The organism is Limibacillus sp., from assembly GCA_037379885.1.
Classification (GTDB): Bacteria; Pseudomonadota; Alphaproteobacteria; order Kiloniellales; family CECT-8803; genus JARRJC01.
The window spans coordinates 1-57453 of record JARRJC010000003.1 but is presented as its reverse complement, the minus strand read 5'-3'; the positions used below and the strand labels follow the sequence as shown (position 1 = coordinate 57453).

Here is a 57453-nt window from a genome sequence, read left to right as displayed (position 1 = left end):
GAGCACGCGCATGAATCGCCCAAGGTCATGCTGATCCCGCTGATGGTGCTGGCCACGGGGGCGGTGCTCTCGGGCTACGTCGCCTACGAGTGGTTCGTGGGCGATGGCCGCGAGGAGTTCTGGGCCCTGTCGATCCTGACGCTCGGCGATGTGATCGAGGAGGCGCATCATGTCCCGGCCTGGGTCAAGTACCTGCCGCTGGTGGCGGGCCTGTCGGGCATCGGCTTGGCCTACGTCGCCTACATGGTCGCGCCGGGCATCCCGGCGGTCTTCACGGCGAAGGCGCGCCCGCTTTACCTCTTCTTCCTCAACAAGTGGTATTTCGACGAACTCTACGACCGGATCTTCGTGCGCCCGGCCATGTATCTGGGGCGCGGCCTCTGGCAGACGGGCGATGTGCTGCTGATCGACGGTCTTGGGCCGAACGGCCTTGCCAGCGCCGCCAAGAACCTCGCGGCGCGCGTCAGCCGCCTGCAGAGCGGTTTTGTGTACCACTACGCCTTTGCCATGCTGATCGGGGTGGTGTTCCTGATCAGCTGGTATCTGCTGGCGACGATCGGGTGAGGGGATAGTGATGCAAGGTTGGCCGCTTCTCTCGCTCATCACCTTCCTGCCCCTGGTCGGGGCGGGGTGTATCTTCTTCATTCGCGGTGACGAGGCCGTGGTGGCGCGCAACGCGCGCTACGTGGCGCTCTGGACCGCGCTCATCACCTTCCTGCTCTCGCTGTTCCTCTGGTTCGGCTTCGAGCGGGGCACGGCGGAGTTCCAGTTCGTCGAGCGCGCCGAGTGGATACCCAGTTTCGGGATCGCCTATCAGGTCGGCGTCGATGGCATCTCCATGCTGTTCGTGCTGCTTTCCACCCTGCTGACGCCGCTCTGCATCCTGGCGAGCTGGGAGTCGGTCACGCGCCGGGTGAAGGAGTACATGATCGCTTTCCTGGTGCTTGAGACCTTCATGGTCGGCATGTTCTGCGCCCTGGATTTCGTGACCTTCTACATCTTCTTCGAGGCGGTCCTGATCCCGATGTTCCTGATCATCGGCGTCTGGGGCGGGCAGCGCCGGGTCTATGCGGCCTTCAAGTTCTTCCTCTACACCCTGGCGGGCTCGGTCCTGATGCTGCTGGCGGTGCTGGCGATCTACTTCGAGACCGGGACGACCGATATCCCGACGCTGCTGACCGCGCGCATCCCCTTCGAGATGCAGATCTGGCTCTGGCTGGCCTTCTTCGCCTCCTTCGCGGTCAAGGTGCCCATGTGGCCGGTCCACACCTGGCTGCCCGATGCGCACGTGGAGGCGCCTACGGCCGGATCGGTCATCCTGGCGGGCGTGCTCTTGAAGATGGGCGCCTACGGGTTCTTGCGTTTCTCTCTGCCGATCCTGCCCGAGGCCTCTGAGTTCTTCATGCCGCTGATCTTCACCCTCTCGGTGACGGCGGTGATCTACACCTCGCTGGTGGCGCTGGCGCAGAAGGACATGAAGAAGCTGATCGCCTATTCCTCCGTCGCCCACATGGGCTTCGTGACGATCGGCATCTTCGCGGTCAATCAGCAGGGGCTGGAGGGCGCGATCTTCCAGATGCTCTCCCACGGCATTATTTCCGCCGCGCTCTTCCTGGTGGTCGGCGTGGTCTACGACCGCCTGCACACCCGCGAGATCGATCGCTATGGCGGCCTGGCGGAGAACATGCCGGGTTACGCACTGATCTTCATGGCCTTCATGCTGGGCTCCGTCGGCCTGCCGGGCACCGCCGGATTCGTCGGCGAGTTCCTTGTGATCATGGGGGCGTTCCAGGTCAGCACCTGGGTCGCTCTCCTGACCGCCAGCGGCATGGTCCTGGGCGCGGCCTACATGCTCTATCTCTATCGCCGGGTGATCTTCGGCCAGTTGAGCAAGGAGGACCTGAAGGGTCTCCTGGACCTGAACTGGCGCGAGAAACTGGTCTTCGCGCCGCTGCTGATCGTGATGCTCTGGATGGGCATCTATCCGGTCAGCTTCCTGGATGTGATGTCGGCTTCCGTGGAGAACCTGATCACCAACTACGAAACGGCCCTGGCCACGTCGGAGGCGCCGCATCTGGCTGCCTTGATCGGCCTCGAGTAAGGAAAGCGGATCCATGATCTTCACCTCTCAGGATTACCTGCTCGTCCTTCCGGAAATCTTCCTGGCCATCGCGGCCATGGGGCTGCTCATGCTGGGCGTCTTCCAGAAGCGCGACCACGTGGGCGCGACCCTCTGGCCGGCGGTGGCCAGCCTCGCCGTCGCCCTGGCGCTGCTCTTGGGCGGGTCCGGGTTCACGGGCGAAGCCTTCGGCGGCCTCTTCGTGCAGGACGCCTTCTCGGTCTTCATGAAGGTGCTGGTCCTGACCGGCGCCGGCGCGGCCATCATCCTGTCGCAACGCTATGCGCGCGAGCAGGGCATGGACCGCTTCGAGTTCCCGGTGCTGCTGGTGCTGGCGACGCTCGGCATGATGATGATGATTTCCGCGGGGAACCTCATCTCCCTTTACGTCGGCCTGGAGTTGCAGTCGCTGGCGCTCTACGTGGTCGCGGCCTTCAGGCGCGACAGCCAGCGTTCCACGGAGGCGGGCCTCAAGTACTTCATTCTGGGCGCGATTTCCTCAGGGATGCTGCTCTACGGCTGCTCGCTGATCTACGGCTTCGCGGGCACGGTGGAGTTCGCGCGCCTGGCGGAAGTCTTTGCCGGTCATGCGGGCAGCGATCCCTCGCTTGGCGTCATCTTCGGTCTGGTCTTCGTGATCGCCGGTCTGGCTTTCAAGGTTTCCGCCGTTCCCTTCCACATGTGGACGCCGGACGTCTACGAAGGCTCGCCGACGGCGGTCACCGCCTTCTTCGCGACCGCGCCCAAGGTCGCGGCCATGGCGCTCTTCGTCCGGGTCATGGTCGGTCCCTTCGCGGACCTGTTGAGCGAGTGGCAGCAGATCCTGTTCTTCATCTCCGTCACCTCCATGGCGCTCGGCGCGCTGGCCGCGATCCAGCAGACCAACATCAAGCGCCTGATGGCCTATTCCTCCATCGGCCACGTGGGCTATGCGCTGGTCGGCCTCTCGGCGGGCACGGAGCAGGGCGTTCAGGGCGTCATCATCTACATGTCGATCTACCTGGTGATGAACCTCGGCACCTTCGCCTGCATCCTCTCCATGAGGAACCAGGGCCGGATGCTGGAGGGCATCGACGACCTGCGCGGTCTCTCCAAGACCAACCCCCTGATGGCCGCCGCCCTGGCGATCTTCATGTTCTCCATGGCGGGCATCCCGCCGCTGGCCGGGTTCTTCGGCAAGCTCTACGTCTTCCTGGCGGCGGTCGAGGCGGGCCTCTACACCCTGGCGGTCATCGGCGTGCTGGCCTCGGTGGTGGGCGCCTTCTACTACCTGCGCATCATCAAGCTGATGTACTTCGACGAGCCGGTGGAGACCCTTGATAGCCCGCTCGGCCTGTCGGCGGCGGGGATCATGGGCGTGACGGCCGTCGCCATTCTGCTGTTTTTCCTGGTGCCGGGGCCGCTGGTCGAGACCGCCGGCGCCGCCGCCGCCTCGCTCTTCCCGGGCTGAGGTGGAAACGGAGAAACCATCATGAGCGACGAGAGGACGCTTCGCCTGCCGCCGGCCTATCGGCTGGTCGAGCTGGACAGTGTTGTCTCCAGCAATGAAGAGGCCAAGCGCCTTGCCGCCGAGGGCGCCGAGGACGGAACCCTTGTCTGGGCCAAGGAACAGACGGGCGGAAAGGGCCGCCAGGGACGCTCCTGGACCAGCCCGCGAGGCAATCTCTTCCTGTCCATGGTCTTGCGTCCGGACTGCGAACTGAAGCAGGCGGCCCAGCTCGGCTTCGCCGCCGCGCTGGCGCTTGGCGACGCTGTTGGCTCGGTAGCGCCGCCCCTGATCGAGGTCACTTACAAGTGGCCCAACGACGTGCTCGCCAATGGCCGCAAGCTGGCGGGCATTCTTCTGGAGGCCCAGGCGAACGCCGAGGGCGGCGTCGAGTGGCTGGTCCTGGGCGTCGGCGCCAACGTGAAGTCCTTCCCGCGCGATTCCGACATCAACGCGACCAGCCTGCATTTCGAGGGCTGCGCGCCCAGCGTGACGGAAGCAGACCTGTTGGAGGCGTTCGCCAGGCACTTCCTGTCCTGGGTGAACATTTGGCTGGAAGACGGCTTCGAGCCGCTGCGCCGCGCCTGGATGCGCCATGCCGAAGGCAAGGGCGAGATGATCCGCGTGCGTCTGCCGCGCGAGACGCTGGAAGGGCGCTTCCAGGACCTGGACGGGGAGGGGCACCTGCTGCTGGACCAGGGAAGCGGCAGCCCGCGTGCCATCGCCGTGGGGGATGTTTTCTTCGACCGGGCAGGGGGCTGACAGGCACATGCTCCTAGCCATCGACTGCGGAAACACGAACATCTCCTTCGCTGTCTTCGACGGCGATACGGCTGTCGCCAAGTGGCGCGCCTCCAGTCAGGCGAACAAGACGGCGGACGAGCATGCGGTCTGGTTGACCCAACTGATGCAGTTGGCGGGGATTTCGGCCAGCGACATCGACCGCGCCATCATCGCCAATGTCGTGCCGCCTGCGGCCTACGCCCTGCGCTCCCTCTGCGAGCGCTACTTCGGCGTGAAGCCTCTGTTCGTTGGCCAGCCGGGCGTGGAGACGGGCGTACCGGTGCGTATCGAGCGGCCCGAGCAGGTCGGCGTCGACAGGCTGGTCAACTGCGTCGCGGCCCAGGAGCGCTACGGCGGCCCGCTGATCGTGATCGACTTCGGCACGGCCACCACCTTCGACATCGTCGGGCCGGACGGGGGCTATGAGGGTGGCGTGATCGCACCCGGCATCAATCTCTCCATCGAGGCGCTCTACCGCGCCGCCGCGCAGTTGCCGCGGATCACGCCGGAGAAGCCCGCCCAGGTGATCGGCAAGGCGACGGCCCCCGCCATGAAGTCCGGCGTCTTCTGGGGCTACATTGGATTGATCGAGGGGCTGGTCGCCCGCATCCGGGCGGAGTACGGGGCGGAGATGCGGGTGATCTCGACCGGCGGCTTGGCGCCGCTCTTCGCTGAAGCGACCGACGCGATTGGCGAAGTGGACGGCGATCTCACCTTGCGCGGCCTGCAACTCATCGACGCGATCAACCTGCGCCAGGGCGGGGCGGAGCCCCGGTGAGCGACTTTCCAGCCAAGGACGAACTCTACTTCCTGCCGCTCGGCGGGACCGGGGAGATTGGGATGAACCTCAATCTCTACGGCCACGACGGCCAATGGCTGATGGTCGATCTGGGCGTCACCTTCGGCGATCCGCGCGTACCCTCAGTCGATGTGGTGATGCCGGACCCCGCCTTCATCGAAGCGCGCCGGGACGAACTTGCCGGCCTGATCCTGACCCACGCCCACGAAGACCATCTGGGGGCCGTGCCCTACCTCTGGCCGCGACTGCGCTGTCCCGTCTATGCGACGCGCTTCACCGCCGCCGTGCTGCGGCGGAAGCTGGAGGAGGCGGGGCTTCTGGACCAGGTGCCCTTGAAGGAGGTGCCGCTGTCGGGCCAGTTCACGGTCGGTCCCTTCGAGATCGAGCTGGTGACCCTGACCCATTCCATCCCCGAACCCAATGCGCTGATCATCCATACGCCTGTCGGAAAGGTCCTGCACACCGGCGACTGGAAGCTCGACCCCGAACCCCAGGTCGGCGGCGACTACGACGAGACGCGGCTGCGCGAGCTGGCCGACGAGAACATCCTGGCCATGGTCTGCGATTCCACCAATGCCCTGGTGGAGGGCGATTCGGGCAGCGAAGGCGATGTCCAGGAAGGCCTGCTGGAGCTGGTATCGAAGCTGCCGAACCGGGTGGCCGTGGGCTGTTTTGCTTCGAACATCGCCCGGCTCCAGAGTCTGGGCCGGGTCGCGAAGAAGACGGGTCGGCGGGTCTGCCTTGCCGGGCGGTCGCTCAAACGCATGATGGAAGCAGCGCAGGAAAGCGGCTACCTGCAGGACTTCCCGACCGTGGTGGCCGAGGAAGAACTGGGCTATCTGCCACGAAACGAGGTGCTTCTGATCTGCACCGGCAGCCAGGGCGAACCGCGCGCCGCTCTCTCGCGCATCGCCAGGGGGGAGCACCAGCAGATCGTGCTGGAGGAGGGGGACGCGGTGGTCTTCTCCTCGCGCATCATCCCCGGCAACGAGGTGGGCATCTTCGCGCTCCAGAACCAGCTCGCCGAGCAGGGCATCGAGATCTACACAGACGACGAGCACGAGATTCACGTCTCCGGCCATCCGGCGCGCGACGAGCTCTCGCAGATGTACCAGTGGGTCCGGCCCCAGATCGCGATCCCCGTGCATGGCGAGTCCCGTCATCTGTTGGAGCACGCCGCGCTCGCCGAGGAATGCCAGGTGCCGCAGTCGATCGTCTGCCGCAACGGCGACCTGATCCGCCTTGCGCCGGGGCCGGCCGAGGTGGTCGAACAGGTGACGTCGGGCCGCCTGGCGCTGGACGGACAGGCCCTACGGCCCATCGAGAGCGAGGTGCTGCGCGAGCGGGTGCGGATGCTCTACAACGGGGCCGCCAGCCTGACCCTGGTGATGGACGCGGCGGGTGCTCTCCTGGCGCCGCCGCAGCTTTCCTGTCACGGGCTGCTGGACGAGGACTTGGAAGCCGATGAATTGGACGCCGCCGAGGCCTATATCGAAAGGAGCATCCAATCGCTCCGCAAGCGCGAACTCGCCGATGACGAGGCCGTGCGGGAGGCCGGACGGATCGCCGTCAGGCGCTTCTTCCGGCGCTTGGCGGACAAGAAACCCGTGACCGACGTGCACCTGGTGCGCTTGAGTTAGAGAAGACGAGAACGAGGAAAGAGATGATCGGACGTTTGAACCACATCGCCATCGCCGTGCCGGACCTGGAAGCCGCGGCCAAGCAGTATGCCCAGGTCCTGGGCGCGAAGGTCTCCGAGCCGCAGGATGAGCCGGACCACGGCGTCACGGTGGTCTTCGTGGAGCTGCCCAACACCAAGGTCGAGCTGCTGCATCCCCTGGGCGAGAACTCGCCGATCCAGGCCTTCCTGGACAAGAACGCCAGCGGCGGCATGCACCATGTCTGCTACGAGGTGGATGACATCATCGCCGCCCGCGACAAGCTGAAGAGCGAGGGTGCGCGGGTCCTGGGCGACGGGAACCCGAAGATCGGCGCGCACGGCAAGCCGGTGCTCTTCCTGCACCCCAAGGACTTCTGCGGCACCTTGGTCGAGCTGGAGCAGGCTTGAGGTAGTAGGCGTCGTCATGAATCCCTACACCGCCGTCATGCTGTTTGCGATTATCTGGTGGGTCGTTCTCTTGGCAGTTCTTCCCTGGGGTGCGCGCCCGCCGGAAAACCCGGAACCGGGTCATGCCCCCAGCGCGCCCGAACGTCCGATGATGGGCCGCAAGGTGCTGGCGACCACGGTCATTACGGCGGTGATCTGGGGCATCCTGTTCTATTTGATTTCGAACGACATTCTTGTCTTCCGCGACCTCTGATCGGGTGAGGGGAGAGGCATGAGCGGCTATTGCGATTTCGCTCCAGACCACCCGGTGCATGCGCACTATCACGACCGGGAATACGGCTTTCCCCTGACCGACGAGACCGGGCTGTTCGAGCGTTTGGTGCTGGAGATCGCCCAGGCCGGCTTGAGCTGGGAGTTGATCCTCAAGAAGCGGGAGGGCTTCCGGCGGCGCCTGGCGGGCTTCGACGTGGACCGCGTGGCCGGCTTCGGGGAAGAGGAGATCGCCGCCTACCTCGGCGATCCAGAGGTGATCCGCAACCGCCTCAAAATCGGGGCCTTCATCCACAACGCCAAGGTGATCCAGGATCTGCGCGGCAGCCATGGCGGCTTCTATTCCTGGATCGAGGCGCACCACCCGCTGACCAAGGCTGAGTGGGTGAAACTCTTCCGCAAGACCTTCAAGTTCATGGGGCCGGAGATCGTCGGCGAGTTCCTGATGTCGAGCGGGGTACTGCCCGGCGCGCATCGCGATGACTGCCCGGTGCAGGCGCGGGTGAGGGCGGCGGAGCCGCTCTGGCTGAAGAGCTGAAGGCTGAGACCTGAGGACTAAAGGCGGGGGCTGAAGGCGGGGTGCAGGGCCCCGAATTGGAAACGGCAGGCTCATTGGCCTGCCGTTTTTATTTTTCCTCCCCAAACTCGGGCCGCGTTTATGTCCCGCGACTCAAGCCATGGTTCTTTTATTCTATAGGCTCCCGCGTGTCACGCAATTTATGCGAATTATTGAGGCTTGCGGCTTTCTGGAGATGATCGTTCCTGGCGAAAGCGAGCGCGGCCCTTGAAGGAGTATCCCCGACCCGCAGATAAGCCGCTGACGGGTTTTCACCGTGGACACCCCGCCGGGCAAGTCCTACATTCCCGGCGTCTTCTCCAGTAGAGTCCCAGACAGGATCAAGAGCAGGATCGCCATGCGTCTCTCCCGCTATTTCCTCCCCACCATGAAGGACACGCCCTCCGAGGCGCAGATCGTCTCGCATCGCTTGATGCTGCGCGCGGGCATGGTCCGCCAGGCGAGCGCCGGGATCTATTCCTGGCTGCCCATGGGCTACAAGGTCCTGAAGAAGATCGAGCAGATCGTGCGCGAGGAAGAGAATCGCATGGGCTGTCAGGAGGTCCTGATGCCGACCATCCAGTCGGCCGACCTCTGGAAGAAATCGGGGCGCTACGACGCCTACGGGCCGGAGATGCTGCGCATCCGCGACCGGCACGAGCGTGACATGCTCTACGGCCCCACCAACGAAGAACTGATCACCGATATCTTTGCCTCGGAGGTGCGCAGCTACAAGGCGCTGCCCAAGCTGCTCTATCACATCCAGTGGAAGTTCCGGGACGAGGTCAGGCCGCGCTTCGGCGTCATGCGCGGGCGCGAGTTCCTGATGAAGGACGCCTACAGCTTCGATCTGAATTATGAAAAAGCTGTAGAGTCTTATAATAACTACTTCGTCTGTTACCTGAGGACTTTCGCCCGTCTCGGACTGAAAGCCATTCCCATGGAGGCCGACACCGGCCCCATCGGCGGCAATCTCAGCCACGAGTTCATCATCCTGGCCGATACCGGCGAGTCGGAGGTCTTCTGTCATCAGGACTTCGTGGACGTGGACGTGGCCAACCTGGAGGTGGACTACGAGGATGCGGCGGCGGTGAAGAAGCTGGTCGACTACTACACCAGCCTCTATGCGCGCACCGACGAGAAGCACGACCCCGCGGCCTTCGAGGCCGAGGTGCCCGAGGGCAAGCGCGTTCAGCGGCGCGGCATCGAGGTCGGTCACATCTTCTATTTCGGCACCAAGTATTCCGAGCCCCTGGGCGCGACCGTCACCGGCCCCGACGGGACGGAGTCCGCGGTCCACATGGGATCCTATGGGATTGGCGTCTCGCGGTTGGTCGGCGGCATCATCGAGGCCAGCCACGACGAGAACGGCATCATCTGGCCGGAGTCCGTCGCCCCCTACAAGGTCGGTTTGATCAACCTGCGCCCCACGGACGACGCCTGCGCCAAGGCCTGTGACGAGGTCTACGCAAAGCTGGAATCGGCCGGCGTGGAGACGCTCTACGACGACCGGGACGAGCGTCCGGGCGCGAAGTTCGCGGACATGGACCTTATCGGGCTGCCCTGGCAACTGGTGATCGGTCCGCGCGGCCTTGAAAAAGGCGTAGTTGAGTTGAAGTCTCGGGCGACGGGCGAAAAGGAGGAACTCTCCTTGGAGTCCGCCCTCGCGCGCCTGACCGCCTGAGTCACGCCCGCGTGAACCAGCGGCCTTAAACCAAGAGGGAGCGGCCTTTGTTCGGCGTCTTCGAGCGCATGGTGGCCTGGCGCTACCTGCGTCCCAGAAAGCAGGAAGGCTTCATCTCCGTGATCGCGGGCTTCTCGCTGCTCGGCATCTGCCTGGGCGTGGCGACGCTGATCATCGTCATGTCGGTGATGAACGGCTTCCGGCAGGAACTGCTGGGCCGGATCCTCGGCGTCAACGGCCACCTGACGGTCTATTCCGCGGCCGGCGCCATCGAGAACTATGACTCCCTGAACGTCACGCTCGAGAACATGACCGGCATCGTCCAGGCGACGCCCCAGGTCCGCGGGCAGGTCATGGTGACCGGCGCGCGGGGCGGCGCCACGGGCGCGCTGGTGCGCGGCGTCTCCAAGGAAGAGTTGCTGGCCCGCAGGATCATCGCCGACAACATCGCCTCCGGCTCGATCGAGGACATGGAGGCGCGGGACGGTCTTGTGGTGGGCGAGCGCCTCGCGACCTCTCTGGGCTTGCGCGTGGGCGATCCGATCAAGTTGGTCTCGCCGCAAGGCAACACCACCGTCATCGGCTCGGTCCCGCGCATCAAGACCTACCGGATCGCCGCCCTCTTCAACGTGGGCATGTACGAATACGACAGCGGTTTCATCTACATGCCGCTGGAGGCCGCCCAGGTCTTCTTCCGGACACCGGGGGCCGTGACCGCGATAGAGGTCTTCGTGGAGGACCCGGACAGCGTCTTCATCAACACAGCGGACATCCGGGACACTCTGGGATCCTCCTACCGGATTCAGGACTGGAAGCAGACCAACGCCAGCTTCTTCAACGCGCTTCAGGTCGAACGCAACGTCATGTTCCTGATCCTGACGCTCATCATCCTGGTGGCCGCCTTTAACATCATCTCCGGCCAGATCATGCTGGTGAAGGACAAGGGCCGCGACATCGCCATCCTGCGCACCATGGGGGCGACCCGCGCCATGATCCTGCGGGTGTTCCTCTTGAGCGGAGCCTCCATCGGCATCTTCGGCACGGTGACGGGCCTGCTTCTGGGCGTCGGCTTCGCCGCGAACATCAAGACCATCCAGGGCTGGGTGGAGGATCTGGTGGGCGCGAAGGTCTTCGATCCGGAGATCTATTTCCTGACCAACCTGCCTGCCGTGATCGACTGGACCGAGGTGACCTCGGTCGTCGCCATGGCGTTGTGCCTCTCCTTCCTGGCGACGATCTATCCGGCCTGGCGCGCCGCGCGCCTCGATCCGGTGGAGGCGCTTCGCTATGAGTGACGTGACGCTATCCATTCAGGGCCTGGTCAAGGTCTTCGAGCAGGGCGAGCGCCGCCTGGAGGTGCTGCGGGGCGCCGATCTCTCGGTGCGCGCAGGTGAGATGGTCGCGCTGGTCGGCCCTTCCGGCGCCGGCAAGTCCACCCTGCTGCAGATCTGCGGCCTCCTGGAGAAGCCGGACAGCGGCGCGCTCTCCATCGCGGGGGAGGACGCCTCCAAGCTCTCCGAGGTCAAGCGCACGGCGCTGCGCGGGCGCACGATCGGGTTCGTCTATCAATACCATCACCTGCTGCCCGAGTTCTCCGCGCTGGAGAACCTCGTGATCCCGCAACTCATCACCGGCACGCCGAAGGCCGAGGCGCGCGAGCGCGCCCAGTCCCTTCTGGCCGACGTGGGGCTGTCGGAGCGGGCGGGTCACCGCCCCGCGCGGCTTTCCGGCGGCGAGCAGCAGCGCGTGGCGATTGCGCGCGCTCTGGCGAACCGGCCGGCCTTGCTGCTGGCGGACGAGCCGACGGGCAATCTTGATCCGGCCACGGGCGACCGGGTCTTTGAGCTTCTGATCGGACTGGTGCGCGACAAGGGTCTGGCGGCCTTGATCGCGACGCACAACCCCAGTCTCGCCGATCGCATGGACCGCCGCCTTCGACTGGAAGATGGCCGAATCGTGGAGGGCTAGTAAGCTCTACCCATCATGACCAGCGCCGACTTCATCCATCTCCGGGTCCACTCCGCCTATTCGCTTTCCGAAGGCGCGATCAAGCTCAAGGACCTGATCAGGCTTTGCCAGGAAAACGCCATGCCCGCCGTTGGCGTGGCCGACAGCGGCAACCTCTTCGGGGCGCTGGAGTTCTCGCTCGCCGCCGCGCCCGCCGGCGTGCAGCCGATCATCGGCTGTCAGCTTCAGATCACCCGCGTGGACGCCGAACAGATGCCCGGGATGAAGCGGCCTGAGCCCGAGCCGCTGGTCCTGCTGGCCATGAACGAATCCGGCTACCGCAACCTCATGACCCTTTCCAGCCGCGCCTATCTGGAGACGGACTCCGGGGAGACTCCCCAGGTGACGCTGGAGACCCTGGAAGAGTTGAGCGCCGGGATCATCGCGCTTACCGGCGGGCCGAAGGGGGCGCTGGCGCGCCTGCTGCGCGACGGGCAGGGAAAGGCGGCGGAGGTTTACCTCAAGCGGCTGGCCAAGGCCTTCGAGGGGCGGCTCTACATCGAGCTTCAGCGCCATGAAGAGCCGGAAGAGGAGGCCTGCGAGGAGAAGCTCATCGAGCTGGCCTACGCCCAGGACATTCCTCTGGTCGCCACCAACGAGTGCTACTTTCCCACCGAAGGCGTCTACGAGGCCCATGACGCCTTGCTCTGCATCGCCAGCGGCTCCTATGTGAACCAGGAGGAGCGACGGCGCTTGAACCCGCACTACCGGTTCAAGTCGGCCGCCGAGATGCGTGCGCTCTTCGCCGACCTGCCCGAAGCGGTGGACAACACCCTGGTGATCGCCAAGCGCTGTTCCTACTACCCGCAGCGCATCGATCCCATCCTGCCGGCCTTCCCGACGGAGGAAGGGCGAACCGAGGCGCAGGAGCTGCGCGCCCAGGCCGAAGAAGGCCTCAAGGAGAGGCTGGAGACCCTGGTCTTCACCGAGGACACGCCGCCCGAAGAGCGCGCCAAGGTCGCGAAAACCTATGGCGAGCGCCTCGACTACGAGCTCAAGGTCATCGAACAGATGGGCTTTCCCGGCTACTTCCTGATCGTGGCGGACTTCATTCAGTGGGCGAAGCAGAACGATATTCCGGTGGGGCCCGGGCGCGGGTCGGGCGCGGGTTCTCTGGTCGCCTATGCGCTCACCATCACGGACCTGGATCCGCTGCGCTGGAACCTGCTGTTCGAGCGCTTCCTCAACCCCGAGCGCGTGTCCATGCCCGACTTCGACGTGGACTTCTGCCAGGATCGCCGCGACGAGGTGATCCGCTATGTGCAGAAGAAGTACGGCGCGGACACCGTGGCGCAGATCATCACCTTCGGGAAGTTGCAGGCCCGGGCGGTGCTCCGCGACGTGGGCCGCGTGCTGCAAATGCCCTACGGTCAGGTCGACCGGATCTGCAAGCTGGTCCCGAACAATCCCGCGCAGCCGGTCACGCTGAAGCAGGCGGTCGACGGCGAACCGCAGTTGCAGGTCTGGCGCGATGGCGATGAACAGGTCGCCAAGCTGATCGACATCGGCATGAAGCTGGAGGGGCTCTACCGCCATGCCTCGACCCACGCCGCCGGCGTGGTGATCGGCGACCGGCCCCTGACCGAGTTGACGCCGCTCTACCGCGATCCGCGTTCGGACATGCCGGTGACGCAGTTCAACATGAAGTACGTCGAACAGGCGGGTCTGGTGAAGTTCGACTTCCTGGGCTTGAAGACCCTGACGGTGCTGGCGCGCGCTTGCCAGCACCTGGAGGAGCGGGGGGTGGAGATCGACCTCTCGAAGATTCCGCTCGACGATCTGAGGACTTACGAAATGCTGGGCCGGGGCGACACGGTCGGCGTGTTCCAGCTTGAATCCTCGGGCATGCGCGATGTGCTGAAGCGCCTGAAGGCCGACCGCTTCGAGGACATCATCGCCGTGGTGGCCCTCTACCGTCCGGGCCCCATGGACAACATCCCGAGCTACATCCGCCGCAAGCACGGGGATGAAAAGCCCGACTACCTGCACGATTCCCTGGAGTGGATCCTGAAGGAGACCTTCGGGATCATGATCTATCAGGAGCAGGTCATGCAGATCGCGCAGGAGCTTGCCGGCTACTCGCTGGGCGATGCCGATCTGCTGCGCCGGGCCATGGGCAAGAAGATCCAGTCGGAGATGGATGCCCAGCGCGAACGCTTCGTCAAAGGCGCCTCGGAGAAGGGCGTCAATCCGGCGAAGGCGAGCGACATCTTCGATCTCGTGGCGAAGTTCGCGGGCTACGGCTTCAACAAGAGCCACGCGGCGGCCTATGCCCTGGTCGCCTATCAGACCGCCTATCTGAAGGCCAACCACCCAGTGGAGTTCATGGCGGCCTCCATGAGCTACGACATGAACAACACCGATAAGCTCGGGGTCTTCCGCCAGGAATTGCAGCGCCTCGGCGTGCCGCTGCTGCCGCCCGACGTCAACGCGTCGCGCCGCGACTTCGCGGTGGAGGACTACGAGAGCGGCGCGGGCGAGACTGGTAAAGCGATCCGCTACGCGCTGGCCGCGCTCAAGAACGTCGGCGGCAGTGCGATGGAAGGCCTCGCCGAGGAGCGCGACAAGGCCGGGCCCTTTGCTTCGCTGGGCGACTTCGCCTTGCGCCTGGACAGCCGTCTCATCAACAAGCGCACGGTCGAGAATTTGGCCTCCGCCGGGGCCTTCGACAGCCTGGAGCCGAACCGGCACAAGGTCTTCCGGGGGGCGGAGATGATCCTGCGCCACGCCGCCGCGGCCACCGAGGAGCGGAACTCCGATCAGGTGAACCTGTTCGGTGGGGAGCCCGCCGAAAGCCTGCTGAAGCTCCCGGAGGTCGAGGACTGGCCTGCCATGGAGCGTCTGGCCCAGGAGTTCTCCGCCATCGGCTCCTACCTCTCGGCGCACCCTCTCGATTCCTACAACCTTCAGCGCTTGAGGGTGATCTCCTCGGCCGACCTGGCGCGCGCGGCGCGGCTGGAGCCTGGCATGAAGCGTCTGGCCGGGATCGTCACGGCCAAGCGCGAGCTGAACAACAAGAAGGGCCAGCGCATGGCCTTCGTGCAGTTCTCCGACACCGCCGGGGTCTTCGAGGTGACGCTCTTTTCGGAACTGCTGAGCCAGGTGCGCGAACTTCTGGACTCCAAGCAGCCCCTGCTGATCACTGCCGCCGTCGAGTTCCGTGGCGAGGATGAGCTGCCCAGGATCACCGGCCAGTCCATTGAGCCCTTGGACAAGGCGATGGCAAACACGGCTGCCGGCTTGCGGGTCTATCTGCGCGATGAGAAGCCGCTGCCGACGCTGCGCGGCGTGCTTGCGCGCGAGGGCAGGGGGCGCAGCCCGGTCTCCCTGATCCTGAACTTCGACGACGGGCGGGAAGCGGAGTTCGAACTGCCCGACCGCTTCCAGTTGAGCGCCGAGGTGCGTCAGGCCATCAAGGCCATTCCCGGGGTCGAGGTCCAGGACCTTTAGCGGTCCCGGTCCGCAGCAAGCGCCGTCACCGAGATTTCCCTTGCAATAGTGCCGCCGATGGCTATTTTCCGGGCCATCACGCACGCGGAGTTGCGGCAGGCCGGGGAGACATCCCGTCCGTCGCTCCGGTGTCCGGGACGGTCCCGGATCATCCTCTCCGCGGAGGCATAACCGGAAAAGGAACTAAAAGATGGCTGTTCCCAGCTTCACCATGCGTCAGCTGCTCGAGGCCGGCGTTCACTTCGGACACACCACCCGCCGCTGGAACCCCAAGATGGAGCCCTTCATCTTCGGCGAGCGCAACGGCGTCCACATTCTCGATCTTTCCCAGACCGTTCCCATGCTGCAGCGCGCGCTGGAGTTCCTGCACGGCGTCGTCGCCGGCGGTGGCCGCGTGCTGTTCGTGGGCACCAAGCGTCAGGCCAGCGAGAAGGTCGCCGAGTCCGCCAGCCAGTGCGGCCAGTACTACGTGAACCACCGCTGGCTGGGCGGCATGCTGACCAACTGGAAGACCATTTCCAACTCCATCAAGCGCCTAAAGGACCTTGAGGCCAAGCTGTCCGAGGACAACGTCGGCCTGACCAAGAAGGAACTGCTGGTGATGAACCGCGAGCGCGACAAGCTGGAGCGCGCGCTGGGCGGCATCAAGGAGATGGGCGGTCTGCCCGACGCCATCGTCATCATCGACACCAACAAGGAGCACCTGGCGATCGAGGAGGCCAACCGCCTGGGCATCCCGGTGGTCGCCGTGCTCGACTCCAACTCCGATCCCGACGGCATCACCTATCCGATCCCCGGTAACGACGACGCCCTGCGGGCGATCGCCACTTACTGCGATCTGATGAGCCAGACGGTTCTGGACGGCATTCAGACCGAGCTTTCCGCCAGCGGCGTCGACGTCGGCGCGTCGGAGAAGGCTCCGGTGGAGCCGGCTGCTGCTGAGGTCGCTCCTGCGGAGGCTACCCCTGCTGAGGCGCCCAAGGCTGAGGAAGCCCCTGCCGAGGAGGCCAAGGCCGAGGAAGCTCCCGCCGCGGACGCTCCCGCCGAGGAGCCCAAGGCTGAAGAGGCTCCGGCAGAAGAGCCCGAGGTCGAGGAAGCCGCCGCTGAGGGCGATTCCAAGAAGGCTTAATTATCGTAGCTCTTTCATAGGGCTATCGAGCAATTCTGATAGATAGGATGAGAAATGGCTGAGATTACGGCTGCTCTTGTTAAGGAGCTCCGCGAGAAATCCGGCGCGGGCATGATGGACTGCAAGAAGGCGCTCACCGAATCCGGTGGCGACATCGAGGCGGCCATCGACTGGCTGCGCACCAAGGGCCTGGCGGCTGCCGCCAAGAAGGCGGGCCGCACGGCCGCTGAAGGTCTGGTCGGCGTTGCGTCCGAGGGCAATGCGGGCGCGGTGGTGGAGGTCAACTCCGAGACTGACTTCGTCGCCCGCAACGACCAGTTCCGTGGCTTCGTCTCCAACGTCGCCAAGCTGGCGCTTGAAGCCGATGGCGACATCGAAGCTCTGAAGGCCATGGCCTATCCGGGCGGAGAGGGCACGGTCGCAGACGAGTTGACCAAGATGATCGCCACGATTGGCGAGAACATGAGCCTGCGCCGCACGGCGGCCTTCTCGGTCTCCGACGGGGTGGTCGCGACCTACGTCCACAACCAGGAGATTCCGGGCCTCGGCAAGATCGGCGTGCTGGTCGCGCTGGAGTCGAGCGGTGATAAAGACGTCCTGCAGGCCTTCGGGCGTCAGGTCGCCATGCACATCGCGGCTACCAATCCGCAGTCGCTCGACGTCGACAGTCTCGACCAGTCCCTGCTGGACCGCGAGCGCGAAGTTCTGATGGAGCAGGCGCGCGCCTCCGGCAAGCCCGAGGAGATCATCGGCAAGATGGTCGAGGGCCGTCTGCGCAAGTACTACGAAGAGGTGGTGCTGCTGGAGCAGGTCTTCGTCATCGACGGCGAGACCAAGGTCGGCAAGGCGGTCGAGGCCGCGGGCCGCGAGGCCGGCGCGCCGGTGAAGCTCGTCGGCTTCTCCCGCATGCAGCTCGGCGAAGGCATCGAGCGCGAAGAGTCGGATTTTGCCGCGGAGGTCGCCGCACAGGCCGGACGCTGATCCGGGGCTGAAGCAAGCCGACATAAAACCATCGCACATCTTGTGTGAAGCAGCGCCGCCCCCTAAAAAGGGCGGCGCTTTCTTTTTCGCCGCGAGCGGCGTAAGCGATTCGAAGAGAGGGACGGGCAAGCGATGGACTCCGAGGCCAAGTACAAGCGCGTTTTGCTGAAGATCTCCGGCGAGGCCCTGATGGGCGGGCGCGACTATGGCCTGGACCCCGACACGGTGGAGCGCATCGCCCGTGAGGTGAAGGCGGTCTATGACCTTGGCGTGGAGGTTTGCCTTGTCATCGGCGGCGGCAATATCTTCCGCGGCCTCTCAGGCGCCGCTCAGGGGATGGAGCGGGCGACGGCGGACTACATGGGAATGATGGCGACGGTCATTAACTCGCTCGCCATGCAGAACGCGCTGGAGAAGGTGGGGCTTCCGACCCGCGTGCAGTCGGCCATACCCATGGCGGCGGTCGCCGAGCCTTACATCCGGCGCCGCGCGATGCGCCATCTTGAGAAGAAGCGCATCGTCATCTTCGCGGCGGGCACCGGCAACCCCTTCTTCACGACCGACACCGCCGCCGCTCTGCGGGCGTCTGAAATGAACTGCGAGCTTCTGTTGAAGGGCACAAAGGTCGACGGCGTCTACGACTCCGACCCTGCCAAGAACCCCGATGCGAAGCGCTATCAGAAGCTGAACTATCACCGCGTCCTGACCGAAGATCTGGGAGTCATGGACCACTCGGCGATTTCCTTGTCGCGCGAGAACGGCATCCCGATCCTCGTGTTCTCGATCAACACCCCCGGTGGTTTTGCGGAGGTGATTGCAGGGCGCGGGCAGTATACCATTGTAACGGACGAAGATTGAGGGAGGAGCGGCCCATGGCTGATCCCAATTTAAAAGACATCGAACAGCGCATGGACGGCGCGCTGGAAGCGGTGAAGCGCGAGTTCGCCGGCCTGCGTACCGGGCGGGCCTCGGCCGGTCTCTTGGAACCGGTCATGGTCGAGGCTTATGGAAGCTCCATGCCACTCAACGCGGTCGGCACGGTCAGCGTGCCCGAGCCGCGCATGATCACGGTTCAGGTCTGGGACCGGGGCCTCGTGGGGGCGACGGAAAAGGCGATTCGCGATTCCGGCCTGGGCCTCAACCCGGCCAGCGACGGTCAGTTGATCCGGGTGCCGATCCCCGCCTTGAACGAGGAACGGCGTCAGGAGTTGTCCCGCATCGCCAGCAAGTACGCCGAGCAGGGCCGGGTGGCGGTCCGCAATGTGCGCCGCGACGGCATGGACCGCCTGAAAAAGCTCGAAAAAGACGGCGAGATTTCACAAGACGAACACAAACGCCTGGCAGATCAGATACAGGAGTTGACCGACCAGCACATCAAGGCGGTCGATGAGACACTGGCCCACAAAGAAGCGGAGATCATGCAGGTCTGACCATGGCGGTCGTCGAGCCCAGCAGACAGAACCTGGAGCAGAGCGCGGACCAGCAGGGCGTCCCGCTGCATCTTGCCGTCATCATGGATGGCAACGGGCGTTGGGCGAAGGCGCGCGGTCTGCCGCGCACGGCGGGGCACAAGCGGGGCGCCGACGCCGCCCGCCGCCCCGTGACGGCGGCGACGAAGATGGGGCTCCGCTATCTCACCCTCTACAGCTTTTCTTCCGAGAACTGGAAGCGGCCGGTGGACGAGGTCAACGATCTCATGGGCCTGCTGCGCTGGTACCTCAAGAACGAGGTGCGCGAACTCCATAAGAACGGCATCCGCCTGCGGGTCGTTGGGGAGCGCAGCCGTCTCGACCAGGAAATCCTGGATCTGATCGAAGAGGGAGAGGGGCTGACCCGCTCCAACGCCCAGATGGACCTGATCATGGCGCTGTCCTACGGTTCGCGTCAGGAGATGGTCGCCGCCATGCAGGATATGGCCCGCGCCGTGGCCGAAGGCCGCCTCAGCCCCGAGGCGATCGACGAGCGCGCCTTCGAGCAGCGGCTCTGGACCAGTGACATTCCCGACCCCGACCTGATCTTGCGGACCAGCGGCGAGCAGCGGCTCAGCAACTTTCTGCTCTGGCAGTCCGCCTATAGCGAGCTGATGTTCGTGGATTGCCTCTGGCCCGATTTTGGAGAAGCTGAGTTGACGGCGGCGATCGAGGAGTTCCGCCGCCGCGACAGGCGCTACGGTGCAAGCGTCTCAGCCTGATAAATCCAGCAGCGGCCTCCTGCCGCGTGCCCTGGCGGCGCTGGTCATGGCGCCGCCCGTTCTGCTGGCGCTCTATTTCGGGTCGCCTTATCTCGATCTGCTCGTTTACGCGGGGCTGGCCATTCTTGCCGCCGAATGGGCGCTGCTCTGCGATCATCAGAAGAAGGGCGTGGTCCTGGCGGTGATCCTGGTGGGGACGCTGGCATCGCTCTTCGCGCTGCGCCAGCTCGGGACTGAGCCCGGGCTCGGCGTCCTGGCAGTCTCCGCGGCCTTGGTGACGCTGATCGGGCAGCGGGTCGGCGGCTCGCCCAGGCTGCTTTTCCTCGGGTCCGTATACTTGCCGATGGCCTGTTTTTCCTTTCTCTGGCTGCGCGGTCAGCCGGAAGGCCTGGCGCTCGCCTTCTGGGTCATGACGGCGGTGTGGGCGACCGATGTCGGCGCCTACGCGGCAGGGCGTGGCATAGGCGGGCCCAAGCTGCTGCCGAGCATCAGCCCGAAGAAGACCTGGGCCGGTCTGCTGGGCGGCATGGCGGCGTCTGGCACCGTGAGCCTGATCGCGGGGTTGCTGGTGGAGCCGTGGGACCCTTTGGCGCTGCTCGTCCTGGGCGCTCTGCTGGCGGTGGTTGCGCAAGCGGGCGATTTCCTTGAATCTGGCATCAAGCGCTATTTCGGGGTCAAGGACGCGAGCCATTTGATCCCGGGCCATGGAGGACTCTTGGATAGAGTGGACGGATTGCTGATGGCTTCACTGGGCGTGGCCGCTTTGGTCTACCTGCTTCGGGACGCGGGCCATGGCTGGCTCTGAGCCCCGGCGGATCACGGTGCTGGGCGCGACCGGGTCGGTCGGCGCCTCGACGCTGGATGTGGTGTCCCATCATCCCGACCTCTTCGACGTCGAAGCCCTGACGGCGAATGGCAACGCCACCCAACTCGCCGAGTTGGCCAAGCGCTTCGGCGCCAAGCTCGCCGTGGTGGCCGACCCTGCTCAGTACGCCACGCTGAAAGAGGCGCTTTCGGGCAGCGGCATCGAAGCGGCGGCCGGACCGGAAGCGCTCTGCGAGGCCGCCGGCCGGCCGGCCGAACTGGTCATGTCCGCCATTGTCGGGGCCGCCGGGCTGGCGCCGACCTTGAGCGCGGTGCGGCGCGGCGCCGCGGTGGCCTTGGCGAACAAGGAGTCCCTGGTCTGCGCGGGTCACCTGGTGACGCGGGAGGTCGCGCGCTGCGGCGCCACGCTGCTGCCCGTCGATTCCGAACACAACGCCATCTTCCAGGTCCTGGACGGCGAGCAGCGCGACAGCGTGGAGCGGATCATCCTGACGGCCTCGGGCGGTCCCTTCCTCTCGCTGGACCGCGCGGCCATGGCGGGAGTGACGCCCCGGCAGGCCTGCGCGCACCCCAACTGGGACATGGGCGCGAAGATCTCGGTGGATTCGGCCACCATGATGAACAAGGGCTTGGAGCTGATCGAAGCGCATCATCTCTTCGGGCTGCCGGAAGACCGGATCGACATCCTGGTTCACCCCCAATCGGTGATCCATTCGCTGGTGGCCTACCGGGACGGCTCCGTCCTGGCGCAGATGGGCATGCCGGACATGCGCACGCCGATCGCCTACGCTCTCGGCTGGCCCAAGAGGATCGCAGCACCGGTCAAGCGGCTCGACCTTGCGGAGATCGCGCAGCTGAATTTTTTCGCGCCCGACGCCGAGCGTTTCCCGGCGCTGCGTCTGGCCCGCGAGGCCTTGAAGGCGGGCGGGGCCGCGCCGGCGATCCTGAACGCGGCCAACGAGATCGCGGTGGAGGCCTTCCTGGCCGGGCGGATCGGCTATCTTGAGATCGCCGCCCTGGTGGAGGATTGCCTGGAGCAAAGCCGCGAGGACACGCCGGAGAGCATCGAAGAGGTGATCGCCTTGGACGGGCGCACGAGGGAGATGGCGAGAGCCTCCTTGCCGAAGCTGGCCGCCTCCTCTTAATCTCTCATGGCGCACGCCCGCAGACGCACTATCTATTGCTCTAGGGTCCTCGGCTGGCATACACCCAGCGGGGATTGAGGCCTGAGCAACACGACCGTACAGAAAAGCGAGTTACTGCCGGTATGTTTGAAATTTTCTCGGGGATACAGAACTTCGTCATCCCCTTCCTGATCATCCTGTCGATCCTGGTGTTCGTGCACGAGATGGGTCACTACCTCGTGGCGCGCTGGAACGGCGTGAAGGTCGAGGTCTTCTCCATCGGCTTCGGCAAGGAGATCTTCGGCTGGAACGACAAGGCCGGGACGCGCTGGAAGGTCTCGCTGCTGCCGCTCGGCGGTTATGTGAAGATGTTCGGCGACTCTGACGCCGCCAGCACGCCGGATGGCAGCCTTCGCGACATGACGCCCGAGGAGAAGGAGGTATCCTTCCATCACAAGCGTTTGGGGCAGCGAACCGCCGTGGTGGCGGCGGGCCCCATCGCCAACTTCCTGCTCGCGATCGTCATGCTGGCCGGGCTGTTCGTCTTCAACGGCCAGCCCTATACGCCGCCCGTCATTGGGGATGTGAAGCCGGACAGCCCGGCGCTGGCGGCGGGTTTCGAGCCTGACGACCGCATCATCGCCGTTGATGGCCAAGCCGTTGAGCGTTTCGAGGACCTGCAGAGGATCGTTGCGCTCACCACGCCCGGCGAAACGCTGGATTTCACGGTCTTGCGGGCGGGGCAGGAGATCGTCCTGCCAACCGAGATCGGCTCCGACAAGATCGAAGACCGCATGGGCAACAGCAGCACGCGGGGATACCTGGGTGTTGGGCGCAGTGGGGTCGAGTATCGCGAGGTCGGACCCGCGACCGCGGTGCTGGCGGCTTTCACCGAAACCTGGAACCTCTCCATCGGCACGCTGAAAGCCGTCGGACAGATCATTACCGGGGACCGCAGCGCCGAGGAACTGGGCGGCCCGATCAGGATTGCTCAGATGTCAGGGCAGGCCGTGGACCTGGGCATCGGTACCGCGATTTGGTTCGCCGCCGTGCTCTCGATCAATCTCGGGCTGATCAACCTCTTCCCGATCCCGATGCTGGATGGCGGGCACCTGCTTTTCTATGCCTTTGAAGCGGTCCGCGGGAAGCCTCTGGGCGAGCGGGCCCAAGAATATGGTTTCCGCATTGGATTGGCTCTGGTACTAGGTCTTATGCTCTTCGTAACCTGGAACGACATCTCCAATCTGCCGGTCTGGAACTACTTCTCGGGCTGAGGCGGCGGGTTCGGTGAGGCCGGAGACCTCGGCTACCGCGTCCGATGAGGGGAAAAAGGGGGGAACGTGTCGTCTATCCGCCGTATCGCTGGGATTCTCTCTGCGGCGCTGCTTGTATTGGCGGCTCTGGAGGTCGCGACTCCGCGGGTGGAAGCACAGACCTTGCTGGACGGCGGGACGATCGAGGAGATCCGGATCGAGGGAAGCCTTCGAATCGACCCCCAAACCGTGCGGACCTACATGACGGTCTCGCCGGGTGACCAGTTCGACCCCGTCACCTTGAACGAAACGCTGAAGCGCCTCTTCGATACCGGCTTTTTCGAGGACGTCACCCTGCGGCGCGATGTCGACACGCTGATCGTCGTGGTCTCCGAACACCCGACCATCAACCGCATCGCCTATGAGGGCAACCTGCGCATCGATGACGAGACGGTGCGCTCCGAGACCGAGCTGCGGCCCGCGCGCGTCTTCACCCGGGCGAAGGCCCTGAGCGACGCCGAGCGGATCCGCGAGTTGTACCGGCGGCAGGGTCGTTTTGGCGCCGTTGTGGAACCGAAGATCATCCGCCAGCCGCAGAACCGCGTCGATCTGGTCTTTGAGATCGACGAAGGCCCCTTGACCACCATCTCGGCGATCAACTTCGTCGGCAACCGGGCCTTCTCCGATGGCGAGTTGGAGGACGTGGTTATCTCTCAGGAGTACAGCTCCTGGAACTTCCTCGCCACCACCGACAGCTACGATCCGGACCGCTTGCAGTTCGACGAACAGCTTCTGACCGACTTCTACCGGAGCGAAGGCTACGCCGACTTCCAGGTGCTCAACACCACGGCGGAACTGACGCCCGAGCGCGACAGCTTCATCATCACCTTCGTGGTGGAGGAGGGCGCGCGCTACGTCTTCGGTGCGATCGACATCGAGAGCAGCCTGCGCGGCCTGGATGTCGAGAGCGTGCGCGACCTGATCGTTACCGAGGAAGGCGACTGGTACGATGCCTCGCAGGTCGATGAGACAGTGGAGAACCTGACAGAAGCCGTCGGCAACCAGGGCTACGCCTTCGTCGATATCGCGCCGCGCGTCGACAAGAACTCGGTCGACTACATCATCGGGCTCACCTACGTCATCAACGAGGGGCCGAAGGTCTTCGTCGAGCGCATCAACATCATCGGTAACGACCGGACGCGGGACGAAGTGATCCGGCGCGAGTTCCTTCTGGCCGAGGGCGACGCCTTCAATTCCACCAAGATCAGGCGCTCGCGCGACCGTATCCAGAGATTGGGTTTCTTCAGCGATGTGTCGCTGGACACCGAGGTCGGTACGGCAGCCGACCGGAGCGTGGTGACGATCGAGGTCGAGGAGCAGTCGACCGGCGAGCTCAGTTTCGGCGCAGGTTTCTCGTCCTCAGTCGGCCCCTTGGGCTCGATCACGCTGCGAGAGCGCAACCTCTTGGGCCGGGGACAGGACGCGCAGGTGTCCTTCACCATCGCGGGTGAACGATCCGAAGTCGACCTGAGCTTTACCGAGCCCTATTTCCTGGATCGCAACCTTGCCGCCGGTTTCGATCTCTTCCGCGTAGCCCAGGATTTGACCGATACTTCCTCCTTCGAGCAGATCGATACCGGCGGGTCTCTGCGCGCGGGCTACCAACTCTCGCCCAACACCCGTCAGCTCTGGCGCTATACCCTGAAACAGCAGGAGATCACCGACGTTCAGGCTGGCGCGTCCCAGGCTGTTGTCCTGGAGCAGGGAACGCGCCTCCAATCGTCTCTCCAGCACACCATCTCGACGCAGGATCTTGATGCCAGCCTTAATCCCACCGAGGGCTACCGGTTGGCGTTCATCACCGAGCTGGCGGGCTTGGGGGGCGATGTCCGCTTCATCAAGAACACTGTTGAGGCCGACTACTACTACCCAGTCGCCAACCAATGGACGCTCCATGTCGGCGGCGACGTCGGGAACATCTTCGGTATTGGGCAGGATACGACGCTGAGCGACCGCTTCTTCGTCGGCGGCGGCCTCTTCCGGGGCTTTGAGAGCGGCGGCGGCATCGGCCCCCGGGACTCGGCGACCGGCGACTCGCTCGGCGGCGAGAACTTCGCGGTGGGTACCGTGGAGCTGCTGTTCCCGCTTGGACTGCCGGAGGAGCTGGGGCTGTCGGGCCGGGTCTTCACGGATTTCGGTTCGGTCTGGGGGCATCCCTACAACTTCGCAGTTGATGACGACCCCAGCCTTCGAGCGACGGCCGGCGTTGGTTTTTCCTGGAATTCGCCCTTTGGGCCCTTGGTCATCGATTTTGGTATTCCGGTGATCAAGGAAGACTATGATCAGGACGAACTTCTGTATTTCAGTCTCGGCACGCGGTTCTAATAAGATCATGAGCTATTCGAGTGTCCGCCGTGGCCTTCTGGGCGCGGTTCTCCTGAGCATTGGGCTGTTGCTGCCCAGCTTCCAGAGTTGGGCGCAGGAAAGCGTCGGCGACGCCATCATGGTCGTCGACGCGCAACGGATCATCCGCGAATCGGACGCTGTAAAACTGATGCAGAGGGCGATTGATCAACGTCGTCAGGTGCTCCAGCAGGAGTTGGTCAAGCAACAAGAGGAACTGAGAGCTGAAGAGCAGTCCTTGATCCAGCGCCGTGAAAGCCTGAGCGCCGAAGCCTTCGCGCAGGAGCGCCGCAGCTTCCAGCAGAAGATCGCCGAGCTTCAGCGTCAGGTCCAGAACCAGCGCTCCACGCTCGACCGCCTCTATGCGTCGGGTTTTAGCGCGGTGCAGGAAGCCTTGGAGCGCGTGGTGGCGTCTATTGCAAAGGAGAGGGGCGCGGCAATAGTCGTAACCAAGAGCTCCGTGATCTACAATCAGCCTCAACTGGACGCCACGGAAGAAACCCTTGAGCGCTTGAACGCGGCCTTCCCCGAGGTCAGTCTGCCCTTTGATACGCTGAATGCACCGCTTGTAGGGCCCGAGGAAGGTGCGGTAGACGACAGCAACCCTGACGGCGGCGCATCGGGAGGATGACATGGCTGATCCGAGGTTCTTTGAGCGCAAAGGACCGTTTGCTCTCTCCGAGCTTGCGGACCTGGCAGAGGCGGAGATTGCCGGGAACGCGGATGCTGTCGACGAGCTGCGCGACGTTGCCCCCTTGGACAAAGCGGGCGAAGGCGACATCACCTTCCTCGACAACAAGAAGTATCTGCCTCAGTTGAAGGACTCGAAGGCGAGCGCGTGCATCCTGGCCCCGGATCAAGCGGCGAACGCGCCGCCGGACATGGCGCTGCTGGTCACGGCGAAACCCTACCGTGGCTATGCCCGGGTCGCCGCCGCCTTCTATCCCGAAGCGCCGGGAGACCCGGGCATTCACGAGTCCGCGTCGGTTCATCCCGCCGCGCATCTCGGCGAAGGTGTCTCGGTCGGTCCCTTCACTATCGTCGAGGAAGGTGCCGAGATCGGCGCAGGGACGCGCATCGGCGCTCAGGTGCATATCGGGCGGAACGTCATTCTTGGGGAGGACTGCCGGGTGCATCCCCAGGTGACCCTGTCTTTTTGCGAGATCGGAAACCGGGTCACGCTGCACAGCGGTTGTAGGATAGGTCAGCGCGGGTTTGGCTTCGCCATGGATGCCGCAGGCCACGAGGATGTGCCCCAGTTGGGCCGAGTGATCATCGGCGATGGATGCGAGTTGGGGGCGAATGTTACCGTGGACCGTGGGGCTGCCCCCGATACGGTAATAGGGCCGGGTTGTAAGATTGATAATTTAGTGCAGATCGGGCACAACGTTCGCCTCGGCAGAGGCTGTGTCATCGTTTCCCAGGCGGGGGTCGCGGGAAGCTCGAAACTCGGCAACTTCGTCACCCTGGCGGCGCAATCGGGCATTGCTGGACATTTGACGATCGGGGATGGTGCGATGGTTGCGGCCAAATCGGGAGTGATGCGGGATCTGGCGGCGGGCGAGAAGGTTGCTGGCGCGCCGGCGATGCCGATAAAGGATTTCTTCAAGTTGGTCGCCAAGTGGCGGCGCTTGGTGGATTGATAGCTGGGACCGAACGCTATGGCGAGAGAACTCAAGAGCCGCGCGGAAAAGGGCACTATCGATATTCTGGGTATCATGGAGATGATCCCTCATCGATACCCTTTCCTGCTCATCGACCGTGTCGTTGACCTCGTACCGAATGAATCAGCGGTTGGCGTCAAGAACGTCTCGATAAACGAACCCTTCTTCCAGGGCCATTTTCCGCGCCAGCCGGTCATGCCCGGGGTGCTGCTGATCGAGGCGATGGCGCAGACCGCCGCCGTTCTCGTGGTGGAAACGCTGGAAGGTGCGGCCGCGGGCAAGCTCGTCTACTTCATGACGGTGGACGGCGCGCGCTTCCGGCGGCCCGTCACGCCGGGCGATCAGGTTCATATCCATGTCGTGAAACTCAAGAACAGGCGCAACGTCTGGCGCTTCAGGGGTGAGGCCAAGGTTGGTGAGCAGCTGATGGCCGAGGCTGAGTTCTCCGCGATGATCATGGAAGACTGATGGCCGAGGTACATCCAAACGCCCTGGTCGAGGAAGGCGCGCGCCTGGGCGCAGGCGTCAAGGTGGGTCCCTTTTGCGTGGTGGGTGCGCAGGTAGAACTCGGCGACGGTGTGGAACTGGTCAGCCATGTCAGTGTCGTTGGCCACACCTCCATCGGCGAGGGCTCGCGGGTCTTTCCCTTCGCATCCCTCGGACACCAGCCTCAAGACCTGAAGTTCTCAGGCGAGGAGTCGCGGCTGGAGATCGGCCGCAACTGCATGATCCGCGAGCATGTCACCATGAACCCGGGAACCAAGGGCGGGGGCATGCTGACCAAGGTCGGCGATAACTGCCTCTTCATGGTGGGGGTGCATATCGCTCACGACTGCCAAGTGGGCAACAACGTCATCCTCGCGAACAACGCGATCATCGCCGGTCATGTGACCATCGGCGATCGCTCGGTGATCGGCGGCCATTCGGCGGTCCTGCAGTTCGTGCGCATCGGCAAGGGCGCAATGATCGGCGGCATGTCTGGCGTTGAGCAGGACGTGCTGCCCTACAGCCTCGTGCATGGCGACCGCGCCAGCATGGCGGGAATCAATATCGTCGGCCTGAAGCGGGCGAGCTTTCCGCTGGAGCAGATACGCCAACTCCGCGAGTCTGTCGCCACCCTGTTCGACGACAGGGACGCCGGCACCCTGGCGGCGCGGGCGGAAGCTCTGCGCGCGGAACTGCCGGACAATCCCATGATCGATGAGATGGTCGGCTTCATCTTGCAGCAGTCGCGCCATGGCATCTGCCAGCCAAAATCCTGAAGCCCGCAAGCTCGCTATCCTTGCCGGCGGCGGAAGCCTTCCCCGGCGCGTCGCCCTGCGCGCCCGCTCTCTCGGGCGGGAGGTCTTCTTGGTCTGCTTCAAGGGTCAGACCGAAAAGGAGACCTGTAGGGACCTGCCGCATTTCTGGACCCGGCTTGGGGCGGTTGGAGAGATCCTGGAGCGCCTCCATCAAGAGGAGGTGAAGGACATCGTTCTCGCCGGTCCGATCAAGCGTCCGGGCATTACATCGCTTCTACCCGACCGCAGGGCGCGCGAGGGGCTCGCCAGAGCGGGCAAGGCGGCTCTGGGCGACGACGGCATCCTGACCGCCATCATCCGCGAACTGGAAGAGCGCGAGGGATTCGGCGTGGTCGGTATCGAGGAGATCATGACCGACATGGCCGCGCGTTCGGGTCTCTACGGCTCCGTCGAGCCGGACGCCCAGGCGCGCCAGGATATTGAGCGGGGCGCGGAAGTCGCGAAGGCCCTCGGCGCCTTGGATGTCGGACAGTCGGTTGTCGTGCAACAGGGTTTGGTGCTGGGCGTGGAAGCCATTGAAGGCACGGACAAGCTCCTGGCGCGGGTCAAGGACCTCCAGCGCGATTGTGAAGCTCGCAAAGCCGCAACAGGAAAAGCGCGCAGACCTGCCGACCATCGGACCGAGGACCATCAAGGAGGCGGCTGACGCCGGGCTTCGCGGCATAGCCTTTGAAGAAGGGGGCGCCCTCATCGTTGATGAAGAGGAGTGCTGTCGTCTGGCGGACCGTCAGGGGCTCTTTCTCCTCGGATTGCCCCGGCCATGAGCGGGGAGCGGTCGGGCGACCTGCACGTCTTCCTGGTCGCCGGTGAGCCGTCGGGCGATCAGCTCGGTGCGCGCTTGATGGCGGCGCTCAAGAGCGAGACGGACGGCAAGGTGCGCTTCTCCGGCATTGGCGGCCCCTATATGGAAGCCGAGGGCATGGAGAGCATGATCCCCATGGGTGAGCTCGCGGTCATGGGGATCGTCGAAGTGCTGCCCCAGGCGCTCAACATACTTCGCCGTATGCGCCAGGTCGCCGCCGCCGCCTTGCGCCTTGAGCCGGATATCTATCTCTCCATCGACATGCCCGACTTCGGCTTGGGGGTCGCCAAGCGGCTGCGCGCGGCGGGCGTGACCTTCCCGCTGGTGCACTATGTCGCCCCACAGGTCTGGGCGTGGAAGGCCAAGCGCGCGGAGAAAATGGCGGCTTATCTCGATCACCTGCTGACGCTGATGCCCTTCGAGCCGCCCTATTTCGAAAAGCACGGTTTGGCGACCACCTTCGTCGGGCATCCGGTGGTGGAGCCCTTCAGGGACCCACCCGACCCGGAAGCCTTCATCTCCCGGCAGGGATTGACGCCGGGGGCGGAGACCCTCTGCCTGCTGCCCGGCAGCCGGAAGATGGAGGTGAACAGGCTGCTGCCCCTGTTCAGGGAGACAGTCGAACGCCTCGCCGAATCCCATCCGGACCTTCAATTGGTCGTGCCCACCGTGGCGACGGTCGCCGAGAGGGTCAGGCTGGACCTGGCGGGCTGGTCTGTTCCCTCCGCCGTGGTGGAAGGGCAGGCGAACAAGCACGAAGCCTTCGCCGCAAGCGACGTCGCGCTCGCCGCCTCGGGCACCGTCGCGGTCGAACTGGCGGCGGCGGGTGTGCCCTCGATCATCAGTTACCGTGTCAACGCTCTCTCGGCCGCCATCGCGCGCCGGGTGCTGAAGGTGCGGTTCGCCAGCCTCATCAACATCCTCTTGGATCGCGAGGTGCAGCCCGAATACCTCCAGGAGGCCGCAACGCCCGAGGCGCTCAGCCAGGCGCTTGCCGGGTTGCTGGAGAGCGAGGAGGCGCGGCAGGCCCAGCGCGAAGCCGTCCGTCCCGCCCTGGCGCTTCTGGGCGCCGAGGGGCCTGCGCCGAGTTTGCGCGCCGCACGCAAGGTCTTGGAGCTGGCCGGAAAGACCCCGGCGGCTGCCTAGCTACCTTCGAAGATCACCAGGGTGCAGTCGGCGTTGGCCTGCCGTATCGCGCGGACGGGGGCGTAGGCTTCCGAGTTCAGGAAGCTCTTGGCGGCCGCGGCGTCCGGAAACTCGATCAGGACCAGCCGGGTCGGGCTCCAGAGATCCGTCTCCACGGCTTCCATCGGACCGCCGCGCGCACGGTAGACGCCACCGAAACTCTCGGCGAGGGGCTTGGCCTGCGCCTTGTAGCGTTCATAGGCTTCCTCGTCCTTGATCTTCGTGTCCACCAGGATGAAGGCGCTCATCGCGGGTCTCCTCTCTTTTCTGCTCGCTCTCTTCCTTGATGGAAGCGGGGGAGGGGCGAAAGCGCAAAAGAAAAAAGCCCCGTGCGGGCTGCAACGGGGCTTTTCCTCGGACCTGGAGAGCGGTCAGCGTTTGTCGATCGGCACATAGGGCCGCTCAGTCGCGCCGGTGTAGAGCTGGCGCGGTCGGCTGATGCGCTGGCCCGGATCCTCGATCATCTCGTTCCACTGGGCGACCCAGCCGACCGTGCGGGCCAGCGCGAAGAGCACGGTGAACATGGAGGTCGGGAAGCCCATGGCCTTCAGGATGATGCCCGAATAGAAATCCACGTTGGGGAAGAGCTTCTTGTCGACGAAGTAGTCGTCTTCCAGCGCAACGCGCTCCAGCTCCATGGCCAGTTCGAGAAGCGGGTCGTCCACGCCGAGCTCCGCCAGGACCTCGTGACAGGATTTCTGCATAACTTTCGCGCGGGGATCGTAGTTCTTGTAGACCCGGTGGCCGAAGCCCATGAGGCGGAAGGGGTCGTCCTTGTCCTTGGCGCGGCGCACGAACTCGGGAATCCGGTCCTTGTGCCCGATCTGCTGAAGCATGTTGAGCACGGCCTCGTTGGCGCCGCCATGCGCCGGCCCCCAGAGAGAGGCGATGCCGGCGGCGATGCAGGCAAAGGGGTTCGCGCCCGAAGACCCGGCGATGCGGACGGTGGAGGTCGAGGCGTTCTGCTCATGGTCCGCATGCAGGATGAAGATGCGGTCCATGGCCCGCTCCAGGACCGGGTTGACCTTGTAGGGCTCGGCAGGCACGCCGAACATCATCTGGAGGAAGTTGCCCGCATAGCTGTGGTCGTTCAGCGGGTACATGAAGGGCTGGCCGACCGAATACTTGTAGGCCCAGGCGGCGATGGTCGGCATCTTCGCAATCAAGCGGTGGCTGGCCACCATGCGCTGGTGCGGATCGTTGATGTCGGTGGAATCGTGATAGAAGGCCGAAAGCGCACCGACCACACCGACCATGATCGCCATGGGATGGGCGTCGCGGCGGAAGCCGCGGTAGAGGTAGTTCAACTGCTCGTGCAGCATGGTGTGGTAGGTGATGGCCGTGCCGAAGGACTTCTTTTCTGCGGCGGTCGGCAACTCGCCGTGCAGCAGCAGGTAGCAGACCTCCATGAAGTCGCTGTTCTCCGCCAGCTCCTCGATGCGGTAGCCCCGGTGCATCAGGATGCCTTCATCGCCATCGATGTAGGTGATTTTGGACTCGCAGGAACCAGTCGAGGTAAAGCCGGGGTCATAGGTGAAATGACCGGTTTCGGCATAGAGCTTGCGCACGTCGATCACGCTCGGGCCGGTGGTGCCATCCATTACCGGCAGCTCGACGGTATCGCCGGTGACGTTGTCGGTCAGAGTCATCGTCTTGTTCGTCATCTTTCCCGGTCCTCGCAAACTGTTCGCTTATTTTTAATGCAGCGCAGCATAGTGGCTAAAGCCGCTGAGATCAATTGAACCGCTGCTTAATTCTCCAGCACTTTCATGGGGATATTTTGCAGGCGCGAAAGGCACTCCTCGCGCCCCAGAAGCACCATGACCTCGAAGATGCCCGGGGACATGTGGGACCCGGTGAGCGCGCCGCGCAGCGGCTGCGCCACTTGCCCCAACTTCAGCTCGTTGTCCTCCGCGTAGCTCCGCACGGCCGCCTCGCAGGCCTCCTCGCTCCATTCGGGAAGGGCCTCCAGGAAGGGCACCAGAGCGGCGATCACAGCGCGTCCCGCATCATCCAGGTTCTTCGCGGCCTTCGGCGTCAGGGCGGAGGGGGCTTTGAAGAAAAAAACAGCACTTTCCGCTATTTCTTTCAATGTCTTGGCGCGTTGCTTTAAACCATCCATTGCCTTGGTGAGCTTGTCGATCTCTTCCCCGGAAAGCGCCCGGCCCAGGAGGGACTCCAAACGGGCCGCGCAGTCGTAGGCGAGGCGCGCATCGTCGGCTTCGCGGAGGTAGTGGCCGTTCAGGTTGTCCAGCTTCTGGAAGTCGAAGCGGGCGGGCGAGCGCCCGACGGCGTCCAGGTCGAACCACTCGATGGCCTGTTCGGTGGAGATGATCTCCTCATCCCCGTGCCCCCAGCCAAGGCGAAGCAGGTAGTTGCGCATGGCTTCCGGCAGGTAGCCCATCTCCTCGTAGGTCTCGACGCCCAGCGCGCCATGGCGCTTGGACAGCTTCGCGCCGTCTGGGCCGTGGATCAGGGGAATGTGCGCGAACTCGGGCGGTTCCCAGCCGCAGGCGCGGTAGAGCTGGGTCTGCCGGAAGGCGTTGGTCAGGTGGTCGTCGCCCCGGATCGCGTGGGTGATCTCCATGTCATGGTCATCGACCACAACGGAGAGCATGTAGGTGGGCGAGCCGTCGGCGCGCAACAGCACCATGTCGTCCAACTGGGCGTTCTGAACCCGGACCTCGCCCTGAACCTGGTCCTGGATAACCGTTTCGCCCTCCTGCGGCGCTTTCAGCCGGATGACGGGCGGAACGCCTTCAGGGGCCTCTTTCGGGTCGCGGTCGCGCCAGCGGCCGTCGTAGCGCGTCGGCTTGCCCGCCGCGCGCTGTTCGGCCCGCATGGCCTCCAACTCGGCCTGGGTGGCGTAGCAGTAGTAGGCCTTGCCTTCGCTCAGCAGCGAGCGGGCCACCTCCGCGTGACGCTCTGCGCGGGTGGACTGGTAGACGACCTCGTCGTCCCAATCGAGACCGAGCCACTTGAGGCCGCGGATTATCGCCTCGATGGCTTCGGGCGTGGAGCGCTGGCGGTCGGTATCCTCGATGCGCAGGCGGAAGACGCCGCCGTGGTGCTTGGAGTAGAGCCAGTTGAAGAGCGCGGTGCGCGCGCCGCCGATGTGCAGATATCCGGTGGGTGAGGGGGCGAAACGGGTGACGGGTGCCATGCTTCCTACAGTGCTCTCGATTAGAAATTTTCGATGGAGTTCCGCCCTCAAGCAAGGGCGCGTGGCTTTTAGCACAGCCGCGGGCTTCCTGTCATATCCCAAGGCACCGCCAGCCCTCTGAGACAATCTGATACTCTCTTTTCGGCCCCGCATTGGGCAGAGTTTGCGCTCATCTCCTGTTGACGGATCGAAGGTGCGGGGAAGCGAGTGGGGGCGCGAGGCGAAGCGGCAGAGCGTGTCCGCGCCACACTGGCGCCGGACGGTTTGCTGGTATGGGCGCCGGTTCCCTTCGCCCTGGGGACGGGACTCTATTTCGGCCTCGCGAGGGAGCCCGACATCCAATGGCTGCTTTATGGGCTCGCGCCCACGGCTGTTCTGCTGCTGTCCTGCTACCGTCTGCCGGCGCTGCGACTCTTGCTCCTCGGCTCTCTACTGGTCCAGTTGGGTCTGTTGAACGCCGCCTGGCGTTCTGACTCCGTCGGCACCCCTTTGATTGAGAATCGCTTGCCGCCGCAGATCCTGGAAGGCCGGATCGACCTGCTGGAAGCCGACAGCGGCAGCCACCGCCTTGTCCTATCCGGTCTCCGCTTCGAAAAGCCGCCCGAAGGCGCGCCGCCCAGGCGTGTGCGCCTGAGGTTGGCGAGCGGTGGGGAGGCGCTGGAGCCGGGCGACCGTATCCGCTTGCGCGCTGTGCTGCTGCCACCCTCGCGGCCTCTCGTGCCGGGCGGGTTCGATTTTGCGCGCCGCGCCTACTTCCAGGGCATCGGCGCCGTGGGCTACGCCTACGGAACGGCGGAGCGGACCGGGGCGGCGCCTCCACAGGGGGTTGGGGAGAGATGGCGCGGCTTCTGGAACGGACTGCGGCTGCGGATCGGCGCGCGCATTCAAGAGGTGGTTCCCGGTCAGGCCGGCGCCGTCGCGGTGGCGCTGGTCACCGGGCAGCGCGGCGCCCTCTCCGAAGAAACCGAAGAGGCGATGCGCCGTTCAGGCCTCGCCCACCTTCTGGCGATCTCCGGCCTGCACCTCGGCCTCGTGGCGGCGACGCTGGTCTTTTCTCTGCGCTTTGCCCTGGCGGCGGCGCCGGGCGTGGCGCTTCGCTGGCCGATCAAGAAGATCGCGGCTGTGGGCGGCATGGTGGCCGCCTTCTGCTATCTGTTCCTCGCCGGGGCGACCATCCCGGCGCAACGCGCCTTCGTGATGGTCGCCATCGCCCTCTTCGCGGTGCTGTTGGAGCGCAACCCCTTTTCCTTGCGGCTGGTCGCCGCCGCCGCCTTCCTGGTGCTCGCCGTGGCGCCGGAGAGCCTGCTCTCGCCCTCCTTCCAGCTTTCCTTCGCCGCCGTGACCGCGCTGGTCGCCTTTTTCCGGCACTCCCGCCTCGGCGCGCCTCAGTCGGAGGAAGGAGAGCGTGGGGGGACCTCCAGGCTGCTGCTCTACTTCCTGGTGCTGAGCACGACATCGCTGATCGCGATTCTGGCCACCACGCCCTTCGCGCTCCATCACTTCGGCCGGGTGACGCCCTATGGGCTCTTCGCAAATCTGGTGGCCGTGCCCCTGACGGCGCTCATTATCATGCCGGCGGCCGTGGCCGCGGGGCTGCTCTGGCCACTGGGCTTGGAGGCGCTGGCTCTGGCGCCCATGGGCTGGGCGATCGAGCTGCTGCTCTTCATCGCGGGCTGGTTCTCAAGTTTGCCGGGCGCATCCCTCGCCCTGCCGACCCTGCCGCTCGGCGGACTGCTCATGGTAACGGCGGGCGGCCTCTGGCTCTCGCTGACGCGCGGGCGGGCGCGCTGGTTGGGATTGCTGCTGGTGATTCCGGGCTTGGCCGCCAGTCCCCTGAAGCCTCTACCGGATCTGCTGGTCGACGAGCGCGGAGAACTGATCGCCCTGCGCGGAGAGGAGGGGCGCTACTATCTTTCGAGCCTCCGGCGGGAAGCCTTCACGCGGAAGCTCTGGCTACAGCATCTGGGAGAAACGCAAGCGGGATCCTGGCGCGAGGCGCAGGAAACCGGGGCGGTGCAGTGCGACAGCAAAGGCTGCCTGATCCGGCGCGAAGGATTGCTCGTCGCCGTGAGCGCCACGCCGGAGGGTGCGGCGGAAGACTGCCTGATCGCGGACCTGGTGATTTCACGCGAGCCGCTGCGGCGCGTCGACTGCCCCGCGCCGCTCGGGCGGAGCGACCTCTACGACCTTTTCGACGAGGGCGCGCATCTCTTGACCTTCGAGGGAGGGCCGGAGATCAGACTGGAAACGGTCGAGGAAAGCCGTGGTCAAAGGCCCTGGACGCGTCAGCCCCGATAGAGGGGTGTCAGTAGCGCCGCATCAGACCCACGAGGACACCCTGCACCTGCACACGATCGGGTGGGAAGATGCGGGTCTCATAGGCCTTGTTGGCGGGCTCCAGGGCGATGGAGTGCCCCTTGCGGCGGATGCGCTTCAAGGTGACCTCTCCGTCGTCCACCAGGGCGACCGCGATGGCGCCATTCTCTGCCGTGTCGGCGCGTTTGATGATCACGGTGTCGCCGTCGAAGATCCCGGCGTCGATCATGGAATCGCCTTCGACCTCCAGCGCGTAGAATTCGCCGCGCGCGCTCAACATGGCGCCGGGCACATCGACGAAGTTGCTGTTGTCGCGGAGGGCTTCGATGGGCGTGCCCGCGGCGATTCGGCCATAGAGGGGCAACTGCTGGCTGCTGCCGTCGCCCATCAGGTCAGGCAGGCCTCGCGGCTCCTGACCGAAGACGCCGGTGATGACGTTGCTGCCGGGATCGGCGGCCTGGGCGCCCATGCGGTCTTCGGGGAGCCGCAGAATTTCGATGGCCCGGGCCCGGTGGGGCAGGCGGCGGATGAAGCCGCGCTCCTCCAATCCCGTGATGAGTCGGTGGATGCCTGACTTGGACTTCAGTCCCAGCGCCTCCTTCATCTCATCGAAGGAGGGCGACACGCCATCGGCGCCCAAACGTTCGTTGATGAAGAGAAGAAGTTCGCGCTGTTTTCTGGTCAACATGCTGTCAATTCCCCGATCTACCGCGTTCCCCGCCCGAAGAATAATCTGGGCCCCCAATAGGGAACAAAGTGGAAACTTCGAGAATGTTCTAGTTTAGTTCCTTCTGATGGTCAAGCGCTTTTCGGCAAAGGATCATTCGGCCGTCTGGTCAGAGCGCACGCCCGCCGATCCCCCTCAGCGGGATGACCTGACAAGGCTCGCCCGCGTCGGCGGCGGGGGCGTGCGGGGGACGGATCAGCAGCGCGTCCGCGTCCTTCAGCGTCGCCAGCATGGAGGAGTCCTGCCGGGAGAAGGCGAAGGCGGTCAGCAGTCCCTGATCATCCGATTCCAGACGGGCCCGCAGGTAATCCTCCCGCCGGTCGTTCTCCGGCAGGCCCTTTCCAAGGCGGGCGCTGCGGGGTTCTGGCGCAAGCGCCGGGCAATCCAGAAGTTTCGCCATGATCGGCAGCAGGAAGAGGTAGGAACAGACCAGGCTCGACACCGGGTTTCCGGGCAGTCCCAGCACCGGCAATTCGGCCCAGCGTCCGAACATCAACGGCTTTCCGGGCCGCATCGCGATCTTCCAGAAGTCCAGTTCCAGCCCGCGCGAGGAGAGGGCGCCCTGCACAATGTCGTGCTTGCCGACCGAGGCGCCGCCGGTGGTGACCAGCAGGTCGCAGCCGCGCGCGCCTTCCAGCAGCGCGACCAGCGCATCCTCCCGGTCGGGGGCGATGCCGAGGTTGACCGGCTCTCCGCCCGCTTCCTCGATCAGGGCGGCCAGGGCCAGGACGTTGGAGCTGACGATCTGGTTGGGTCCGATGGCCTCGCCCGGCATGACGATCTCGTCGCCGGTCGCGAGCAAGGCGATTCGCGGCTTGCGGCGCAGTTTCAGCCAGGGGCGGTTCATGGCCGCCGCCAGACCGATATCCCGGGCGCTGAGGCGGGTTCCCGCCGTCAGCTTCACGTCGCCTTCCTTGAAGTCCAGTCCGGCGGGGCGGACATAGTTGCCCTTGCCGACCGGCTGGGCGACGGAAACCTTGTCCCCGTCCAACTCGGCGTCCTCCTGGATCACGATGCAGTCGGCGCCGTCCGGGAGGGGAGCGCCGGTGAAGATCCGGACGGCCTCTCCGGCCTTCAGCGGCCGGTCGTAGGAGCTGCCCGCCGGGACCTCCGCCACCACGGTGAGCGTAACCGGAGCCTGTTCGAGGTCCACGGCCTTCATGGCGAAGCCGTCCATGGCGGACATGTCCTTGGGTGGCTGGGTGCGGTGGGAGGCGAGGTCCTCGGCCAGCACGCGCCCGCCGGCCTGGGCCAGCGACAGCGTCTCCGGGGCGAGCGGGCTGAAGGCTTCGAGGATGCGCGCGCGGGCCTCTGCTACCGGCAGCATCACTTGGCCTCGTAGGTGCCGGACTTGCCGCCCGACTTGTGCAAGAGGCGGATATCGGTGATGCGCATGCCCTTATCGACCGCCTTGCACATGTCGTAGACCGTAAGCGCCGCAACCGAGACGGCGGTGAGCGCCTCCATCTCCACGCCTGTCCGCCCAATCAGCTTGCAGGTGGCCTTGATGTCCACGGCGCTTGCCGCCTCGTCCAGCGAAAGCTCCACCTTGACCGAGGAGAGGGAGAGGGGATGGCAGAGCGGGATCAGGTCGGGTGTGCGCTTTGCGCCCATGATCCCGGCCAGCCGCGCCACGGAAAGCACGTCGCCCTTCTTCATGCCGCCGGATGCGATGAGCCGGGCCGTCTCCTCCGACAGCTCGACACGCCCGCCCGCAACGGCGACCCGCTCGGTCTCGCCCTTGCCGGAGACGTCCACCATCACGGCCTTGCCGCTTTCGTCGAAGTGCGTGAAGTCGCCCATCGGTCCACTCCCTCAGGCGCTTTGCAGAGAGGCGCTGCCGCCCGCCGCATCGGGCAGCAGCGCGCGGGTCGCCTCCGCCACGTCGGGCTGGCGCATCAGCGATTCGCCGATCAGGAAGGCCTCGGCCCCGACGCGGCGCATGCGCTCCAGGTCCGGACGCGCGTAGAGCCCGCTCTCGGCGATCAGCAGACGGTCATCGGGAACGCGGCCCGCAAGCCGCTCCGTGGTCTGAAGATCGACCTCTAACGTTTTGAGATTACGATTATTTATGCCGATCATTGGGGATCGGAGCTTTAGAGCGCGATCCAACTCTTCCCCGTCGTGCACCTCGATCAGAACGTCCATGCCCCACTCAAGCGCGGCGGCTTCCAGTTCTGCTGCCTGGGCATCCTCCAGCGCCGCCATGATCAGCAGGATGCAGTCGGCGCTTAGCGCGCGGCTTTCCACCACCTGATACGGCTCCAGCATGAAGTCCTTGCGCAAAGCGGGCAGGGCGACGGCCTTGCGCGCGGCTTGAAGATAGCGGTCGTCGCCCTGGAAGTACTTCTCGTCGGTCAGCACCGAAAGGCAGCTCGCGCCTCCGGCCTCATAGGCGCGGGCCAGGGACGGTGGGTCGAAGTCCTCGCGAATCAGCCCCTTGGAGGGGGACGCCTTCTTGATCTCGCAGATAAGACCGTATCCGCGGGTTCGCGCGGCCTCGGCCAAGGCTGCGTGAAAGCCGCGCGGCGCGTCGGCCTGCTTGGCGCGCGCCTCCAACTCCGCGAGCGAGATTGAGGCCTTCTTCGCGGCGATGTGGGTGCGCTTGTCCTCGCAGATGCGTTCCAGAACGTCGCTCATGCTCCCGTTCCCGTCCCTTCGTTGCTGATCGCGACCATCCGCTGCAGCACCTCGCGGGCGCGCCCTTCGTCGATGGCGGCGGCGGCCTGGGCCGCGCCCTCCTTGAGATCGCCCGCCTTTTCCGCGACGAGAAGCGCGGCGGCGGAGCCCATCAGGACGATATCACGATAGCCGCCCTCGGCCCCATTCAGCAGCGCCTTCAGCGCCTCTGCGTTCTCCTCGCCGCTGCCGCCCAGGATCGAGCTCAGCTCGTGGCGCGGCAGGCCGGCGTCCTCGGGCGTGATCTCAAAGCTGGTCACCTTACCGTCCTTTAACTCCGCGACCTTCGTGGGGCCGGTGATGGAGATCTCGTCCAATCCGGGATCGCCATGCACCAGCCAGGCCCGCTCGGAGCCGAGGTCGCCCAGGACCTGGGCGAGGGGCTCAAGCCAGGCGTCGGAGAAGACCCCCATCACCTGACGCTTGACCCCGGCTGGATTGCAGAGCGGCCCCAGCAGATTGAAGATCGTGCGGGTCCCCAACTCCATGCGCGAGGGACCCACGTGGCGCATGGCGCTGTGATAGCGCGGCGCGATCAGGAAGGCCGTGCCCACTTCGGCCAGAGTGCGCTCGACCTGGGCTTTCTCCGCATCCAGGTTAACCCCGAGGGCTTGCAGCACATCGGCGGCGCCACTCTTGGAGGAGGCGGCGCGGTTGCCGTGCTTGGCCACCGGCACGCCGCAGGCGGCGACGACCAGCGCGACGGCGGTGGAGATGTTGAGGGTGCCGACCCCGTCGCCGCCGGTGCCGCAGGTGTCTATCGCGCCGGCGGGCGCTTTCACCTTCTCCATCTTCGCCCGCATGGCGCGCGCCGCGCCGGTGATCTCCTCGACTGTCTCGCCGCGCACGCGCAGCGCCATCAGGAACCCGCCGATCTGGGTCGGCGTGGCCTTGCCGGACATCATGATGTCAAAGGCGCGCTCGGCTTCAGCCGCGTCCAGCGATTGGGCCCCAGCCACCTTGGCGATAAGCGGCTTCAGGTCGAGAGTGTCGTCGGTCATGGAGGCTCCGCCTTCTTGCGCTTGCTGTCCGCGGCCTTAGGCGACCGCGCGGGTTGCGTTGTGCCCCGCCAGCCGCAGGAAGTTTCCAAGCAACTTGTGGCCGTGCTGGGAGGCGATGGATTCCGGGTGGAACTGCACGCCGTGCACCGGGTGCTCGCGGTGCTGCATCCCCATGATCATGCCGTCGGCGGTCTCGGCGGTCACCTCCAGGCAGTCCGGCAGCCCCTCGCGCGCCACCACCAGCGAGTGATAGCGGGTCGCCTCGAAGTTGTTGGGCAAGCCCTCGAAGACGCCGGCGCCTTTGTGTGAGACTTCGGAGACCTTGCCGTGCATGGGCTTCGGGCCGCGCACGACCTTGCCGCCGAAGGCCTGGCCGATGGCCTGATGGCCGAGACAGACCCCCAGTATCGGCAGGCGTCCCGCGCCGCGCTCGACCATTTCCAGGCAGATGCCCGCCTGATCCGGGTCGCAAGGACCGGGCGAAAGGATGACCCCCTGTGGGTTCATGGCCAGCAGTTCATCGACAGTGATGGCGTCGTTGCGCCAGACCTTCACCTCCGCTCCCAGCTCGCCCAGGAAGTGGTAGAGGTTGTAGGTGAAGGAGTCGTAGTTGTCGATTAACGCAAACATGTCAGGGCCTTAAAAGGGTTTATTCATGCTGCGCTCCTGGCAGCGAGACGAAGGTTATAGCAGGCCGTTGTCGCTGCTGAAAAGCGCCCCTTGACCTTCCAGTTACTGGAACCCCCATATCCGAATGACGAGAGAACAACAGCAATGCATTAAGGACAGCGATTGTCTATGAGCACGAAGCATTCCAAGGCCCACGAGGTGGCCCACGAGATGGGTCACGAGGCGGCCCACGAGAAGGGCCACAGCGATGTCACCCTCGATATCGAGGGCATGACCTGTGCGGGCTGCGTCTCGCGGGTCGAGAAGGCCCTGCGTTCGGTTCCCGGCGTGGAAACGGCCGAGGTCAACCTGGCGAGCCGTTCGGCGCGCGTAAGCCTGCTGGACGAGACGGCGATCGCGGGTCTTGAAGAGGCGGTCGCCAATGTCGGCTATCATGCCGAAAGGCGAGGTCACGAGGTCGGCCACCACCACCCGGAACCGGCGCGGCTTTCAACGGCTGCGATCCTGATTCTCGCCCTCTCCATTCTCCTGACCCTGCCGCTGATCGTGCCCATGCTGCTCGGCTGGTTCGGGATCGAGGCCATGCTGCCGCCGATGGTGCAGTTGCTGCTGGCGACCCCGGTGCAGTTCGTTGCGGGCTGGCGCTTCTACCGCCCGGCGCTGATCGCGATCCGCCACGGCGAATTCAACATGGACAGTCTGGTCGTGGTCGGCACCTCTGCCGCCTACGGCCTTTCACTGGCCCTTACCTTGGGCGCCGCCGACCCCTGGAGCGCCGGGGGCGTGGAGCTTTATTTCGAGGCATCGGCGGCTGTCATAACCCTGGTCCTTTTGGGCCGGATGCTTGAAGACAAGGCGCGCCTGGCGGCGGGCTCCGCACTGAAGGCTCTCGCATCCCTGCGGCCCGAGAAGGCGCGGGTCGAGCGCGACGGAAAACTGGAGACCGTCTCCCTCGATGCCCTGCAGAAGGGAGAGGTCGTCATTGTCTCCCCCGGTGAGCGCTTTCCGGTCGACGGGGTCGTGCTGGAGGGCGAGAGCCAGGCGGACGAGTCGCTCCTGACAGGTGAAAGCCGCGCCGTGCCCAAGGGCCGCGACGACAAGGTGGTCGGGGGCTCGCTGAACGGCGACGGGCGGCTTCGGGTGCAGGTGACGGCCGCCGGTGAAGGAACGCAGCTTGACCGCCTGATGGACTTGGTGGAGCGCGCTCAGGGCTCCAAGGCTCCGGTGCAGCGTCTCGTGGACCGCATCGCGTCGGTCTTCGTCCCGGCGGTGCTGGTGTTCAGCCTCGTCACCTTGGGCGGCTGGCTGCTTGCGGGAGCCTCCGCCAGCGAAGCCGTCATCAACGCCGTCTCCGTCCTGGTCATCGCCTGTCCCTGCGCGCTTGGCCTGGCGACGCCGACGGCGATCATGGTCGGGACCGGTCTGGCGGCCCGTCACGGCATCCTGATCCGGGACGCAGCCGCGCTGGAGATGGCCCGCAAGGTAGAGGTCGTGGCCTTCGACAAGACCGGTACGCTCACCAAGGGCGCGCCGCAGGTGCGCAGCGTGGCGGTGGCCGAGGGTCTCAGCGAAGACGAGTTGCTGCGCCTGACGGCCTCGGCCCAGTCCGGCAGCAGCCATCCCCTGGCGCGCGCGATCATTGCCGCAGCCGAGGAACGTGACCTTTCGACGGTCGAGCCGCAGGAGCAAAAGGTGCTGGCGGGCCGGGGCCTCTCGGCGCAGGTCGAAGACCGCAGGCTCTTGATCGGCAGCAAGCGCCTGATGACGGAGCGTTCCATTGACGTCTCGCCGCTCGAGCAGGAAGGCAAACGGGCAGAGCAGGCGGGCCAGAGCCTGGTTTGGGTGGCTGAGGAAGGCGGGCCGCTTCTGGGAGTCATGGGCCTGGGCGACGCCTTGCGGGACACGGCCAAGCGGGGCCTTGAACGCCTCAAGGAACAAGGCCGCAGCACGCTCATGATCTCCGGCGACAGCGAAGAGGCGGCGCGCGGCATGGCTGAAGGCCTGGCGCTCGATGAGCTGCGGGCCGAGCTGCTGCCCGATCAGAAGCTGGAGATCATCGAAGGCTTTTCCAAGAGCGGTAAGGTGATCGCCATGGTGGGCGACGGCGTCAACGACGCGCCCGCGCTGGCGGCTGCCGACCTTGGCATCGCCATGGGCAAGGGGACCGAGGCCGCGGTGGAGGCCGCCGGGATCACCCTGATGCGCGAAGACCCGCGCCTGGTGGCCGACGCTCTCGGCTTGGCCGAGGCGACCTACCGCAAGATCAAACAGAACCTCTTCTGGGCCTTCATCTATAACGTCGTTGGGCTGCCGCTTGCGGCGCTTGGGTACCTGAACCCGGTTTTCGCCGGGGCCGCCATGGCGTTAAGCTCGGTTTGCGTGGTCTCCAACTCGCTTCTCTTGAGGCGCTTTGCCGGCCGCATGACCAAAGAGGACGAATAGAAATGAAGATCGGTGAGGTGGCCAAGGCTTCCGGCGTTCCGCCGAAAACCATCCGCTATTACGAGGGCATCGGCCTGATCGCTCCGGCGGACCGCACGGAATCCGGCTACCGCGACTATGACCAGCGCGATCTGGAAACGCTGCGTTTCATCTCACGGGCCCGCAATCTCGGGTTCAGGGTGCGGGAGGTGGCGGACCTCCTGACGCTCTGGCGCGATCGGGAACGCTCCTCCGCCCAGGTAAAGGCCGTGGCGCAGGAGCACCTCGATGACGTCGATGCCCGCATCGCCGAACTGCAATCCCTGAGGGAGACGCTCGCCGAACTGATCGAGCGCTGCCACGGGGACGCCCGGCCCGATTGCCCGATCCTGAAGGATCTCGCCGGGCGCAGCCGGTAAAGCGACTCCGGGCCGCTGTGCTAGCGTCTCTTCACGTTCAGACGGGGGAGACGGAGCGCACGCGCGGCCATGGCGAGGAAAGTCAGCAAGCCTGCCTCTAGGCGCTCGACCGCCAAGCCGGCAGCCAAGCGAAAATCCAGCAGCAAGAGCCGCCGCCGCAAGACGGCGGCTTCGGGTATTTCGCTTCAGCGCTTCTTCGTCGGCGCCATGCGGTTGGCTCTGGTTTCCCTCGGGATTTTCGCGGTGGGACTGATCCTGGGGCTCTACTTCTCTCACACGCCGCCGGGCGAGCCCGTGGCCGGGGAAGATCGTCAGATCGTCGCTGAAGAACCGGAGGCCTACCGGCTTTCGCCCGTGCCGCAGCCGCCCAAGCCAAAGCCCCAGATCGTACAGCGGCCCGAGGTGCTGCCGCAGGTGAAGGCTGCAGCGCCAGCTCCCGCGCCCGTTCCGGAACCCGCAGTCCTCGCGCCTGAGGTGGAGAAGCCGGTGGTTCCGCAAGCCGTGGTCGCCCCGGCCCGCCAGGCGACCTGGCTGCGCAACGCCGTCGCCGTCGATGCCCCGCAGGAAAAGCCGTGGATCGCAATCGTGCTGGACGATGTCGGCGTGAATCGCAGCACTGCCTGGGAAGCTATCGACCTGCCGCCGCCCTTGACGCTGGCCTTCATGACCTATGCCAGCGATCTGCCGCGCATGACCCAGGCCGCGCGCGAACGGGGGCACGAGTTGATGGTGCATTTCCCCATGGAACCCTCGGACATCGCGCACAACGATCCGGGCGAGAACGCCTTGCTGCTGGGGCTGTCACGCAACGAGATCGAGCGGCGGTTGGATTGGGGCCTGGCGCGCTTCGAAGGCTATGTCGGCGTCAACAACCACATGGGCAGCCGCTACACCGAGGATGCCGAGGCGCTGAAGCCCGTCATGGCGGCGCTCAAGGAGCGCGGCCTGCTGTTCCTGGATTCCCGAACCTCGGCCCGGTCGGTGGCGGGCGGGGTGGCGCGGCGGGCCGGTCTGCCCGTTATCGCCCGCGATGTCTTCCTGGACCACGAGCCGACCAGCAGTTTCGTGGTGCAGCAGCTTGAGGAGTTGGAGACCATCGCCCAGCGGCGCGGCTATGCCGTGGGGATAGGCCATCCGCAGAGCTATACGCTGGAGGTTCTGCGCGAATGGATTCCCAGCGCGCGGGAGCGGGGCTTCGTGATCGTGCCCCTGACGGCGATCGTGAAGCGGCGCGGCGAGGTCGGCTGACCCGGCTGGGTTTGGGCTCCTTAGGTCTGCTTCTTTCTAGTTCTGGGACTTCGCGAAATTCACTGCTTCCTCGGCGGCGCGCAGCAGGGCGCGGGCCTTGTTGCAGCTCTCCTGATACTCCGCTTCCGGGTCGCTGTCCGCGACCACGCCGCCGCCCGCCTGCACGTACATGACCTCTTTCTTGATGAGCGCCGTGCGCAGCGCGATGCAGGTGTCCATGTCGCCGCCCGCGCCCAGATAACCGACCGCGCCGGCGTAGATGCCGCGTCGCTCGGGCTCCAGCTCCTCGATGATCTCCATGGCGCGGACCTTGGGCGCGCCGGAAACGGTGCCCGCCGGGAAGCCTGCCGCCAGCGCGTCGATCATGTCGAAGCCCGCGCGGATGCGGCCCACCACGTTGGAGACGATGTGCATGACGTGGCTGTAGCGCTCTATGGTGTACTGCTCGGTGACCTTCACGCTGCCGATCTCGGCGACCCGGCCGACATCGTTGCGCCCCAGGTCGAGCAGCATCAGATGCTCCGACAGTTCCTTGGGATCGGCCAGAAGCTCTTCGGCCAGCGCGCGGTCCTCTTCGGGCGTCGCGCCCCGCTTGCGGGTCCCGGCTATGGGGCGGATGGTGATATCGCCTTGACGCAGCCGCACGAGGATCTCGGGGCTGGAGCCCACCACGGCCATCTCGCCCATCTCCAGAAAGAAGAGAAAGGGGGAGGGGTTCAAGCGGCGCAGCGCCCTGTAGAGCGCGAAGGGCGGCAGCTCGAAAGGCAGGCGGAAGCGCTGCGAGGGGACCACCTGGAAGATGTCGCCGGCCAGGATGTACTCCTTGGCCTTCTCCACCATGCGGTGATAGCCCTCCCGCGTGGTGTTCGACTGCGGTTCGGGAAGTTGCGCCTGGGTTCCGATCGGCAGGCGTCGGTCGTGCAGCGAACGCTCGAAGTCCTCGGCCACTTTCGAGAGGCGCTCCAGCGCGCGCTCATAGGCCAAGCGAGCGTCCAACCCGTCTCGCGGGAAGACCGGCGTGAAGACTGTGATCTGGTCTTCCAGACGGTCGAAGACCGCGACGATGGTGGGGCGCAGAAAGAGGGAGTCGGGAATCTCCAGGACATCCGGGTTCTCTTCCGGGATCCGCTCCACCTCCCGGATCATGTCATAGCCGAAGTAACCGATCAGGGCCGAGGCCATGGGCGGGCAGTCCTCCGGCAGCGCGATACGGCTCTCGGCGATCAGCGCGCGCAGGTTCTCCAGCGGCTTGCCCGCCAAGGGCTCGAAGGCCTCGCTGTCGCTGAGAGCCTGCCGGTTGATTTCCGCCTTGCCGCTTTTGCAGCGCCAGATGACGTCGGGCTTCATGCCGATGAAGGAGTAGCGCCCGATGGTCGTGCCGCCCTCCACCGATTCGAAGAGGCAGCGGAAGGACTGCCCGTCGGTCAGCTTCAGAAAGGCCGAAACGGGCGTTTCAAGGTCGGCCAGCAGACGCAGCGAGACGACCTGGGATTCGCCTGCCTGGTACTTGGTCTTGAAGGCCTCGTAGTCTGGCGTGGTCTGCATGAGAGGGCCCAAGCCTTCCTGGCCGCGACGGCGTTAGAGGTAGTTCTGGAGCAGCAGGTCGATCTGCTGGCGGTTCACGGAGACGCCCTGTTCTTCGCGCAGAGCCTGAAGCAGCTGCGCGCCCAGGTCGTTCTGCATCGCCCCCAGGGTGACGGCCCGCAGGTCGTCGAGAGCCTGCTGATCTTCCGAGGGCTCCGGGGTCTCGATGGCGCTCAGCCGAACCACGATCTCGGCCAGGGGGCCGACGGTGGTGCGCACCTCCTCGGGCTCCATCTGGAACAGGGTGGAGGTGAACTGCGGGGAGGGGACCTTCTGCTGGTCGCGCTCATTGCGGGCAACGCCCTCTGTCGTCTCCACGACCAGATTCATGCCCTCGGGCTTCTCGACCGCCTCGATCGCCGCTTCCAGGGTCAGACCCTCGGCGGCCTTGGCCTGGATCGCCTCGGCGAGTTCCCCGGCAAGGCGGGCGCGCTCTTCCTGCTTCCAGCGGCGGATCACGCTGTCGCGAACCTCGGAGAGGGGGCGCTCGCTTTCCGGCGTGATGCCGTCGACCCGGACCATGAAGTAGCCGTCGTCGCCGGTCTCGATCAGAAGGCTCTCGAGGCCCGGTTCGAGCTGATAGGCCTCCGTCAGGATCGCTTCGCGCGGCTCCAGGCCCTCCACCAGGGCGCCATCGGGCGTGCGCCCGCTGCGGTCCACCGCGTCGATGCTCTGGATCGGCAGCGCCAAGGCCGCGGCGGCTTCCTCAAGCGAGGCGCCTCCGGCAATAGTGTCGTCGAACTCGTTCGCCAGCGTGACGAGGCTGTCGATAGCCTGGCCGCGCTTCAGCTCGCGCGTCAGTTCGTCCCGCACCTCTTCAAAGGTACGCAGCGAACCGGCTGTCACGCTGTCGATCCGAATGACGTGGAAACCAAGGGGGGAGGCGGCGGGACCGACCACGCTGCCGGCCTCTCCCTGGAAAGCGGTCTCGGCGACGGCGCCGGGCAGCTCATCCTTGGTCACGCTGCCGAGGTCCACAGGGCCGGGCAGGCCCAGCTCTTCGGCGGCGGCTGCAAGCGTCTTGCCTTCCTGCGCGGCGGCGGCGAGCGCCTGTGCGTCCTCCTCGGCCGACAACACGACCTGGGTCAGGGTGCGGGTCTCCGGCACCTCGAAACTGGATTTGCGCAGCTCGTATTCTTCGCGCAGTTGCTCCTCGCTGACCGCGACCTCGTCCATCAGGTCTTCGGCGGTGATGCGGACCACGGTCAGGGCGCGGTACTCCGGCGCCATGAAGTTCTGCTTCTGCTCCTGATAGAAGCTCTGAAGGGCGACTTCCTCCGGGTCTTCGATGTCGGCGAAGGCGCTGTGGAACAGCGTCACGTAGCGCGCATCGCGCGTTTCATTCTCATAGGCGTAAAGCGGCATGGCGAAGGCATCGGGGACTTCCAGACCCGCGAAGGCGGCGTCCAGAAGCTGCTGGCGCGCGATGGACTTGCTCAGGACGCCCAGGAACATCGACTCGCTCATGTTGTTGGCGAAGAGCGCGTTGCGCAGCAAGGAGGGATCGAACTGTCCGTCGGGCCCTTGGAAACCGGGGTCCTGGCGAATCGATTCGCGCAGCTGCTCCTCGGTGACCGTCATGCCGAGATCGTCGCTCAGAAGATCGATGGAGGTCTGGGTGATGAGGCGCTCCAGCGCGCGTTCGGCCACGCCGAAGTCGCGGATCTGATCGCCATCCAGCGAACGGCCCAGCATCTGCTGGGTGCGGTTGACCTCCTGTTGCAGGACCCGGCTGTACTCCGCGACGGTGATCTCGCGATCGCCCACCTTCGCAACGACGCTGTCCGCACCCTGTCCCCTGAAGATGTCGCCGATGCCCCAGACGGCGAAACTCAGGATCAGGAGAGCGAAGAGCCCGATCGTTACGATCTTGCCGACGGTGCTGCGCATGGTCTTGAGCATGATTGCCTCTTCAGGTCCTTCCTGGCGGTCCCCGGCTGACGCGGGACCTCTTTCAACGGTGCGGCGAACGGCGCCGCCAAGGGGGCGGCGCGGCGCGCATCTTAGAGAGGCGCTCAAGACCCGGCAACCGCCAAAGAGCGGCGCTCTTCCCACCCCCCTCGGACCCTGGAAAGCCGGGGCTCTTCGTGCTACCAGCAAGCCTTGCGATTGACGGGTGAAGAACGGGGTCGAGATGAGGCGGAAGCTGATTGCGGGCAATTGGAAGATGAACGGCCTTCTGGGCGATGGGGTGGAGCTTGCGCGCGCCCTGAGCAACCTGGCGGCGGGTGAGAGTCCGAATTGCGACCTTCTGGTCTGCCCGCCGGCGACGCTGATCATGACCGTGGGCGGGGTCCTGTCCAGCGGCCCCATCGCGCTCGGCGGACAGGACTGCCACAGCGAGCCCGGCGGCGCGCACACCGGAGACATCGCCGCGCCCATGCTGGCGGACCTGGGGTGCAGCCATGTGATCGTCGGCCACTCCGAAAGGCGCGCCGACCACGACGAGAGCGACGCCCTGGTCAAGGCGAAGGCGGAGGCCGCGCTGGCCGCGGGCCTGACGCCCATCGTCTGCCTGGGGGAAAGCCTGGAGGAGCGGGAGGCTGGACGCGCGCTCTCTATCGTAGCGGATCAGCTTCGCGGCTCTCTGCCTGAGGGCGGCACCGCTGTCGTTGCCTACGAACCGGTCTGGGCGATCGGAACGGGAAAGAGCGCGACCCCTGACGACGTTGCCGAGGTTCACGCGGAGCTGCGGCGCGTCCTGGAGGAGATGCGGGGTGCTGAGGAGGCCTCCGCCACACTGATCCTTTATGGCGGCTCGGTGAAACCCAACAATGCCGCGGAGCTGTTGGCTCTGGCGGATGTCGATGGCGCGCTGGTCGGAGGCGCCAGCCTGAAGGCCGACGATTTTTGGGAGATCGCGCGCGCTTGCCCCTAGCAATAGCGGGTCAAAGGGTCTAAATACCCCTCCCGAAAGCCATGTGTTGAATGAACGGCGGCAGCCGGGCCTTTCCTGGAAGAGAAAACCGGGCGCCCGCCAAGGACTTGCTGGGAAGCGGAAAGCTCCATGTTTTCGATCATCCTCGTCATCTTTCTGTTGGTCACGCTCGCCATGATCGGCGTCGTGCTGATGCAGCGCAGTGAAGGCGGCGCGCTCGGCATCGGCGGCGGTGGCGGCGGCGGTGGCGGCGGAGGTTTCCTCACCGGTCGCGGTACCGCCAACCTCTTGACCCGCACCACTGCCATTCTCGCAGCCTGCTTCATGGGACTGAGCGTCGTGCTCACGATCCTCTCGGGCGTGGACCGTGAAGGCGGTTCGTCGGTTCTTGACGACCTGGGCGGCAGCGAGCAGCTCGCGCCCCTGGCGCCGCTCCCGGCCGAAGAGGGCACGGACGGCAGTAGCGATAGCGAGCCGAGCGCGCCCAGCGTGCCGGTTCAGTAACGGACGACTCGAGTCGCGCCGGATCGGGAGCTTCCTGGTCCGGCGCGATTTCTTTTGTGCGCTTCGGAATTCGGCGCGCGCCACGCCGCCAAAGTGCGGCGAATCATAGGGTTGCCGGGGCAGGCCCTTCTGGGTTCCACGGCGGGCAGGAACGAGCGATAGAGGGAGGCTTGCTCCGAAAGGAGTTAGGCCCGATAGTGTCCATCCATGGCGCGATTCATCTTCATCACCGGCGGCGTGGTCTCCTCTCTCGGCAAGGGTCTTTGTTCAGCGGCGCTCGGCGCTCTGCTCCAGGCCCGCGGCTATAAGGTCCGGCTCAGGAAGCTGGACCCCTACCTCAACGTCGATCCGGGCACCATGAGCCCGACGCAGCACGGTGAGGTCTACGTGACCGACGACGGCGCGGAGACCGATCTGGACCTGGGCCACTACGAGCGCTTCACCGGCGTTCCCTCCCGCAAAAGCGACAACGTCACCACCGGGCAGATCTACTACAAGGTCCTGGCCCGCGAGCGGCGCGGCGACTACCTCGGCGCGACCGTGCAGGTCATCCCGCACGTGACCGACGCCATCAAGGAGTTCGTCCTGGGCGATGTCGGGGACGAGGACTTCATCGTTTGCGAGATTGGCGGCACAGTCGGCGACATCGAGGGACTGCCGTTCCTGGAAGCCATCCGTCAGCTCGGCAACGAGCTTGGCCGAGAGCGCGCGCTCTTCATGCACCTGACGCTGCTGCCCTATATCAAGACGGCGGGAGAGCTTAAGACCAAGCCGACCCAGCACTCGGTGAAGGAGCTCCAGTCCGTCGGTATCCGCCCGGAGATCCTGGTCTGCCGGACCGAGGAGCCGATTTCGGAGAGCGAGCGCCGCAAGATCGCTCTCTTCTGCAATATCCGGCCTGAGTCCGTGATCGAGGCGATGGACGTGGATTCCATCTACGCGGTTCCCCATGCCTATCATGCGGAGGGACTGGATACCGAGGTCTGCCGTCACTTCGGCCTGGAGACAGCGGAGCCCGACCTGACGGTCTGGAACGAGGTGGTGGAGCGCGTGCGCCAGCCGGACGGCGAAGTGACCATCGGCGTGATCGGCAAGTACACCAGCCTTATCGACTCTTATAAGTCCCTGGCCGAAGCGCTGACCCACGGCGGCATCGCCAACAACGTCAAGGTCAAGATCGATTGGTTGGACTCCGAAATCTTCGAGACCGAAGGGGCGATCCAGCACTTGGAGAACGTCCACGGCATCCTGGTGCCGGGCGGCTTCGGCGAGCGCGGCAGCGAAGGCAAGATCGCGGCCGCCAACTTCGCGCGCGAGCGCGCGGTTCCCTATTTCGGGATTTGCTTCGGCATGCAGATGGCGGTGATCGAAGCCGCGCGCAACATGGCCGGATACAAGGGCGCGGGCTCTTCGGAGTTCGGCAAGCCCGAGGTGCCCGTCGTCGGCCTCCTCACCGAATGGACGCGCGGCAACGAGGTGGAGAGGCGCGGCAGCGCCGACGACCTGGGCGGCACCATGCGCCTGGGCGCCTATCCCTGTAACCTGAAGCCGGGATCGAAGGTGCGCGAGATCTACGGCGCCGACCATATCGAGGAGCGCCATCGCCACCGCTATGAGGTCAACATCGCGTTCCGCGAGGCGCTGGAGAAGGCGGGCTTGATCTTTTCCGGCCTCTCCCCAGATGGGGAGCTACCGGAAATTGTGGAATTGGCCGAGCACCCCTGGTTCATCGGCGTGCAGTTTCACCCGGAACTGAAGTCGAAACCCTTCGACCCGCATCCGCTTTTCACGTCCTTCGTGAAGGCGGCGGTGGAGCAATCGCGCCTCATGTAGCCGGGGCGCCGTTATCGAGGCAGCAAAGCCCATGTCCGAGCCTAACCGTAGCGTCGCCATCGGCGACCTGACCGTCGCCAACGACAGGCCCTTCACCCTGATCGCCGGTCCCTGCCAGATCGAAAGCCGCCAGCATGCGCTGGAGACCAGCCAGGCGATCAAGGAGATCACGGACGCCTTGGGCATCCCGCTCATCTATAAGTCCTCCTTCGACAAGGCGAACCGGACCTCCCTCAAGGCCGCGCGCGGTGTTGGGATCGGGGAGGGGCTGGAGATTCTGGCCGAGGTGCGGGCCTCGACCGGCTGCCCCACGCTGACGGACGTGCACCTGCCCGAGCAGTGCGCGCCGGCCGCCGAGGCGGTGGACGTGCTCCAGATCCCGGCCTTCCTCTGCCGCCAGACGGACCTTTTGATCGCCGCCGCCGAAACCGGTGCCGCGATCAATGTGAAGAAGGGCCAGTTCCTGGCGCCCTGGGACATGAAGAACGTGTTCGCCAAGCTGAAGGAGGCCGGCAACGAGCGCGTGCTTCTGACCGAGCGCGGCGCCTCCTTCGGGTACAACACCCTGGTCTCCGACATGCGCGGTTTGCCCATCATGGCGCGCGACACCGGCTGTCCCATCGTCTTCGATGCGACCCACTCGGTGCAGCAGCCGGGCGGGCAGGGCACCTCCTCGGGCGGACAGCGCGAGTTCGCGCCGGTCCTGGCCCGCGCCGCCATTGCGGTCGGCGTCGCCGCGGTCTTCGCGGAGACCCACCAAGACCCCGACAACGCCCCCTCCGACGGGCCGAACATGATTCCGCTGACCCGGTTGAAGGAGATGCTCTCGGTCATGGCGGAGCTCGACAAGGTCGCCAAGGCGCATCCCGTTTCGATCTGATTTGGACTCAGCCGCCTTTCGGGGCCGCTTCAGCTTGCCGCTCGCGCGGCGAGGCGCTATTCCTCTGCTCTCTTCTTTCCTTCGCTGCTAGGACGACAAGGAGCCTGCTTCAGAGATGAGCGCCATCATCGACATCCGCGCCCGTGAGATCCTCGATTCCCGTGGCAACCCCACCGTCGAGGTCGACCTTGTTCTGGAAAGCGGTGCGGTCGGCCGCGCTGCGGTCCCTTCCGGCGCTTCCACCGGCGCCCATGAAGCCGTGGAGCTGCGCGACGGCGACAAGAAGCGCTATCTCGGCAAGGGGGTGACCCAGGCCGTCGAAGCCGTGAACACGGAACTCTATGAGGCGCTGGTCGGCATGGAGGCGGACGACCAGATCCGGCTCGACCGCCTGATGATCGATCTGGACAACACCGGCAACAAGGCCCGCCTGGGCGCGAACGCGATTCTGGGCGTCAGTCTGGCGCTGGCCAAGGCGGCGGCGGAGGAGGCTGGGCTGCCGCTCTACCGCTATGTCGGTGGGGCTTATGCTTCGACCTTGCCGGTGCCGCTCATGAACATCATCAACGGCGGCGCGCATGCCGACAATGCGTTGGACTTCCAGGAGTTCATGATCATGCCCGTGGGCCAGGACAGCTTCCGCGAGGCGCTGCGCTGCGGGGCCGAGGTCTTCCACAGCCTCAAGAAGAAGCTGAGCGACGGCGGCCACAACACCAACGTCGGGGACGAGGGCGGCTTCGCGCCGGGCCTCAAGTCCTCGGAAGAGGCGCTCGGCTTCATCATGTCGGCGATCGAGGCCGCGGGTTACAAACCGGGCGAGGAGGTGCTGCTCGCGCTGGACTGCGCGGCCACCGAGTTCTACGACGAGGGCACCTACAAGATGGCGGGTGAGGGCAAGACGATGGACGGGGGTGAGATGGCCGCCTTCCTCGCGCACCTCGCCGGGAACTATCCCATCGCATCCATCGAGGACGGCATGGCGGAGGACGACTGGGATGGCTGGAAGACCCTGACCGATCAGATCGGCGCCAAGGTCCAGCTCGTCGGCGACGATCTCTTCGTCACCAATCCGGCACGCTTGCGCGACGGGATTGAGAAGGGCGTCGCCAACTCGATCCTCGTGAAGGTCAACCAGATCGGGACCCTGACCGAGACGCTGGAAGCCGTGGAGACCGCTCACAAGGCGCACTACACCGCCGTGATGTCCCACCGCTCGGGCGAGACCGAGGACGCCACCATCGCGGATCTGGCCGTCGCGACCAACTGCGGCCAGATCAAGACCGGCTCGCTGTCCCGCTCGGACCGCATGGCCAAGTACAATCAGCTTCTGCGTATCGAAGAGCAGCTTGGTTCGGCGGCGCGCTACGCGGGCCCCGACCTTCGGAAAGGTTAACGGCGGGCTAGTTGGCGAGCTTCCCGAACTGCTACTAGATATAGTGGTGGCCCTTTGGGCCAGGGTGATCAAAAAGAGAACATAGAGTCTTTTGAGTCACACCGGGAATCCCCTTGGAATCATTGAATTTTTTAGATTGCGCGCCGAGTCGCTTGGTGGTTCCATAGGGGCATGTCGATGCTACAGGAAATACGCAAGCGCGGCGTCGCCGTGTCGCTCCAGGTCTTCGCGGCCTGCATGGTGGTCTACTTCGGCTTCCATGCGGTGCAGGGCGAGCGGGGCTTTCTTGCCTATGTGAAGCTCAACAAGGAGCTTCAGCAGGCCGAGCTCCAGTCCGCCGCTGTTTCCGAACAGCGCGCCGCCTTGGAGATGAAGGTGGCCGGTTTGCGTCCTGAGAGTCTCGACCTCGATCTTCTCGACGAGCGCGCGCGACTGCTGCTGAACTACGGGCAGCCGACCGACGGCGTGGTTCGTTTCGATGGGAATCCCCGGGGGAATTAACCAGGGGTAATCTGGGCGACGGCGACGTGAATTCCGTTTCGAGCAGCCTGAACTAATATCAAGTTAAATAAAAGAAAATCGAGAAATTGCAACGCGTTAGGTCGCGTTGCAATTTTCTCGTTATGGGCCTATCGTTGACCTCAGCAATGCGCAGTCAAGCGCAGTCAACCATAGGCAGGGAGAGTCATGGCGACCAGGAAAAGCGCGAGCTCAAGCTCCGCCAGTCAGTCCCCCGCGCGCAAGCGCACCCGCAAATCCAAGACGTCATCCAGCACCAACTACAGCGCTGAAAAGCTGCTCAGCTACTATCGGGAGATGCTGCTGATCCGCCGCTTCGAAGAGAAGGCGGGCCAGATGTACGGCATGGGCCTGATCGGTGGCTTCTGTCACCTGTACATCGGGCAGGAGGCCGTGGTGACGGGCATTCACGCCAACATGACGGACGAGGACAGCGTGGTCGCCTCGTACCGCTGTCACGGGCACATGCTCGCCAGCGGCATGGACTCAAAGGGCGTGATGGCCGAGCTGACCGGCCGCAAGGACGGTTACTCCAAGGGCAAGGGCGGCTCCATGCACATGTTCAGCCGGGAGAAGAAGTTCTTCGGCGGCCATGGCATCGTGGGCGCGCAGGTGCCCATCGGCACGGGCATCGGCTTCGCCCAGAAGTACCTGGGCGAGGACACGGTCCACTTCTGTTATCTGGGCGACGGCGCGGTGAACCAGGGACAGGTCTATGAGTCCTTCAACATGGCCGCGCTCTGGAAGCTGCCGGTCATCTACGTGATCGAGAACAACCGCTACGGCATGGGTACCTCCGTCCAGCGCGCCTCGGCATCGACCGAGCTCTATAAGCGCGGCGAGGCTTACGGCATTCCGGGCAAGCAGATCGACGGCATGGACGTCATCAAGGTCCAGGAGGAAACCGCCGCCATCATCGAGAAGGTGCGTAAAGGGGAGGGTCCCTACATCCTCGAGATGATGACCTACCGCTATCGCGGCCACTCCATGTCGGACCCGGCCAAGTACCGGACCCGCGAAGAGGTGCAGAAGATGCGCACCGAGCACGATCCCATCGATCAGTTGAAGAAGCTCATCCTGGAAAACAAGGTGAGCGACGAGGACACGCTGAAGGGGATCGACCGGGAGGTGAAGGACATCATCTCCGACGCCGCGGATTTCGCTCAGAACAGTCCCGAGCCGGATCCCTCCGAACTCTGGACCGACGTCTACGCGCTCGAACTCTGAGTCGCCGAGACCGGTAAAAAACGCTTTAGGGAGGCAAGAAAATGCCCGTTCAAGTGCTGATGCCGGCACTTTCGCCCACGATGACCGAGGGCAAGCTGGCGAAATGGGTGAAGTCGGTCGGCGACGAGGTAAGCGCCGGCGACGTCATCGCGGAGATCGAGACCGACAAGGCCACCATGGAGGTCGAGGCGGTCGAGGAAGGCAAGCTCGGCAAGATACTGGTCGAGGAAGGCACCGAGGGTGTCGCCGTCAACAGCCCCATCGCCCTGCTGCTCGAAGAAGGCGAGGACGAGAGCGCGCTGGAGGGCGCCGACACGGCGGCCCCCTCTGACGATTCGAATGGAGATTCGAGCGACGACGAAGCGGCAGAGGCTCCCGCGTCTCAGCCGGCCCGGGCCGCCGCGCCTGAAGAGGTACCTCAACCGGTCGCCACCGGGCAGTCCAGCGGAGAGCAGGACGAGCCGGAATGGACCGGGGAGACCGAGACCCTGACCGTCCGTGAAGCGCTGCGCGACGCCATGGCCGAGGAGATGCGGGCCGACGACAAGGTCTTCGTCATGGGCGAGGAGGTGGCCGAATATCAGGGCGCCTACAAAGTGACCCAGGGTCTTCTCGACGAGTTCGGCGCCAAGCGCGTGATCGACACGCCGATCACCGAGATGGGCTTTGCCGGTCTCGGCACGGGCGCCGCCTATTACGGGCTGAAGCCCATCGTCGAGTTCATGACCTTCAACTTCGCCATGCAGGCGATCGACCACATCATCAACTCCGCCGCCAAGCAGCTCTACATGTCCGGCGGACAGGTGCATGTGCCCATCGTGTTCCGCGGCCCCAACGGCGCGGCTTCGCGCGTGGCCGCCCAGCACTCCCAGGACTATGCTTCCTGGTATGCGCATATCCCCGGATTGAAGGTGGTGGCGCCCTATTCGGCGGCCGATGCGAAGGGTCTCCTGAAAGCGGCGATCCGCGATCCGGATCCCGTGGTCTTCCTGGAGAACGAAATCCTCTACGGCCAGTCCTTCGAGGTGCCGAAGAGCGACGATTGGACCGTCCCCATCGGCAAGGCGAAGGTGGTGAAGAAGGGCAGCGACGTGACGCTGGTCGGCTATTCGGTCTGCGTCGGCATGGCCCTGGAGGCGGCGGCCCAGCTGGCCGAGGAAGGCATTGACGCGGAGGTCATCGACCTGCGTTCGCTGCGCCCGCTGGACGCCGAAACAATCATCAACTCGGTGAAGAAGACCAACCGTCTGGTCTCGGTCGAAGAGGGCTGGGCCGTTTGCGGCATCGGCTCCGAAATGGCCGCGATCATGATGGAGCAGGCCTTCGATTGGCTGGATGCGCCGGTGGCGCGGGTCTGCGGCAAGGACGTGCCAATGCCCTATGCCGCCAACCTGGAAAAGCTGGCGCTGCCCCAGGCCGAGCATATCGTGGCGGCGGCCAAGGCCGTCTGCTACCGCGACTGATAACCCGGTCTTCGGGGAGGAATTGAAATGCCCGTTCAGGTTCTGATGCCGGCACTTTCGCCCACCATGACGGAGGGCAAGCTGGCCAAATGGCTCGTCAAGGAAGGCGACGAGGTCAACTCCGGCGATGTGATCGCCGAGATCGAGACCGACAAGGCCACCATGGAGGTGGAAGCGGTCGAAGAGGGGACGCTCGGCAAGATCGTCGTGGCCGAAGGCACGGAGGGCGTGCCGGTCAACGAGGTGATCGCGCTGCTGCTGGAAGAGGGGGAGAGTGCGGACGACCTGGAAGGCGCCGACGCTTCTCCGAAGCAGGGAAGCAAGGCCGAAGCGCCCAAGGAGGAGAAGAAGGAAGCAGCTGAGCCTGCGCCTAAATCCGAGCCCGCGCCAAAGTCCGAAGCCCAGCCCGCAGCCCAGCCGGCGGCATCCGGCGGAAGCGCGTCCCCCGCCAAGTCCGGCGGCGACCGGATCTTCGCCAGCCCCTTGGC

At 65.2% G+C, this 57453-nt stretch carries 52 protein-coding genes (1 of these 52 only partly in view); 41 read left to right on the top strand and 11 right to left on the bottom strand.

The window, feature by feature from the left end; all coding sequences use genetic code 11:
* The 28 genes from nuoL to lpxB form a co-directional block, all read left to right on the top strand.
* Positions 1–564: the 3' portion of an NADH-quinone oxidoreductase subunit L gene (gene nuoL / locus P8X75_01940; GenBank protein ID MEJ1993961.1), read on the top strand. It extends 1365 nt beyond the left edge of the window; only the last 564 of its 1929 coding nucleotides appear in the window; its start codon lies off the left edge, out of view; it ends in the stop codon at positions 562–564.
* 10 nt (positions 565–574) lie between these two features.
* Entirely contained in the window at positions 575–2101 is a 1527-nt protein-coding gene (locus P8X75_01935) for an NADH-quinone oxidoreductase subunit M (GenBank protein ID MEJ1993960.1), read from the top strand.
* A gap of 13 nt (positions 2102–2114) precedes the next feature.
* Entirely contained in the window at positions 2115–3569 is a 1455-nt protein-coding gene (gene nuoN, locus P8X75_01930; GenBank protein ID MEJ1993959.1) for an NADH-quinone oxidoreductase subunit NuoN, read from the top strand.
* Between the two features lie 21 nt (positions 3570–3590).
* Positions 3591–4367 carry a biotin--[acetyl-CoA-carboxylase] ligase gene (locus tag P8X75_01925; GenBank protein ID MEJ1993958.1) on the top strand — a complete coding sequence of 259 codons (777 nt, stop codon included), beginning with the start codon at positions 3591–3593 and terminating at the stop codon, positions 4365–4367.
* A 7-nt stretch (positions 4368–4374) separates the two neighbouring features.
* A complete protein-coding gene (locus P8X75_01920) occupies positions 4375–5166 on the top strand; it encodes a type III pantothenate kinase (protein ID MEJ1993957.1) in 792 nt (263 codons plus the stop codon).
* Positions 5163–6827: a ribonuclease J gene (locus P8X75_01915; protein MEJ1993956.1), complete on the top strand. Its 1665-nt coding sequence runs from the start codon at positions 5163–5165 to the stop codon at positions 6825–6827. Before P8X75_01920 ends, P8X75_01915 begins: the two co-directional genes overlap by 4 nt.
* Before the next feature lie 23 nt (positions 6828–6850).
* Positions 6851–7255: a methylmalonyl-CoA epimerase gene (gene mce / locus P8X75_01910; GenBank protein ID MEJ1993955.1), complete on the top strand. Its 405-nt coding sequence runs from the start codon at positions 6851–6853 to the stop codon at positions 7253–7255.
* Between the two features lie 16 nt (positions 7256–7271).
* A complete protein-coding gene (locus P8X75_01905; protein ID MEJ1993954.1) occupies positions 7272–7508 on the top strand; it encodes a DUF1467 family protein in 237 nt (78 codons plus the stop codon).
* Positions 7509–7526: 18 nt separating this feature from the next.
* Positions 7527–8063 (top strand): DNA-3-methyladenine glycosylase I, encoded by a 537-nt coding sequence (locus tag P8X75_01900; protein ID MEJ1993953.1) that lies wholly within the window; start codon positions 7527–7529, stop codon positions 8061–8063.
* Positions 8064–8439: 376 nt separating this feature from the next.
* Positions 8440–9765: a proline--tRNA ligase gene (locus tag P8X75_01895; protein ID MEJ1993952.1), complete on the top strand. Its 1326-nt coding sequence runs from the start codon at positions 8440–8442 to the stop codon at positions 9763–9765.
* Between the two features lie 47 nt (positions 9766–9812).
* The gene (locus tag P8X75_01890) at positions 9813–11060 is read left to right on the top strand and encodes a lipoprotein-releasing ABC transporter permease subunit (protein ID MEJ1993951.1); all 1248 of its coding nucleotides are present in this window, start codon (positions 9813–9815) and stop codon (positions 11058–11060) included.
* The gene (locus tag P8X75_01885) at positions 11053–11733 is read left to right on the top strand and encodes an ABC transporter ATP-binding protein (protein ID MEJ1993950.1); all 681 of its coding nucleotides are present in this window, start codon (positions 11053–11055) and stop codon (positions 11731–11733) included. Before P8X75_01890 ends, P8X75_01885 begins: the two co-directional genes overlap by 8 nt.
* A 15-nt stretch (positions 11734–11748) precedes the next feature.
* A complete protein-coding gene (gene dnaE, locus P8X75_01880; GenBank protein ID MEJ1993949.1) occupies positions 11749–15222 on the top strand; it encodes a DNA polymerase III subunit alpha in 3474 nt (1157 codons plus the stop codon).
* Positions 15223–15412: 190 nt separating this feature from the next.
* Positions 15413–16351, top strand: a complete 939-nt coding sequence (gene rpsB, locus P8X75_01875; protein MEJ1993948.1) for a 30S ribosomal protein S2 — start codon at positions 15413–15415, stop codon at positions 16349–16351.
* Between the two features lie 54 nt (positions 16352–16405).
* A complete protein-coding gene (gene tsf, locus P8X75_01870) occupies positions 16406–17332 on the top strand; it encodes a translation elongation factor Ts (protein MEJ1993947.1) in 927 nt (308 codons plus the stop codon).
* A gap of 132 nt (positions 17333–17464) precedes the next feature.
* A complete protein-coding gene (gene pyrH / locus P8X75_01865) occupies positions 17465–18190 on the top strand; it encodes a UMP kinase (protein MEJ1993946.1) in 726 nt (241 codons plus the stop codon).
* A 14-nt stretch (positions 18191–18204) separates the two neighbouring features.
* Positions 18205–18762 (top strand): ribosome recycling factor, encoded by a 558-nt coding sequence (gene frr / locus P8X75_01860; protein ID MEJ1993945.1) that lies wholly within the window; start codon positions 18205–18207, stop codon positions 18760–18762.
* Positions 18763–18764: 2 nt separating this feature from the next.
* A complete protein-coding gene (locus tag P8X75_01855; protein MEJ1993944.1) occupies positions 18765–19523 on the top strand; it encodes an isoprenyl transferase in 759 nt (252 codons plus the stop codon).
* Entirely contained in the window at positions 19504–20328 is an 825-nt protein-coding gene (locus P8X75_01850) for a phosphatidate cytidylyltransferase (protein MEJ1993943.1), read from the top strand. Before P8X75_01855 ends, P8X75_01850 begins: the two co-directional genes overlap by 20 nt.
* Complete coding sequence (locus P8X75_01845) at positions 20315–21493, top strand: 1-deoxy-D-xylulose-5-phosphate reductoisomerase (GenBank protein ID MEJ1993942.1); 1179 nt, start codon at positions 20315–20317, stop codon at positions 21491–21493. The genes P8X75_01850 and P8X75_01845 overlap by 14 nt, the downstream gene beginning before the upstream one ends.
* 122 nt (positions 21494–21615) lie before the next feature.
* Positions 21616–22746 carry an RIP metalloprotease RseP gene (gene rseP, locus P8X75_01840; protein ID MEJ1993941.1) on the top strand — a complete coding sequence of 377 codons (1131 nt, stop codon included), beginning with the start codon at positions 21616–21618 and terminating at the stop codon, positions 22744–22746.
* A gap of 147 nt (positions 22747–22893) precedes the next feature.
* Positions 22894–25110, top strand: coding sequence for an outer membrane protein assembly factor BamA (bamA, locus tag P8X75_01835; GenBank protein ID MEJ1993940.1), 2217 nt, complete (start codon positions 22894–22896; stop codon positions 25108–25110).
* Positions 25064–25759, top strand: coding sequence for an OmpH family outer membrane protein (locus tag P8X75_01830; protein MEJ1993939.1), 696 nt, complete (start codon positions 25064–25066; stop codon positions 25757–25759). Before bamA ends, P8X75_01830 begins: the two co-directional genes overlap by 47 nt.
* A gap of 1 nt (position 25760) precedes the next feature.
* Positions 25761–26771, top strand: a complete 1011-nt coding sequence (gene lpxD / locus P8X75_01825) for a UDP-3-O-(3-hydroxymyristoyl)glucosamine N-acyltransferase (GenBank protein ID MEJ1993938.1) — start codon at positions 25761–25763, stop codon at positions 26769–26771.
* Positions 26772–26789: 18 nt separating this feature from the next.
* Complete coding sequence (fabZ, locus tag P8X75_01820) at positions 26790–27260, top strand: 3-hydroxyacyl-ACP dehydratase FabZ (GenBank protein MEJ1993937.1); 471 nt, start codon at positions 26790–26792, stop codon at positions 27258–27260.
* Positions 27260–28054 (top strand): acyl-ACP--UDP-N-acetylglucosamine O-acyltransferase, encoded by a 795-nt coding sequence (gene lpxA / locus P8X75_01815; protein MEJ1993936.1) that lies wholly within the window; start codon positions 27260–27262, stop codon positions 28052–28054. The genes fabZ and lpxA overlap by 1 nt, the downstream gene beginning before the upstream one ends.
* A complete protein-coding gene (gene lpxI, locus P8X75_01810; GenBank protein ID MEJ1993935.1) occupies positions 28029–28739 on the top strand; it encodes a UDP-2,3-diacylglucosamine diphosphatase LpxI in 711 nt (236 codons plus the stop codon). The genes lpxA and lpxI overlap by 26 nt, the downstream gene beginning before the upstream one ends.
* A 114-nt stretch (positions 28740–28853) precedes the next feature.
* Complete coding sequence (gene lpxB, locus P8X75_01805; protein ID MEJ1993934.1) at positions 28854–30041, top strand: lipid-A-disaccharide synthase; 1188 nt, start codon at positions 28854–28856, stop codon at positions 30039–30041.
* On the opposite strand, the gene P8X75_01800 is transcribed toward lpxB, so the two are convergent.
* The 3 genes from P8X75_01800 to gltX form a co-directional block, all read right to left on the bottom strand.
* Positions 30038–30328 (bottom strand): DUF1330 domain-containing protein, encoded by a 291-nt coding sequence (locus tag P8X75_01800; protein MEJ1993933.1) that lies wholly within the window; start codon positions 30326–30328, stop codon positions 30038–30040. The two genes, lpxB and P8X75_01800, sit on opposite strands and share 4 nt — an antisense overlap.
* Positions 30329–30451: 123 nt before the next feature.
* Entirely contained in the window at positions 30452–31744 is a 1293-nt protein-coding gene (locus tag P8X75_01795) for a citrate synthase (protein MEJ1993932.1), read from the bottom strand.
* 86 nt (positions 31745–31830) lie between these two features.
* Entirely contained in the window at positions 31831–33243 is a 1413-nt protein-coding gene (gene gltX, locus P8X75_01790; protein ID MEJ1993931.1) for a glutamate--tRNA ligase, read from the bottom strand.
* Positions 33244–33450: 207 nt separating this feature from the next.
* On the opposite strand from gltX, the gene P8X75_01785 reads away from it, so the two are divergent.
* Positions 33451–35541 (top strand): ComEC/Rec2 family competence protein, encoded by a 2091-nt coding sequence (locus P8X75_01785; GenBank protein MEJ1993930.1) that lies wholly within the window; start codon positions 33451–33453, stop codon positions 35539–35541.
* 7 nt (positions 35542–35548) lie between these two features.
* On the opposite strand, the gene lexA is transcribed toward P8X75_01785, so the two are convergent.
* The 6 genes from lexA to P8X75_01755 form a co-directional block, all read right to left on the bottom strand.
* Entirely contained in the window at positions 35549–36247 is a 699-nt protein-coding gene (lexA, locus tag P8X75_01780) for a transcriptional repressor LexA (protein MEJ1993929.1), read from the bottom strand.
* 148 nt (positions 36248–36395) lie between these two features.
* Positions 36396–37613, bottom strand: coding sequence for a molybdopterin molybdotransferase MoeA (locus tag P8X75_01775; GenBank protein ID MEJ1993928.1), 1218 nt, complete (start codon positions 37611–37613; stop codon positions 36396–36398).
* The gene (gene moaC / locus P8X75_01770) at positions 37613–38089 is read right to left on the bottom strand and encodes a cyclic pyranopterin monophosphate synthase MoaC (protein MEJ1993927.1); all 477 of its coding nucleotides are present in this window, start codon (positions 38087–38089) and stop codon (positions 37613–37615) included. Before moaC ends, P8X75_01775 begins: the two co-directional genes overlap by 1 nt.
* A gap of 12 nt (positions 38090–38101) precedes the next feature.
* On the bottom strand, positions 38102–38926 hold the full coding sequence (gene trpC, locus P8X75_01765; GenBank protein MEJ1993926.1) for an indole-3-glycerol phosphate synthase TrpC: 825 nt from the start codon (positions 38924–38926) through the stop codon (positions 38102–38104).
* A complete protein-coding gene (gene trpD / locus P8X75_01760) occupies positions 38923–39966 on the bottom strand; it encodes an anthranilate phosphoribosyltransferase (protein MEJ1993925.1) in 1044 nt (347 codons plus the stop codon). Before trpD ends, trpC begins: the two co-directional genes overlap by 4 nt.
* 36 nt (positions 39967–40002) lie before the next feature.
* The gene (locus tag P8X75_01755; GenBank protein ID MEJ1993924.1) at positions 40003–40596 is read right to left on the bottom strand and encodes an aminodeoxychorismate/anthranilate synthase component II; all 594 of its coding nucleotides are present in this window, start codon (positions 40594–40596) and stop codon (positions 40003–40005) included.
* 168 nt (positions 40597–40764) lie between these two features.
* Here P8X75_01755 and P8X75_01750 point away from each other — a divergent pair, with 168 nt between their 5' ends.
* The 3 genes from P8X75_01750 (at position 40765) to P8X75_01740 (ending at position 44684) form a co-directional block, all read left to right on the top strand.
* On the top strand, positions 40765–43038 hold the full coding sequence (locus P8X75_01750; protein MEJ1993923.1) for a heavy metal translocating P-type ATPase: 2274 nt from the start codon (positions 40765–40767) through the stop codon (positions 43036–43038).
* A gap of 2 nt (positions 43039–43040) precedes the next feature.
* A complete protein-coding gene (cueR, locus tag P8X75_01745; protein MEJ1993922.1) occupies positions 43041–43436 on the top strand; it encodes a Cu(I)-responsive transcriptional regulator in 396 nt (131 codons plus the stop codon).
* Positions 43437–43505: 69 nt separating this feature from the next.
* The gene (locus P8X75_01740; protein MEJ1993921.1) at positions 43506–44684 is read left to right on the top strand and encodes a divergent polysaccharide deacetylase family protein; all 1179 of its coding nucleotides are present in this window, start codon (positions 43506–43508) and stop codon (positions 44682–44684) included.
* Positions 44685–44720: 36 nt separating this feature from the next.
* On the opposite strand, the gene trpE is transcribed toward P8X75_01740, so the two are convergent.
* Both trpE and P8X75_01730 read right to left on the bottom strand, forming a co-directional pair.
* Positions 44721–46229: an anthranilate synthase component I gene (gene trpE / locus P8X75_01735; protein ID MEJ1993920.1), complete on the bottom strand. Its 1509-nt coding sequence runs from the start codon at positions 46227–46229 to the stop codon at positions 44721–44723.
* A 33-nt stretch (positions 46230–46262) separates the two neighbouring features.
* A complete protein-coding gene (locus P8X75_01730) occupies positions 46263–48170 on the bottom strand; it encodes a SurA N-terminal domain-containing protein (protein MEJ1993919.1) in 1908 nt (635 codons plus the stop codon).
* Positions 48171–48402: 232 nt separating this feature from the next.
* On the opposite strand from P8X75_01730, the gene tpiA reads away from it, so the two are divergent.
* The 9 genes from tpiA to P8X75_01685 form a co-directional block, all read left to right on the top strand.
* Entirely contained in the window at positions 48403–49146 is a 744-nt protein-coding gene (gene tpiA, locus P8X75_01725; protein ID MEJ1993918.1) for a triose-phosphate isomerase, read from the top strand.
* A 129-nt stretch (positions 49147–49275) separates the two neighbouring features.
* Positions 49276–49650: a preprotein translocase subunit SecG gene (secG, locus tag P8X75_01720; protein MEJ1993917.1), complete on the top strand. Its 375-nt coding sequence runs from the start codon at positions 49276–49278 to the stop codon at positions 49648–49650.
* A 207-nt stretch (positions 49651–49857) separates the two neighbouring features.
* On the top strand, positions 49858–51483 hold the full coding sequence (locus P8X75_01715) for a CTP synthase (protein MEJ1993916.1): 1626 nt from the start codon (positions 49858–49860) through the stop codon (positions 51481–51483).
* Between the two features lie 31 nt (positions 51484–51514).
* Entirely contained in the window at positions 51515–52363 is an 849-nt protein-coding gene (gene kdsA, locus P8X75_01710) for a 3-deoxy-8-phosphooctulonate synthase (GenBank protein ID MEJ1993915.1), read from the top strand.
* A gap of 115 nt (positions 52364–52478) precedes the next feature.
* Complete coding sequence (gene eno / locus P8X75_01705) at positions 52479–53756, top strand: phosphopyruvate hydratase (protein MEJ1993914.1); 1278 nt, start codon at positions 52479–52481, stop codon at positions 53754–53756.
* A 177-nt stretch (positions 53757–53933) separates the two neighbouring features.
* Complete coding sequence (locus tag P8X75_01700; protein MEJ1993913.1) at positions 53934–54257, top strand: septum formation initiator family protein; 324 nt, start codon at positions 53934–53936, stop codon at positions 54255–54257.
* A 186-nt stretch (positions 54258–54443) separates the two neighbouring features.
* The gene (gene pdhA / locus P8X75_01695; GenBank protein MEJ1993912.1) at positions 54444–55502 is read left to right on the top strand and encodes a pyruvate dehydrogenase (acetyl-transferring) E1 component subunit alpha; all 1059 of its coding nucleotides are present in this window, start codon (positions 54444–54446) and stop codon (positions 55500–55502) included.
* 41 nt (positions 55503–55543) lie between these two features.
* A complete protein-coding gene (locus tag P8X75_01690; protein MEJ1993911.1) occupies positions 55544–56965 on the top strand; it encodes a pyruvate dehydrogenase complex E1 component subunit beta in 1422 nt (473 codons plus the stop codon).
* 27 nt (positions 56966–56992) lie between these two features.
* Positions 56993–57453, top strand: a 461-nt coding sequence (locus P8X75_01685) for a biotin/lipoyl-binding protein (protein ID MEJ1993910.1), incomplete at its 3' end; no start/stop codon positions are given.

Bases quoted from the DNA above. Each gene is read 5' to 3' on its own strand.
- P8X75_01935 (MEJ1993960.1), top strand. From the start codon at position 575: ATGCAAGGTTGGCCGCTTCTCTCGCTCATCACCTTCCTGCCCCTGGTC.
- nuoN (MEJ1993959.1), top strand. From the start codon at position 2,115: ATGATCTTCACCTCTCAGGATTACCTGCTCGTCCTTCCGGAAATCTTC.
- P8X75_01925 (MEJ1993958.1), top strand. From the start codon at position 3,591: ATGAGCGACGAGAGGACGCTTCGCCTGCCGCCGGCCTATCGGCTGGTC.
- P8X75_01920 (MEJ1993957.1), top strand. From the start codon at position 4,375: ATGCTCCTAGCCATCGACTGCGGAAACACGAACATCTCCTTCGCTGTC.
- mce (MEJ1993955.1), top strand. From the start codon at position 6,851: ATGATCGGACGTTTGAACCACATCGCCATCGCCGTGCCGGACCTGGAA.
- P8X75_01905 (MEJ1993954.1), top strand. From the start codon at position 7,272: ATGAATCCCTACACCGCCGTCATGCTGTTTGCGATTATCTGGTGGGTC.
- P8X75_01900 (MEJ1993953.1), top strand. From the start codon at position 7,527: ATGAGCGGCTATTGCGATTTCGCTCCAGACCACCCGGTGCATGCGCAC.
- P8X75_01895 (MEJ1993952.1), top strand. From the start codon at position 8,440: ATGCGTCTCTCCCGCTATTTCCTCCCCACCATGAAGGACACGCCCTCC.
- P8X75_01885 (MEJ1993950.1), top strand. From the start codon at position 11,053: ATGAGTGACGTGACGCTATCCATTCAGGGCCTGGTCAAGGTCTTCGAG.
- dnaE (MEJ1993949.1), top strand. From the start codon at position 11,749: ATGACCAGCGCCGACTTCATCCATCTCCGGGTCCACTCCGCCTATTCG.
- rpsB (MEJ1993948.1), top strand. From the start codon at position 15,413: ATGGCTGTTCCCAGCTTCACCATGCGTCAGCTGCTCGAGGCCGGCGTT.
- tsf (MEJ1993947.1), top strand. From the start codon at position 16,406: ATGGCTGAGATTACGGCTGCTCTTGTTAAGGAGCTCCGCGAGAAATCC.
- pyrH (MEJ1993946.1), top strand. From the start codon at position 17,465: ATGGACTCCGAGGCCAAGTACAAGCGCGTTTTGCTGAAGATCTCCGGC.
- frr (MEJ1993945.1), top strand. From the start codon at position 18,205: ATGGCTGATCCCAATTTAAAAGACATCGAACAGCGCATGGACGGCGCG.
- P8X75_01855 (MEJ1993944.1), top strand. From the start codon at position 18,765: ATGGCGGTCGTCGAGCCCAGCAGACAGAACCTGGAGCAGAGCGCGGAC.
- P8X75_01845 (MEJ1993942.1), top strand. From the start codon at position 20,315: ATGGCTGGCTCTGAGCCCCGGCGGATCACGGTGCTGGGCGCGACCGGG.
- rseP (MEJ1993941.1), top strand. From the start codon at position 21,616: ATGTTTGAAATTTTCTCGGGGATACAGAACTTCGTCATCCCCTTCCTG.
- P8X75_01830 (MEJ1993939.1), top strand. From the start codon at position 25,064: ATGATCAGGACGAACTTCTGTATTTCAGTCTCGGCACGCGGTTCTAAT.
- lpxD (MEJ1993938.1), top strand. From the start codon at position 25,761: ATGGCTGATCCGAGGTTCTTTGAGCGCAAAGGACCGTTTGCTCTCTCC.
- fabZ (MEJ1993937.1), top strand. From the start codon at position 26,790: ATGGCGAGAGAACTCAAGAGCCGCGCGGAAAAGGGCACTATCGATATT.
- lpxA (MEJ1993936.1), top strand. From the start codon at position 27,260: ATGGCCGAGGTACATCCAAACGCCCTGGTCGAGGAAGGCGCGCGCCTG.
- lpxI (MEJ1993935.1), top strand. From the start codon at position 28,029: ATGGCATCTGCCAGCCAAAATCCTGAAGCCCGCAAGCTCGCTATCCTT.
- lpxB (MEJ1993934.1), top strand. From the start codon at position 28,854: ATGAGCGGGGAGCGGTCGGGCGACCTGCACGTCTTCCTGGTCGCCGGT.
- P8X75_01800 (MEJ1993933.1), bottom strand. From the start codon at position 30,328: ATGAGCGCCTTCATCCTGGTGGACACGAAGATCAAGGACGAGGAAGCC.
- P8X75_01795 (MEJ1993932.1), bottom strand. From the start codon at position 31,744: ATGACGAACAAGACGATGACTCTGACCGACAACGTCACCGGCGATACC.
- gltX (MEJ1993931.1), bottom strand. From the start codon at position 33,243: ATGGCACCCGTCACCCGTTTCGCCCCCTCACCCACCGGATATCTGCAC.
- lexA (MEJ1993929.1), bottom strand. From the start codon at position 36,247: ATGTTGACCAGAAAACAGCGCGAACTTCTTCTCTTCATCAACGAACGT.
- P8X75_01775 (MEJ1993928.1), bottom strand. From the start codon at position 37,613: ATGCTGCCGGTAGCAGAGGCCCGCGCGCGCATCCTCGAAGCCTTCAGC.
- moaC (MEJ1993927.1), bottom strand. From the start codon at position 38,089: ATGGGCGACTTCACGCACTTCGACGAAAGCGGCAAGGCCGTGATGGTG.
- trpC (MEJ1993926.1), bottom strand. From the start codon at position 38,926: ATGAGCGACGTTCTGGAACGCATCTGCGAGGACAAGCGCACCCACATC.
- trpD (MEJ1993925.1), bottom strand. From the start codon at position 39,966: ATGACCGACGACACTCTCGACCTGAAGCCGCTTATCGCCAAGGTGGCT.
- P8X75_01755 (MEJ1993924.1), bottom strand. From the start codon at position 40,596: ATGTTTGCGTTAATCGACAACTACGACTCCTTCACCTACAACCTCTAC.
- P8X75_01750 (MEJ1993923.1), top strand. From the start codon at position 40,765: ATGAGCACGAAGCATTCCAAGGCCCACGAGGTGGCCCACGAGATGGGT.
- cueR (MEJ1993922.1), top strand. From the start codon at position 43,041: ATGAAGATCGGTGAGGTGGCCAAGGCTTCCGGCGTTCCGCCGAAAACC.
- P8X75_01740 (MEJ1993921.1), top strand. From the start codon at position 43,506: ATGGCGAGGAAAGTCAGCAAGCCTGCCTCTAGGCGCTCGACCGCCAAG.
- trpE (MEJ1993920.1), bottom strand. From the start codon at position 46,229: ATGCAGACCACGCCAGACTACGAGGCCTTCAAGACCAAGTACCAGGCA.
- P8X75_01730 (MEJ1993919.1), bottom strand. From the start codon at position 48,170: ATGCTCAAGACCATGCGCAGCACCGTCGGCAAGATCGTAACGATCGGG.
- tpiA (MEJ1993918.1), top strand. From the start codon at position 48,403: ATGAGGCGGAAGCTGATTGCGGGCAATTGGAAGATGAACGGCCTTCTG.
- secG (MEJ1993917.1), top strand. From the start codon at position 49,276: ATGTTTTCGATCATCCTCGTCATCTTTCTGTTGGTCACGCTCGCCATG.
- P8X75_01715 (MEJ1993916.1), top strand. From the start codon at position 49,858: ATGGCGCGATTCATCTTCATCACCGGCGGCGTGGTCTCCTCTCTCGGC.
- kdsA (MEJ1993915.1), top strand. From the start codon at position 51,515: ATGTCCGAGCCTAACCGTAGCGTCGCCATCGGCGACCTGACCGTCGCC.
- eno (MEJ1993914.1), top strand. From the start codon at position 52,479: ATGAGCGCCATCATCGACATCCGCGCCCGTGAGATCCTCGATTCCCGT.
- P8X75_01700 (MEJ1993913.1), top strand. From the start codon at position 53,934: ATGCTACAGGAAATACGCAAGCGCGGCGTCGCCGTGTCGCTCCAGGTC.
- pdhA (MEJ1993912.1), top strand. From the start codon at position 54,444: ATGGCGACCAGGAAAAGCGCGAGCTCAAGCTCCGCCAGTCAGTCCCCC.
- P8X75_01690 (MEJ1993911.1), top strand. From the start codon at position 55,544: ATGCCCGTTCAAGTGCTGATGCCGGCACTTTCGCCCACGATGACCGAG.